General features: G+C 47.9%; 43 protein-coding genes (1 of these 43 only partly in view). 18 read left to right on the top strand and 25 right to left on the bottom strand.

Annotation, left to right across the window (positions count from 1 at the left end):
• Positions 1–24, top strand: partial view of a peptidylprolyl isomerase gene (locus BACCOPRO_RS04420; RefSeq protein ID WP_008141338.1) — the 3' end only. It extends 2,112 nt beyond the left edge of the window; 24 of the gene's 2,136 nt are visible here — the last part of the coding sequence; its start codon lies off the left edge, out of view; its stop codon occupies positions 22–24.
• 167 nt (positions 25–191) lie between these two features.
• On the top strand, positions 192–1,691 hold the full coding sequence (locus BACCOPRO_RS04415) for a S41 family peptidase (protein ID WP_008141337.1): 1,500 nt from the start codon (positions 192–194) through the stop codon (positions 1,689–1,691).
• A gap of 85 nt (positions 1,692–1,776) precedes the next feature.
• Here BACCOPRO_RS04415 and BACCOPRO_RS04410 read toward each other — a convergent pair whose 3' ends face one another.
• Entirely contained in the window at positions 1,777–2,955 is a 1,179-nt protein-coding gene (locus tag BACCOPRO_RS04410; protein WP_008141335.1) for a hypothetical protein, read from the bottom strand.
• Positions 2,956–3,181: 226 nt separating this feature from the next.
• On the opposite strand from BACCOPRO_RS04410, the gene BACCOPRO_RS04405 reads away from it, so the two are divergent.
• Positions 3,182–4,360 carry an ATP-binding protein gene (locus BACCOPRO_RS04405; protein WP_040311171.1) on the top strand — a complete coding sequence of 393 codons (1,179 nt, stop codon included), beginning with the start codon at positions 3,182–3,184 and terminating at the stop codon, positions 4,358–4,360.
• A 39-nt stretch (positions 4,361–4,399) separates the two neighbouring features.
• Complete coding sequence (nifJ, locus tag BACCOPRO_RS04400; RefSeq protein ID WP_008141333.1) at positions 4,400–7,951, top strand: pyruvate:ferredoxin (flavodoxin) oxidoreductase; 3,552 nt, start codon at positions 4,400–4,402, stop codon at positions 7,949–7,951.
• Positions 7,952–8,047: 96 nt separating this feature from the next.
• Here nifJ and BACCOPRO_RS04395 read toward each other — a convergent pair whose 3' ends face one another.
• A complete protein-coding gene (locus BACCOPRO_RS04395) occupies positions 8,048–9,532 on the bottom strand; it encodes a sulfatase family protein (RefSeq protein ID WP_008141332.1) in 1,485 nt (494 codons plus the stop codon).
• Between the two features lie 279 nt (positions 9,533–9,811).
• Between BACCOPRO_RS04395 and BACCOPRO_RS04390 the strand changes: the two genes are divergently transcribed.
• The 5 genes from BACCOPRO_RS04390 (at position 9,812) to BACCOPRO_RS04370 (ending at position 20,228) form a co-directional block, all read left to right on the top strand.
• Complete coding sequence (locus BACCOPRO_RS04390; RefSeq protein ID WP_008141328.1) at positions 9,812–11,515, top strand: M60 family metallopeptidase; 1,704 nt, start codon at positions 9,812–9,814, stop codon at positions 11,513–11,515.
• Between the two features lie 25 nt (positions 11,516–11,540).
• Positions 11,541–14,531 carry a glycoside hydrolase domain-containing protein gene (locus BACCOPRO_RS04385; protein WP_040311170.1) on the top strand — a complete coding sequence of 997 codons (2,991 nt, stop codon included), beginning with the start codon at positions 11,541–11,543 and terminating at the stop codon, positions 14,529–14,531.
• A 35-nt stretch (positions 14,532–14,566) separates the two neighbouring features.
• A complete protein-coding gene (locus tag BACCOPRO_RS04380; protein WP_008141324.1) occupies positions 14,567–17,728 on the top strand; it encodes a DUF5107 domain-containing protein in 3,162 nt (1,053 codons plus the stop codon).
• A gap of 267 nt (positions 17,729–17,995) precedes the next feature.
• The gene (locus tag BACCOPRO_RS04375) at positions 17,996–19,168 is read left to right on the top strand and encodes a DUF4934 domain-containing protein (protein ID WP_008141323.1); all 1,173 of its coding nucleotides are present in this window, start codon (positions 17,996–17,998) and stop codon (positions 19,166–19,168) included.
• A gap of 43 nt (positions 19,169–19,211) precedes the next feature.
• Positions 19,212–20,228, top strand: coding sequence for a BF3164 family lipoprotein (locus BACCOPRO_RS04370; RefSeq protein WP_008141321.1), 1,017 nt, complete (start codon positions 19,212–19,214; stop codon positions 20,226–20,228).
• Positions 20,229–20,274: 46 nt separating this feature from the next.
• On the opposite strand, the gene BACCOPRO_RS04365 is transcribed toward BACCOPRO_RS04370, so the two are convergent.
• A complete protein-coding gene (locus BACCOPRO_RS04365) occupies positions 20,275–21,426 on the bottom strand; it encodes a PDDEXK nuclease domain-containing protein (protein ID WP_008141320.1) in 1,152 nt (383 codons plus the stop codon).
• Between the two features lie 923 nt (positions 21,427–22,349).
• Here BACCOPRO_RS04365 and BACCOPRO_RS04360 point away from each other — a divergent pair.
• The 3 genes from BACCOPRO_RS04360 (at position 22,350) to BACCOPRO_RS04350 (ending at position 29,256) form a co-directional block, all read left to right on the top strand.
• Complete coding sequence (locus BACCOPRO_RS04360; protein WP_040311168.1) at positions 22,350–24,644, top strand: DUF4091 domain-containing protein; 2,295 nt, start codon at positions 22,350–22,352, stop codon at positions 24,642–24,644.
• Between the two features lie 438 nt (positions 24,645–25,082).
• Positions 25,083–27,488, top strand: coding sequence for a TonB-dependent receptor domain-containing protein (locus tag BACCOPRO_RS04355; RefSeq protein WP_008141314.1), 2,406 nt, complete (start codon positions 25,083–25,085; stop codon positions 27,486–27,488).
• 280 nt (positions 27,489–27,768) lie between these two features.
• Entirely contained in the window at positions 27,769–29,256 is a 1,488-nt protein-coding gene (locus BACCOPRO_RS04350) for an ADP-ribosylglycohydrolase family protein (protein WP_246497812.1), read from the top strand.
• A 6-nt stretch (positions 29,257–29,262) separates the two neighbouring features.
• Here the strand turns inward: BACCOPRO_RS04350 and BACCOPRO_RS04345 are convergent, their stop codons facing one another.
• The gene (locus tag BACCOPRO_RS04345) at positions 29,263–30,210 is read right to left on the bottom strand and encodes a 2-hydroxyacid dehydrogenase (RefSeq protein ID WP_008141310.1); all 948 of its coding nucleotides are present in this window, start codon (positions 30,208–30,210) and stop codon (positions 29,263–29,265) included.
• A gap of 78 nt (positions 30,211–30,288) precedes the next feature.
• Positions 30,289–30,948 (bottom strand): fibronectin type III-like domain-contianing protein, encoded by a 660-nt coding sequence (locus BACCOPRO_RS04340; RefSeq protein ID WP_008141308.1) that lies wholly within the window; start codon positions 30,946–30,948, stop codon positions 30,289–30,291.
• 382 nt (positions 30,949–31,330) lie between these two features.
• Between BACCOPRO_RS04340 and BACCOPRO_RS04335 the strand changes: the two genes are divergently transcribed.
• The gene (locus tag BACCOPRO_RS04335) at positions 31,331–32,017 is read left to right on the top strand and encodes a DUF2461 domain-containing protein (protein WP_040311192.1); all 687 of its coding nucleotides are present in this window, start codon (positions 31,331–31,333) and stop codon (positions 32,015–32,017) included.
• Positions 32,018–32,027: 10 nt separating this feature from the next.
• On the opposite strand, the gene BACCOPRO_RS17135 is transcribed toward BACCOPRO_RS04335, so the two are convergent.
• The 14 genes from BACCOPRO_RS17135 to BACCOPRO_RS04265 all read right to left on the bottom strand — a co-directional run bounded on the left by BACCOPRO_RS17135 (position 32,028) and on the right by BACCOPRO_RS04265 (position 45,577).
• Positions 32,028–33,479, bottom strand: a complete 1,452-nt coding sequence (locus BACCOPRO_RS17135; RefSeq protein WP_008141303.1) for a hypothetical protein — start codon at positions 33,477–33,479, stop codon at positions 32,028–32,030.
• A gap of 51 nt (positions 33,480–33,530) precedes the next feature.
• Positions 33,531–35,141 (bottom strand): fimbrial protein, encoded by a 1,611-nt coding sequence (locus tag BACCOPRO_RS17130; protein WP_155819072.1) that lies wholly within the window; start codon positions 35,139–35,141, stop codon positions 33,531–33,533.
• 13 nt (positions 35,142–35,154) lie between these two features.
• Positions 35,155–36,204 carry a hypothetical protein gene (locus BACCOPRO_RS04325; protein WP_155819069.1) on the bottom strand — a complete coding sequence of 350 codons (1,050 nt, stop codon included), beginning with the start codon at positions 36,202–36,204 and terminating at the stop codon, positions 35,155–35,157.
• Positions 36,205–36,214: 10 nt separating this feature from the next.
• Complete coding sequence (locus tag BACCOPRO_RS04320) at positions 36,215–37,210, bottom strand: fimbrillin family protein (protein WP_008141296.1); 996 nt, start codon at positions 37,208–37,210, stop codon at positions 36,215–36,217.
• Between the two features lie 76 nt (positions 37,211–37,286).
• A complete protein-coding gene (locus tag BACCOPRO_RS04315; protein ID WP_008141294.1) occupies positions 37,287–38,339 on the bottom strand; it encodes a fimbrillin family protein in 1,053 nt (350 codons plus the stop codon).
• A 49-nt stretch (positions 38,340–38,388) separates the two neighbouring features.
• The gene (locus tag BACCOPRO_RS04310) at positions 38,389–39,540 is read right to left on the bottom strand and encodes a DUF5119 domain-containing protein (RefSeq protein ID WP_050765271.1); all 1,152 of its coding nucleotides are present in this window, start codon (positions 39,538–39,540) and stop codon (positions 38,389–38,391) included.
• Positions 39,516–40,790, bottom strand: a complete 1,275-nt coding sequence (locus tag BACCOPRO_RS04305; RefSeq protein WP_050765270.1) for a DUF3575 domain-containing protein — start codon at positions 40,788–40,790, stop codon at positions 39,516–39,518. The genes BACCOPRO_RS04310 and BACCOPRO_RS04305 overlap by 25 nt, the downstream gene beginning before the upstream one ends.
• A gap of 87 nt (positions 40,791–40,877) precedes the next feature.
• Complete coding sequence (locus BACCOPRO_RS04300; protein ID WP_008141287.1) at positions 40,878–41,978, bottom strand: helix-turn-helix domain-containing protein; 1,101 nt, start codon at positions 41,976–41,978, stop codon at positions 40,878–40,880.
• A 363-nt stretch (positions 41,979–42,341) separates the two neighbouring features.
• The gene (locus BACCOPRO_RS04290) at positions 42,342–42,764 is read right to left on the bottom strand and encodes an arsenate reductase ArsC (protein WP_081446913.1); all 423 of its coding nucleotides are present in this window, start codon (positions 42,762–42,764) and stop codon (positions 42,342–42,344) included.
• A gap of 23 nt (positions 42,765–42,787) precedes the next feature.
• Entirely contained in the window at positions 42,788–43,756 is a 969-nt protein-coding gene (locus tag BACCOPRO_RS04285) for a permease (RefSeq protein ID WP_008141282.1), read from the bottom strand.
• Between the two features lie 16 nt (positions 43,757–43,772).
• The gene (locus BACCOPRO_RS04280; RefSeq protein ID WP_008141280.1) at positions 43,773–44,006 is read right to left on the bottom strand and encodes a thioredoxin family protein; all 234 of its coding nucleotides are present in this window, start codon (positions 44,004–44,006) and stop codon (positions 43,773–43,775) included.
• Between the two features lie 33 nt (positions 44,007–44,039).
• A complete protein-coding gene (locus BACCOPRO_RS04275) occupies positions 44,040–44,747 on the bottom strand; it encodes an aromatic aminobenezylarsenical efflux permease ArsG family transporter (RefSeq protein WP_008141277.1) in 708 nt (235 codons plus the stop codon).
• Between the two features lie 14 nt (positions 44,748–44,761).
• Entirely contained in the window at positions 44,762–45,169 is a 408-nt protein-coding gene (locus BACCOPRO_RS17125; protein ID WP_008141276.1) for a hypothetical protein, read from the bottom strand.
• Between the two features lie 81 nt (positions 45,170–45,250).
• A complete protein-coding gene (locus tag BACCOPRO_RS04265) occupies positions 45,251–45,577 on the bottom strand; it encodes an ArsR/SmtB family transcription factor (RefSeq protein WP_040311165.1) in 327 nt (108 codons plus the stop codon).
• Between the two features lie 154 nt (positions 45,578–45,731).
• Between BACCOPRO_RS04265 and BACCOPRO_RS04260 the strand changes: the two genes are divergently transcribed.
• Together BACCOPRO_RS04260 and yfcE are read left to right on the top strand one after the other, a co-directional pair.
• The gene (locus tag BACCOPRO_RS04260; protein WP_162231581.1) at positions 45,732–46,589 is read left to right on the top strand and encodes a family 16 glycosylhydrolase; all 858 of its coding nucleotides are present in this window, start codon (positions 45,732–45,734) and stop codon (positions 46,587–46,589) included.
• Between the two features lie 18 nt (positions 46,590–46,607).
• The gene (gene yfcE, locus BACCOPRO_RS04255) at positions 46,608–47,153 is read left to right on the top strand and encodes a phosphodiesterase (RefSeq protein WP_008141273.1); all 546 of its coding nucleotides are present in this window, start codon (positions 46,608–46,610) and stop codon (positions 47,151–47,153) included.
• Positions 47,154–47,172: 19 nt separating this feature from the next.
• Here the strand turns inward: yfcE and BACCOPRO_RS04250 are convergent, their stop codons facing one another.
• The 3 genes from BACCOPRO_RS04250 to BACCOPRO_RS04240 form a co-directional block, all read right to left on the bottom strand.
• Positions 47,173–48,654 (bottom strand): DUF3943 domain-containing protein, encoded by a 1,482-nt coding sequence (locus tag BACCOPRO_RS04250; RefSeq protein ID WP_008141272.1) that lies wholly within the window; start codon positions 48,652–48,654, stop codon positions 47,173–47,175.
• A 476-nt stretch (positions 48,655–49,130) separates the two neighbouring features.
• Complete coding sequence (locus BACCOPRO_RS04245) at positions 49,131–49,886, bottom strand: LytR/AlgR family response regulator transcription factor (RefSeq protein ID WP_008141270.1); 756 nt, start codon at positions 49,884–49,886, stop codon at positions 49,131–49,133.
• 4 nt (positions 49,887–49,890) lie between these two features.
• Positions 49,891–51,915 carry a tetratricopeptide repeat-containing sensor histidine kinase gene (locus tag BACCOPRO_RS04240; RefSeq protein WP_008141269.1) on the bottom strand — a complete coding sequence of 675 codons (2,025 nt, stop codon included), beginning with the start codon at positions 51,913–51,915 and terminating at the stop codon, positions 49,891–49,893.
• Positions 51,916–52,043: 128 nt separating this feature from the next.
• Between BACCOPRO_RS04240 and BACCOPRO_RS04235 the strand changes: the two genes are divergently transcribed.
• The gene (locus BACCOPRO_RS04235; protein WP_040311164.1) at positions 52,044–52,925 is read left to right on the top strand and encodes an aldose 1-epimerase family protein; all 882 of its coding nucleotides are present in this window, start codon (positions 52,044–52,046) and stop codon (positions 52,923–52,925) included.
• A gap of 94 nt (positions 52,926–53,019) precedes the next feature.
• On the opposite strand, the gene BACCOPRO_RS04230 is transcribed toward BACCOPRO_RS04235, so the two are convergent.
• The gene (locus BACCOPRO_RS04230) at positions 53,020–53,925 is read right to left on the bottom strand and encodes a DMT family transporter (RefSeq protein WP_008141266.1); all 906 of its coding nucleotides are present in this window, start codon (positions 53,923–53,925) and stop codon (positions 53,020–53,022) included.
• 105 nt (positions 53,926–54,030) lie between these two features.
• Here BACCOPRO_RS04230 and BACCOPRO_RS04225 point away from each other — a divergent pair, with 105 nt between their 5' ends.
• Both BACCOPRO_RS04225 and BACCOPRO_RS04220 read left to right on the top strand, forming a co-directional pair.
• The gene (locus BACCOPRO_RS04225) at positions 54,031–55,296 is read left to right on the top strand and encodes a putative DNA modification/repair radical SAM protein (protein ID WP_008141265.1); all 1,266 of its coding nucleotides are present in this window, start codon (positions 54,031–54,033) and stop codon (positions 55,294–55,296) included.
• A gap of 18 nt (positions 55,297–55,314) precedes the next feature.
• Positions 55,315–56,082, top strand: a complete 768-nt coding sequence (locus BACCOPRO_RS04220; RefSeq protein ID WP_008141264.1) for a TIGR03915 family putative DNA repair protein — start codon at positions 55,315–55,317, stop codon at positions 56,080–56,082.
• Here BACCOPRO_RS04220 and truA read toward each other — a convergent pair.
• Positions 56,079–56,828, bottom strand: coding sequence for a tRNA pseudouridine(38-40) synthase TruA (truA, locus tag BACCOPRO_RS04215; RefSeq protein WP_008141262.1), 750 nt, complete (start codon positions 56,826–56,828; stop codon positions 56,079–56,081). The two genes, BACCOPRO_RS04220 and truA, sit on opposite strands and share 4 nt — an antisense overlap.
• A gap of 2 nt (positions 56,829–56,830) precedes the next feature.
• On the bottom strand, positions 56,831–57,505 hold the full coding sequence (locus tag BACCOPRO_RS04210; RefSeq protein WP_008141261.1) for a DUF5715 family protein: 675 nt from the start codon (positions 57,503–57,505) through the stop codon (positions 56,831–56,833).
• Between the last annotated feature and the right edge of the window lie 166 nt (positions 57,506–57,671).

Raw genomic sequence — 57,671 nt, 5'->3', positions numbered from 1 at the left:
GACCAGCGCTACTTGTTCTTCTAAAAAGCTGCCAACTTGACTCTCCTGCCGGAAAGGAGAGTAATGTCATCATACAATTTAAGGGTAGAGGGAAATAAACTGATTTCTTCTCTACCCTTTTAGTTTCCCTAATCTGTTAACAACAGAACTCTGCCTTCCCCAGACAGAGTTCACTCTAAAATGATACGCCTATGAAAAAAGAAGTTATTATGTCAGCATTTCTGGGACTGGCATGTACAGGAATCCTGCTGAGCAGTTGCTCTGAGAACAACGACGATCCATCCAGCAAACCAGATCGTACCACCACTGATGAGATGTATTATGCCAATCAGTTTGCACGGGACATGCTGGAAACCTATTATTACTGGAACAAGGAAATAGCCGGCGATCTCCCCTTACTGGATCCCGAAACCAACAATGACCCAATCACAACGGTTGACCAGATCAAATATCACGAAGGTGACAAAGTCATTGACAAATGGACCATGCTCACCAATGACTTCAAAAGTTTTACCAGCGGCGTTGAAGGAGTTGCAACAACCTACGGCTACATGCCTGTCACTTACCTTCTGAGCGAACAGGGTAATGAGTGTATCTCAGCTATTGCCTATGTCCATAAAGGCAGCCCTGCAGAAAAAGCCGGTCTGAAACGAGGGGACCTGATCTATCAGATTGACGGCAAGCCACTGACTACGGCAAACTATACGGAACTGTTCAACAGTTCAAGCATCACACTTTCTTTGGCTGAACTGGGTGCCGACAATGTCATCACCCCAACAGGAAAGACAGTCAGCATGAATGCCGTGGAAATGTATGAAGACCCGATCCTCTGCGACAGTATCTACGACATTAATGGCAAAAAGGTCGGCTACCTTGCTTACAGCAGCTTCGACCTGGCTTCTATTCCCCAACTGGTAGAAATCAGCAAAAAATTCAAAGCTGAAGGTGTCAAGGAACTGATTCTGGATCTCCGCTACAATGGAGGAGGATATGTAATTACTGAAAGTGCAATGGCTTCCATGTACGCTCCGCAGGAAGCTGTCAGCAGCAAGAAGATTTTTGAAAAAGAAGAATACAATGACCTGCTTACAGCTTATTACGAACAGGAAGGAATCAGCACGGAAACTCCGTTCCAGACTGAATACAAGGTGGAAAGTGCAAATCTGAATATCAGCACCAAAGATGCCAACATTGGACTGGAGAAAGTATATGGTATCATTTCCGGCAATTCAGCTTCTGCCTCTGAAGCCCTTCTGAGCGGACTGATGCCCTACATGAATGTAGAACTGATTGGCGAACAGTCACACGGAAAATACTGCACCGGATTCATGCTCGGAACCTCTGACGTTTACGAAAAAGTTCCGGTTGCAATTGAAAACTGGGGAATCTATGTCATGGTCAGCATCTACAAGAATGCCAACAATGAAACTCCCTGTATGCCTGACGGACTGACCCCTGACGTGGCAGCAAGCGATGATCCGTTTGTCATGACCCAACTGGGAGATGTCAATGAAGCCATGCTGAAAACGGCACTGACGCAGGCCGGCAAAACATATCCGGCAGAACAAAGCAGCCGAAGCATGAACCTCCGGATGAAAGAAATGCCGATGCAGCGCAAAGCTAATTTCGGAAAACGAATCCTATTGCCTGCAACAGCCCATATTCAGCACCAGGGACTGACAGCTGAATAAATATTCCGGTCCGCCACATTCCTAAAAAATAAAATTGCCTTCGTTTCCGCTTTTACAGAAAAGAGAGACGAAGGCAATTCTGTTTTCAGGTATCCAATATCACATAAACCTGATAACGGGTCGTTTCACCTACCGGAGTCAAAGACACATATCCTCCGGCAATCCGCCCCTGATCTGACAAGATAACGGGAAAAAGCATCTGCAACTCCTGATGTTTTTTCAAAGCTTCTCCATCCGTCATATAGTGTTCCACGACATACCGGCCACATGCCGGAAAGGCAGCATAACGATCATAGAAAAGACGGGCCACCACCCCCATATTCATCCGGAGGTTAATCTCCACACAGGGATGAACAAGAAAGTTTTCCCCCTCGCGACAGATCATCATATCTACTCCCAGATAGCCGGCATAATCCGTTCCGATCATTTTCTGCAGAACATCCTGCAAAAGGAGACGAACAGCCTGCAGGGTTTCCGAAGCTACATATCCGGCAAGCGTTTGGACAATCTGTTCATCCGGCAACAACCGGTTCAACTTATAATTTCCATGCGAATCGGTTTCGAACAAAGAATACCCGACCCAGGTGACATTTCCTCTTCCATCAGCCCGGTATTCCATCGCAAAATCGCATACCTTATTATAAAGAGGTTCTCCCATAATTCCACCCTGGGTACGGATCACCCGGGCCACCCAGCCTTCGACATTGGTACTCCACGTCTGGGGAGAAACACGCAACAGTCCTCTTCCACTGCCCGACCAGGGAGACTTGAGCACTGTTTCACCCACTGCATCAACAAACTCATGCACTTCATCCAGAGAGGAACATACCACCGCCCGGCCACAACATCCGGCTACAGACTGCATCTGTGACAGAACATCCACACAACGCTGCCTGCCTGAAAGGTAACGGATCCGCTCCAGTACAGAAGCATCCGGCCAATTATCAACCGCTACTCCCCTTTCCTGCAAATGGTGGACAACCGCAGGATCCCATCCCCAGGGAGACAACTCAAGTCCGGTCTTTTGCCCGGTAGTACAAACGCCAGACGGAGATAATCCGGAAACGGAACATTCATGCAGATATCTGCCGGCAAGCTCCCGGTCGGCCACCATGACCTCTTCGCCCGGACAGGCATACCACAAAGGAAGATACGACAACTCCTCCCCCATCCGGACAATTTCCTGCGGGGGCTGATAATAAGGAGTAAAATTAGCCAGAGCCATATCATGCTCCGGATTAAACAAATAGAGCTTTGAAGCCATCTGACAAGGATTTTATTTCGTTAAAATCGGTAGGATTCTCCCATGAAACCGGTTTCCCGTATCACCGGGACAAGCCGGTTTACAACCAATTCAGGCATGAAGATAAGAATAAATATCCTGATGCACCGGAAATCCTCAGCCTCAATTTCAAAAAAAATAAATTTGCTAACTCCAGTTTGCAATATAACGAAGTATTAGTATATTTGCAGCGTAGAAATCAGAATTCATGGAAGCATTTTATAGAACACACAGCTACTTGGTCGAGCATACCACAGCGCCGGTGCGCCGCGACCTGATGGACGATATAGACTGGAGTGCCCGTCTGATCGGCATTAAAGGCACACGCGGTGTCGGAAAGACTACTTTCCTGCTGCAATATGCCAAAGAAAAATTTGGAACTGACCGTTCCTGTCTGTTTGTCAACATGAATAATTTCTACTTCTCCCAAGTCAGTCTGGTGGACTTTGCCGGTGAATTCGTAAAACGGGGAGGAAAGGTTCTTCTCATTGATCAGGTATTCAAACTGCCCGGCTGGAGCCAGGATCTGCGTACCTGTTACGAACGCTATCCCCAGCTGAAGATTGTCTTCAGCGGATCATCCGTCATGCGGCTTAAAGACGAAAACCCGGAGCTCAACGGGATCGTCAAGTCCTACAACCTGCGCGGCTTTTCCTTCCGGGAATTTCTGAATCTGCAAACGGGCAATCACTTCCCCAGCTACAGTCTGGAGGAAATCCTGACCAACCACGAACATATCGTCAAGACCATCTTGCCCCATATCAACCCGCTAAACTATTTTCAAGACTATATCCATCACGGATTCTACCCTTTTTTTCTGGAGAAACGCAATTTCTCGGAGAATCTGCTGAAGACCATGAACATGATGATTGAGGTGGATATACTTTTGATCAAACAAATTGAGCTGAAATATCTTTCAAAGATAAAAAAATTATTATATTTGTTGGCGGTAGACGGGCCTGGAGCACCTAATGTCAGCCAACTGGCTGCCGACATCCAGACCTCACGCGCCACGGTGATGAACTACATCAAGTATCTGGCTGATGCACGCCTGATCAACATGGTTTACCCCAAGGGAGAAGAATTTCCCAAAAAACCGTCGAAGATCATGATGCATAACACCAACCTGATGTACAGCATCTATCCGGTAAAAGTGGAAGAGCAGGACGTACTGGAAACCTTCTTCGTCAATACCCTGTGGAAAGACCATAAGGTGAACAAAGGAGACAAAGGAACTTCATTCCTGGTAGACGGAAATCTGCAATTCCGCATCTGTGCTGAAGGATGCAAGTTCAAGAGCAACCCGAATGTTTATTATGCCATGCACAAAATGGAACTGGGACACGGTAACCAGATTCCGTTATGGCTGTTCGGCTTCCTCTATTAAGAACCAGATTTTATTACTCAATATTTAATTAGTAATTGTATGACTAAACAAAAAAAATTCATCACTTGTGATGGTAACCAGGCTGCAGCACATATTTCATATATGTTCTCAGAAGTTGCAGCTATTTATCCTATCACCCCGTCTTCTACAATGGCTGAATATGTAGATGAATGGGCTGCCGCAGGTCGTAAAAACATCTTCGGTGAAACTGTTTTGGTTCAAGAAATGCAATCTGAAGGTGGTGCTGCCGGTGCAGTACACGGTTCTCTTCAGGCTGGTGCATTGACAACTACTTATACTGCTTCTCAGGGTCTTCTGCTGATGATCCCTAACATGTACAAGATTGCAGGTGAATTCCTTCCTTGCGTCTTCCATGTATCTGCCCGTACTCTGGCTTCACATGCACTGTGTATCTTCGGTGACCACCAGGATGTTATGTCTTGCCGTCAGACCGGTTTCGCTATGCTGTGCGAAGGATCTGTACAGGAAGTTATGGATTTGGCCGGTGTTGCTCACCTGTCAACAATCAAATCACGCGTACCGTTCGTAAACTTCTTCGACGGTTTCCGTACTTCACATGAAATCCAGAAGATCGAAATGCTGGAAAACGAAGACCTGGCTCCGCTGGTAGACCAGAAAGCCTTGGCTGAATTCCGTGAACGCGCACTGAGCCCCAACAAACCGGTTGCTCGTGGTATGGCTGAAAACCCGGATCACTTCTTCCAGCACAGAGAATCTTGCAATCCGTTCTATGAAGCAGTTCCTGCTATCGTAGAAGAATACATGAACGAAATCAACAAGATCACAGGACGTAACTACGGCTTGTTCAACTACTACGGTGCTGAAGATGCTGAACGCGTAATCATCGCTATGGGTTCTGTAACTGAAGCTGCCCGCGAAGCTATCGACCATCTGGTAGCTAACGGTGAAAAAGTTGGTTTGGTTGCTGTTCATCTGTATCGTCCGTTCTCTGCTAAGCACTTCCTGGCTGCTGTACCTAAGACTGCAAAACGTATCGCAGTTCTTGACCGTACCAAAGAACCGGGTGCAAACGGCGAACCTCTGTATCTGGATGTTAAAGACTGCTTCTACGGACAGGAAAATGCTCCGGTTATCGTAGGCGGACGCTACGGTCTGGGTTCTAAGGATACTACTCCGGCTCAGATTCTGTCTGTATATGAAAACCTGTCTTTGCCGACTCCGAAAGATCACTTCACTATCGGTATCGTAGACGATGTAACCTTCACTTCTCTGCCTAAGAAAGAAGAAATCGCACTGGGTGGCGAAGGTATGTTCGAAGCTAAGTTCTACGGTCTGGGTGCTGACGGTACTGTAGGTGCCAACAAGAACTCAGTGAAGATCATCGGTGACAACACTAACAAATATTGCCAGGCTTACTTCTCTTACGACTCTAAGAAATCTGGTGGTTTCACTTGCTCTCACCTGCGTTTCGGTGATCACCCGATCCGTTCTACTTATCTGGTAACTACTCCTAACTTCGTAGCTTGCCACGTACAGGCTTACCTGCACATGTACGATGTAACCCGCGGTCTGCGTAAGAACGGTACATTCTTGCTGAACACTATCTGGGAAGGTGAAGAACTGGCTAAGAACCTGCCTAACAAGGTTAAGAAATATTTCGCAGAAAACAACATTACTGTTTACTATATCAACGCTACTAAGATTGCTCAGGAAATTGGTCTGGGTAACCGTACCAACACCATCCTGCAGTCTGCATTCTTCCGTATCACTGGCGTAATTCCAGTTGACCTGGCTGTTGAACAGATGAAGAAATTCATCGTGAAGTCTTACGGTAAGAAGGGTGAAGACGTGGTCAACAAGAACTACGCTGCCGTTGACCGTGGTGGTGAATACAAACAGCTGACTGTTGATCCGGCATGGGCTAGCCTGGAAGTAGAAGGCGCTGCTGCCAACAACGATCCTGCATTCATCAACGAAGTTGTTCGTCCGATCAATGCTCAGGATGGTGACTTGCTGCCGGTATCAGCATTCAAGGGTATCGAAGACGGTACATGGCATCAGGGTACAGCTAAATACGAAAAACGTGGTGTAGCTGCATTCGTTCCGGAATGGAATCCTGAAACTTGTATCCAGTGTAACAAGTGTGCTTACGTTTGTCCTCACGCTGCTATCCGTCCGTTCGTACTGGATGCTGACGAACAGGCTGGTGCTAACTTCCCGACATTGAAGGCTGTTGGTAAACAGTTTGACGGCATGACATTCCGCGTACAGGTAGACGTTATGGACTGCTTGGGTTGCGGTAACTGTGCTGACGTATGTCCGGGTAACCCGAAGAAGGGTGGCAAGGCTCTGACTATGAAGCCGCTTGAAACTCAGCTGGGTGAAGCTGCAAACTGGACTTACTGCTCTGAAAACGTGAAGTCTAAACAGCACCTGGTAGACATCAAGGCTAACGTGAAGAACTCTCAGTTCGCTACTCCGTTGTTCGAGTTCTCTGGAGCTTGCTCTGGTTGTGGTGAAACTCCGTACGTAAAACTGATTTCTCAGTTGTTCGGTGACCGTGAAATGGTTGCTAACGCTACCGGATGTTCTTCAATCTACTCTGGTTCTGTTCCTTCAACTCCTTATACTACAAACGAAAAGGGTCAGGGTCCTGCTTGGGCTAACTCATTGTTCGAAGACTTCTGCGAATTCGGTCTGGGTATGGAACTGGCTAACAAGAAACTGCGCAACCGTCTGGAAGAAGCAATGAAGACTGCTATCGCTGCAGAAGGTACTCCGGCAGAATACAAAGAAGCATTCCAGGAATGGATCGACGGCCGCAACGATGCTGACAAGAGCAAGGCTGCTGCTGAAAAGATCATCCCGCTGGTAGAAGCTGCTAAAGATAAATGTCCTTCATGCGCTACGATCGCTGAATTCAAAGACTATCTGGTAAAACGTTCACAGTGGATCATCGGTGGTGACGGCGCTTCTTACGATATCGGTTACGGAGGTCTGGATCACGTAATTGCTTCTGGCGAAGACGTTAACATTCTGGTACTGGATACTGAAGTTTACTCTAACACTGGTGGTCAGTCATCTAAGGCTACTCCGCTGGGTGCTATCGCTAAGTTTGCTGCTTCTGGTAAGCGCGTACGCAAGAAAGACCTGGGTATGATCGCTACTACTTACGGATATGTTTACGTAGCTCAGATCGCTATGGGTGCTGACCAGGCTCAGACTCTGAAAGCTATCCGCGAAGCTGAAGCTTATCCTGGACCGTCACTGGTTATCGCTTACGCTCCGTGTATCAACCACGGTCTGAAAGCTGGTATGGGTAAATCTCAGGCAGAAGAAGCTAAGGCTGTTGAATGTGGTTACTGGCACTTGTGGCGCTTCAACCCGGCTCTGGAAGAAGAAGGTAAGAATCCGTTCTCACTCGATTCTAAAGAACCGAACTGGGAAGGCTTCCAGGATTATCTGAAGGGTGAAGTTCGTTTCGCATCTGTAATGAAACAATATCCGACAGAAGCTGCTGATCTGTTCGCAGCTTGCGAAGACATGGCTAAGAAACGTTACGCTTCTTACAAGCGTATGGCTGCCATGGACTGGAGCGAAGAAAAATAATCCCTGAGGGAACTATTTTCTAGCTAAATAAGTTCAGAGGACCGCCTCCTGATGGGGACGGTCCTCTTTTTTATGATCATCTGGTCTTTTTTATGATTATCTGGAGAAAACAGCATATGCAGGATCTTCCGCATCTGCCAGCATTTGTACCAGAGCCTTTCTGAGTTTGCCGGCCAGCTTTATTTCATTTCCGGCCAGATTATTCATCTGATAAGGATCATGTTTCCGGTCAAAAAGATATTCCCCGGTAATCTCACCTTCCTTGAACCTGACAGCATAGGTATACCGTTCATTACGTATGCCTCTTGCACCCGTCTCCGGATTCTTTCCTGTGGCATCCACCTGACTGTACAGCATATACAGCTGGTATTCCGGCATATCTTCCCTACTACCCAGAATCTGTTTGCTCAGATTACGGGTCTGGACTGAAGAAGGTATCTTGTCCTCCAATCCCATCAGAGACAAAATAGTCGGACAGAAATCCTCCACAGAAAGCAATAACTCCTGATCTACCCTTGGCGAGAGTTTGTCTCCCCAGGAAATCATAAAAGGAACTCTCATTGCTTCTTCATAGAAGATATTTTTCCCGATATTCTCATGCATTCCCATGGAATCCCCATGATCAGAAACAAAGACAACGATTGTATGATCAAACATACCGTTTCGTTTGAGCGCTTCAATGATCCGTCCAAACTGTTCATCTACTCCCGATATGCAGGCATAATAATCAAGCAGACTTTTCTTGAAATAATCAACATACTTCTGATCTGCGTTTCGGAGATGCGGCATTGCGGCTACAACCGAATCAACATTCAATCCTTTATAAAGTTCCTTATAATTGTCGGGCACCAGTTCATAACCCGTATGAGGAGGATTCATGGATACCATCATGGCAAAAGGCTGGTCTGATCCCTTGATACTATCCAGATACTGAATGGCAAGATCGGCCTCATATTCAGGCCCCCACTGATTCACATAATAAAAATCCTCGCGCCCGGCCTGAGAATTCCAGTACATGGGTTTCAGATGCCAGTCGTATGTACCATAAGCCACCCAATAGTCAAAGCCATGTCTTCTGTGAGGAGGACACCATTCATTCCAGGCCATTTCCCCCTTATTGTTGTAGCAGTCGATAAAAGGCTTCACAGGTTTGTCCAAATGCCATTTCCCGATGTATGCAGTATGGTAACCTTCCGAGTGAAGTACATCCGACCAGCAAGTCAGGTCTTCCCGCAATTCAACATCCTGTACGGCTGATTCCGACTGACAGTTGGTAATAACTCCATTCTTGTGCGGATAAGCTCCCGAAAGGAACATACCTCTGGCCGGAGATGATACAGGATACCCGCTGACAGCCTGGGTACACACGACTGCTTCTCTGGCAAAAGAATCAAAATGCGGAGTTTTTACCGCTTCCTTTCCTCTGAAACTGAAGGCATCTCCACGAAACTGGTCAGCCATTATGACCAGAAGATTAGGACGTTCATTACCGGAATTATCCGATACGGCAGTTGCCTGGACAGGAAGTTGATACAAAGTGGATGCAATAGCAGCAAAACAGAAATTCGCGTAATTTTTCATGGTATCTAAGTTTTATTTCAGCAAATGTAGCTATTTGAACGATAATACAAAAAATCAAATTGTTTTTTTATCGGGGTCCTACCATACTCCAGATAGTTAATTTTCACAAAAAACAAGAAGGGTGAGAAACTTTTGCTAATTTTGTAAAACGTCTGAAAAGACAGAAAACAGACCGGTACTGTTATCCCGACCATAACGCCGGAATGTATCTGATCTTTCCAGACAATGGGGTATGAAAAACTATATGTACAAATCTATTAAATTTATAAACCGAAGTCTATGAAAAAAATCAGTTTCTTATTGTGCCTTAGCATGACTTTCAATAATCTTGCAATAGAACAGGCATCAGCCAAAGAAGCAAACAGCTATGAAACATGTTTTGTCTATGAAAACATGGATGAAAACAAGGTCAATCTTGAAGAAATCGCCAGGGAATTATTCGCCGATCCTCTGTGTACGACACTGAACAAAAAAGTCGGAAAAAGAAAAATCAAGTCTTGCAAAAGCGAAGAGTTAAGAAATCTGGCCACAGCCCTGTATAACAAACAATATGATACTCAATTCCGTGTAAACTCCTTTAAACCGGTCTACAGTCCGGAAGCACTGGGAAAACTGTTGCATATCGGAGACGGTTACAGCACCTACCAGCATATTACAGGTATCGTACTCAAGCCCGGAAAACACATCATCGTTGTCGACGGTCTGAAAGAAGGCAGCAAACTCGGCGTGAAAGTAGCGGATTTGTATGCTCCCAATCAGGGAGACGAAGACTGGAGCCTTCATTTTGAAAGATTCGAACTCAAAAATGGGATTAACGTCATTGAGAAAACTTCCGAATGGACAGGACTTGCCTATATGGATTACTACTTCGACAACCCGGAAAAAGAAAATACGGTTAAGGTACATTTCATCACCGGAGAAGTCAACGGATATTTCGATGCATCCGTAAATACCAACGAAGACTGGGACAGAATGCTTGCCAACGCTGTCTATCCGGTTTTCGATGCAACAGGAAGCAACATACACCTGGCTTACCCGGTAGAGGATCTGAAAAAATATGCACCCGGCCAGGGTAAGGAACTGATTGATGTTTACGAACAGCTGGTGTCCAAGCAACATGAAATCATTGGCTGGAAAAAATACAATCACATCACAAACAATAAAATCTTTGCCCGCGTCAACTACGGATATTACATGTTCCGCGACGGTGATGGCGTAGCCTTCAAGTTCGATACCATGAAACGTGTGGCCGATCCTGTTCACATGCGGACAAAAGACGAAGATGCCTGCTGGGGATTCAGCCATGAAGTGGGACACGTACATCAGCTGCAAACCTATCTCTCATGGGGAGGATTGGGTGAAACCAGCAATAATATCTGTACCAGATATTGTACGCAGGCTTTCGGATACAAGAACAGACTTTCCTCGGCTTTTGCCAATGCTGAAAAGAGTTTCCTGGAAGACAGCAAGGCCGGTACGGTCAGCCCTTCCCGAAGAGCCGGAGGCATGAACGATTCCATCATCTCTTCCTGCAAGGTCAATCCGGACAAAGCTATCAGCTATCTGGAAACAGATGTCTTTGAAAGACTGGTTCCGTTCTGGAAACTGCAATGCTACTTCACTCAAAACGGCTATCCTGATTTCTATCCCGATTTATACGAAAAAATGAGAAACTCCGAAAAAGAACATCCGGAACTGAAAGATCTGGACAGAAGCAGCAACGTGGTTCCATTCCAGCTGAACTTCATCCGGGGAGCTTCCCTACTGGCCGGAAAGAACCTTTATCCTTATTTTGAAAAGTTCGGTTTCTTCCGCATCCTGAAACTTTCATACGGAGATTACGGAGACTACAACTACGAAATGACTACCGAAATGAGAGACCGTTTCAAGAAAGAAATGGAAGAACTGGAAAAACAGCAACTGATCAAGCCGCTCACTCCGGAAGAACTCAACGCACTGATTTATGCTAAAGAAAAAGAGTAACTCAAAGTCTAAATACGAACAAACCATGAAACGAATTTTTCCTCTTTTACTGGGAGGCCTGCTGCTGGCAGCTCCCATTCAGGGACAGGAAAAACCCCTCCCTTCATTATATGGCACCGGAGTCTGGAATGCTGATTCACTTGGCAATCACAGAGTGGTGGTTTCCGTTGACCAGCCCTCAGATGCTGTTCTGGCTCTCATCCAATGGCGGCGGAAAGATTTCAATCCGGAAAACAAGGACCTGATTGTCATTGATGCCAAGACCGGAAAGCGCATCACCAACGTATGCCGCTTTCAGATCAACCGGGAAAAAGGTGAGGTCGTCTTTCAGCCGCAAACCGTTCCGGGAGACTATTACATCTATTACCTGAAAAATATTTCTTCAGGAAGCAAATATTATCCGACCGTAACTTATCCGGGATTTGAAGAAACAGCATCTGCCGAATGGAAAAAGGCCAACCGCCTGACAGGGAAAAAGGCTCCCGAACTACCGCAGGCTACCGTCAAGCAATTCCAGGCCATCAATGAATTCCATTCTTTCTACCCGATGGAAGTGATCGCCACTGCCAAAGAAAAAGACGACTTGCTGAAATCCCAACCAGAGGATCCCTATATTCTGTTTACGGAAGACCGGCGTTACCCGATCCGCATGACAACGGATCTGCCCTATAAATGGATAGAGGACAACCGCCATGATTCTTTTGAGGGAACGGCAGACAAGGGAGAATATTACACCTTCCAAATCGGTCTTTGGGCAGCCCGCAAGGATGTCAACCACCTGAAGCTTACCTATTCTGCTCTGGTTAATTCACAAACCGGAGAATCAATCCCCGCTTCTGCATTCACCTGTTTCAACACAGGAGGTGTAGATGTCACCGGAAGTGTGTTTGAAAAAGACTGTTCCGTCCCCAAAGGAAAAGTACAGGCCCTGTGGGTAGGAACGATGGTTCCCGAACAGCTGACAGCCGGACAGTATACAGGAACAGTAACCGTTCAGGCTGCAGGAATGAAACCCAAACAGGTAAAAGTGACCCTGAATGTCACTGACAACCTGATTGCCAACCATGGAGACAATGAGCCCTGGAGACATTCGCGCCTGCGCTGGCTGAACTCCCAGATCGGCTTTGATGACGAAGTAATCGCTCCCTATATTCCTCTGAATGTACAGGACAAGACCATTTCACTGCTGGGACGCAAGGTGACTCTTCAGCCCAACGGATTCCCGGCACAGATCACTTCTTATTTCAAGGAAACACTCACCGAAATAGGAACAGAAGGACTGGATATCCTGTCCAGACCGATGGAACTCACAACCGGAGAAAACTGGGAGAACCTGGACTTCACCTATACCAAACGTAAGGCCGGTACTCTGGGATGGCATGCCACCAATCAGAACAATCAGTTCATTATGAACCTGGACGCCCAGATCGAGTCTGACGGAAACATGGAATACAAGGTAGTGCTTATTGCCCGCAAGGATGGTGAAATAAATGACATTGCACTCCGTACCGAACTGGCCCCCAACATTGCACAATATATGATGGGATTGGGAGAAAAAGGCGGCTACTGCCCCCAGAATCTGGACTGGAAATGGGGCGTTGAAAAAAATCAGGATGCCCTGTGGACCGGCAGTGTCAATGGAGGACTGCAACTCCGTTTCTATGACGACAAATACGAACGTCCGCTGAATACGAACTTCTACCACGAGAAACCGCTGCACATGCCGGTTTCGTGGTGCAACAACGGCAATGGAGGTATCAAGCTGAGTGCAGCAGGAAAAAACACCCTGATCAATGCTTATTCAGGAAAACGCACAGTCAAAAAAGGTGACCGCCTGTGCTTCTACTTCAACGTGCTGATCACTCCGTTCCGTACCATCAATCCCGACAAGCAATGGCAGGACCGCTATTATCACGGATATGACTTCATCGACAAGACTCATGAATTCGGAGCGACCGTAGTCAATATTCATCACGCCAATGCCATCAATCCGTTTATCAACTATCCTTTCCTGCGCACCAGAGAAATGAAAGCTTATATTGACGGAGCTCATGCAAAGAATATGAAAGTGAAGATCTACAATACGGTACGTGAACTTTCAAACAGCTGTACCGAGATCTTTGCCTTGAGAAGCCTCAACGGAGAAATTTTCTCCAAAGGTAAGGGAGGCGGATATTCCTGGCTTCAGGAACACTACGACCAGGATTACATCGCTGCCTGGTTTGCCTATAATGTACAGGATGCTGCGATTGTAAATACCGGAGTGTCCCGCTGGCACAATTACTATATGGAAGGACTGGACTGGCTCGTCAAGAATGTCGGCATCGACGGACTGTACATTGACGACCTGGCTTTCGACCGCATGTCCATGAAACGTGTACGCAAAATTCTGAACCGTACCAACCCCGGTGCCATGATCGACTTGCATTCAGCCAACCAGTTTAACGACAAAGACGGCTTTGCCAACAGTGCAAACCTGTATCTGGAACACTTCCCCTACCTGGACCGCCTGTGGTTCGGCGAATATTTCGACTACGACATGCCGCCCGAGTTCTGGATGGTGGAAGTATCTGGTATCCCCTACGGACTGATGGGAGAAATGCTGTGGGAAGGTGGAAACAAATGGCGCGGAATGCTGTATGGCATGACCGGACGTAACCCGGGATATGGAGTGGACAACCGTCCTCTTTGGAAATTCTGGGATGAGTTTGGAATGAAAGGCAGTGAAATGATCGGTTACTGGGTGAAGGATAACCCGGTCAAGACCGGCAGAGAAAAAACCCTCGCCACCATCTACCGTAAAACCGGAACCAAGACACTGGTCTCACTGGCAACCTGGGAAGACCATGATGTAGATGTTACCCTGCAAATTGACTGGGCTAAACTGGGTCTGGATCCGGCCAAGGTATCTCTGCATGCCCCGGCTATTGAGAACTTCCAGCCCGAAAAGACCTGGAAACCGGGAGACATCGTAACCGTTCCGAAAGGAAAAGGATGGCTTATCGTGATTGAATAACTAAAGGATTCCATCGAATAAAAACCATTTATCACATGAAAAACAGAATACTAACCCTGACAACCTGTGTCTTCTGCCTGGCTCCGCAAGGATTTGCCCAGCATGTATCCGTTCAGGAACAGACGGAGACCCTGAAAACCTATAAATTCTCTGATCCGAATCCGGTAGCAACTCCTTCCAACCTGTTCTACCCCTACTTCCGGTTTGACGGATTTACAGCCAAAGGTGAAAACCGGGAATGGAAAACAGTTGAGCTGGAGAATGATTACATCAAAGTTACCCTCTTTCCGGAAGTAGGCGGAAAGATATGGGGAGCCGTGGACAAGACCACCGGTAAAGACTTTATCTACAAGAACGGAGTAGCCAAATTCCGTGATATCGCCATGAGAGGTCCCTGGACCTCCGGCGGTATTGAGTTCAATTTCGGTATCATCGGACACGCTCCCACCTCCAGCACTCCTGTGGATTATCTGGTCAGACAAAAAGATGACGGCAGTGTAAGCTGCTACCTGTTCTCCTACGAATGGCTGACACGCACGGCCTGGACTGTGGAAGTCAATCTGCCTAAGGACAAAGCTTACTTTACAACCCACACCACCTGGTACAACCAGTCCGATGTTGATCAGCCTTATTACCAGTGGATGAATGCCGGATACCGGGTCGGCCAGAAAGCCGAGTTCTGTTATCCGGGCGACCATCTCATCGGACACGGGGGTGAGGTTTCCTCGTTCCCGGTGGATGAAAACAACCGGAACATCGGATGGTATGACTCCAATAATTTCGGCAATTCCAAGTCTTACCACGTTCTGGGATATTACAATGACTATTACGGCATCTACTGGCACGGAGAAGATTTCGGATCCATCCATCATTCCAATTTTGATGAGAAACTGGGTATGAAAATCTTCCTGTGGGGACAGTCCCGTGAAGGAGGTATCTGGGAAGACCTGCTGACCGACCAGAACGGCCAGTACATCGAACTGCAGTCCGGCCGAATGTTCAACCAGCCGGCTTCCAACAGTGCCTACACCCCTTACAAACATCATTCGTTCGCACCTCAGATGACGGATGCATGGACCGAATACTGGTATTCCGTCAAAGGAATCAAAGGAGTGTCCAAGGCCAGCGCCATCGGAGCCTTGCACGTAATGCGTGAAGCTGACGGGCTGAAACTGGCCTTTTCACCGCTGGAAAAACTGTCAACCGATCTCAAGATCTACAAAGACCAGCAGCTGGTGGAAACACTGTCTCTGACTGCCAACGTCATGGAACCGGTCACCCTGACTTCCCTGAAAGGAAAAGACATCCCCGAAGGCCACCTGAAAGTAGTCATCGGAGACAATCTCCTGGTCTACTCGGATAATCCGGAAAACTTCGACCTGAAGCGCCCCATGACCCTTCCCGAAGATTTCAACTGGAATTCTGCTTTCGGACTTTATACCCAGGGAGAACAATGGCTGAACCAGAAAGTATGGGACAAGGCAGAAAGCTACCTGAAGAAATCCCTGAAACAGGATGCCAACTTCTCACCGGCTCTGGTACGCCTTTCCTCCCTCTATTACCGGGAAGGCAGATATCAGGAAATGATTCCCCTGCTGGAACGGGCTTTGGGACTGAATACCTATGACGGAGAAGCCAACTACCTGTACGGACTGGCCAACCGCATGCTGGGCAATGCAACAGAAGCAAAGGCTGCTTTTGCCATCGCCACTTTTTCAGCTTCAGTGCGCACTGCCGCTTACGAACAGCTGGGCGAAATGTATGCCTGCGACCGGAACTGGACCAAAGCCGAACAATATGCAAAGAAGAGTCTGACTTACAATGCCATGAATCTTCATGCCCGTCAGTTGCTGACCATGATTTACAGAAAGACTGGCAGAACAGAACTGGCGAAAGAACAGATCAGCCAGGTGCTGGATCAACTGCCTTTGTATCATGGTCTCCGATTTGAAGAAGCCTGGCTGTCCGGAAACCATACTCCGGAACAACTTGCTTCATTCGCTTCCCAGATCCGTAATGAACTGCCGGCCGAAACTTTCCTGGAACTGGCAGAATGGTATGAAAGAACCGGATGTGAGGAAGAAGCCATCGCCCTGCTCACCTGTGCCGGAAATCATCCGATAGCCCTGTATCAGAAAGCCTGGCTGCAGAACAGACAAGGAGCAGCTCAGGAAGCCCGGGAAACACAGGAACTGGCCAATGCCCAGTCACCGGATTATATCTTCCCCTTCCGTCCGGAAACCCTGAAGTACCTGAATTGGGCCGAATCGCAGTCAGCCAACTGGAAAATCAACTATTACCAGGGACTGATATACTGGACCAACCAGCAGAAGGACAAGGCACTCCAGAAAATGAATCTGTGTGACAATGCAGGCTATGCACCTCTGTATCTGTCGCGCGCACAACTCAAGGAAGGCGAAGCCAGACTGGCAGACCTGATGAAAGCCGAGCAGACAGATCCTTCATGGAGAGCCGGCATGGCCTTGCTGAACTATTATACCGCAGAAAGCAACTGGGACAAGGTGGTAGAAACAGGCAAAAAGTACATCCGGAAATATCCGGACAACTATTACATCGGACTGAAATATGCCAACGGTCTGTGCGAAACCAGACAGTATGGTTCCTGCATTTCCCTGTTGAGCAAGATGCAGGTGTTACCGAACGAAGGTTCCTATGCCGGCAGAGCCGTATATCGTGCTGCTAACCTCTACCAGGCAATGGATCAGTTCAGCAAACGCCGGTATGATGCAGCCCTGAAATCCATAAAAGCCTCCGAAGAATGGCCGGAAAATCTGGGTGTAGGAAAACCTTACGACGATCAGATAGACAAACGGCTGGAAGATTATCTGGAAGCCAAGGTATATGAAAAGAAAGGAGAAACGGCAAAAGCCCAAACCCTGCTGGACAAAGTATCTTCTCATCCTACTTCCACCCGCAATTTCGAATCAGCGCATTTGCTGACGGCACTGGCTTTGCGTGACACAGGCAAACAGGCAGAAGCCGACAAGCTGGTTGCCTCCTGGAAAAAGGATTTCCCGGAAAGCAAACCGGCACAATGGTGTGCTGCCGTTTATCATGGAAACATGGACCAGGCCAGAGAACTGTTGAGCAGCAGATATGCTTCCAACGAGACTACTCCCTGGGAAACCGGTTACCGGGATACAAACTTTGACCTGATCGCAAGACTGTTCAAATAATTCTGCCCAACCGGACTGCTGTAACTCTGTCCGGTTACCAGACAAGAAGGAGGCCCCAAAATCATGTTTACTCCAGACATTAAAGATTTTGGGGCCTTCCCTTTCTTGAAAAAGCCCCGCAGATTTCTGATTTTTTTCTGAGAAAAAGTATCGAAAGAATCTGATAATCAGACAAGATACAAATTTCTCAGAAATCCGCGCGGCCCCCTGTCATTGTTTTTCGGACATATTCTCTTTACCTTTGCTCAAGTATAAATTCAAAGGAATATGACAAGAAAAAACCTATTAAGAAAAGCATTATCCGGACTGTTGATTCTGACATTGGCCGGATGTCATCCGGGGAAAGAAAAAACGCAGGAAAAATGCCAGACTCTCCAGATAGAAACGGAAACGACAGCCGGCAGCATCCGCCTGTCAGAAGTGGCAAACAGCTCACTGGTTGTTCTGCCCACCTCCGATTCATTACTGCTCAGTGAAATAAACCAGATTCATCTGAAAAAAGATTTTCTATATGTAGCGGATCCGTCTTCCGTATATAAATTTTCTTTATCCGGAGAATGTCTCGGTGCAATCCACCGCCAGGGAACAGGACCGGAAGAATATGCAAACGTAAGTGATTTTCAGACCGACGGTGAACATGTGTGGGTCTTGAGCCGCAACACGCAATGCATAAACAGCTATTCATGGGACAACAGTTGTACCAGCCGCATCAATTTGGACCTCTGGATGGAAAACATATGTCTGACAGACAGCAATACCCTATACATTTATACAGGCAATGACATGAGCAAGGATAACCGGTTCCAGCTTCATGCCTTGTCACTGAGTGATTCAAGCTCCACGCATCACTTCCTGCCTGTTGACAAGGCCAAAGCCCAATATCTGTTTGTAAAGTCAAAGAACATTTTCCAGCAGAACGGATCGCACACCTACTTTACCCAGCTGTTCAACGACACCGTCTACAACCTGAACGCTGCAGCCTGTACCCCTGCATTTGTACTGGACTTCTCAGGCAAGAATATTCCGTCTTCTTTCTACAACCAGCCCTATGAACACATCATGGAGTTCTTTGAAAAACTGCATCAGGAAGACCGCTTTGCATACGGAACAGACTGTTTTCTGGAAACAGACAAAAACTACTGGGCCGGCTATTTCTACAAAAAGCAATACCGGATGTCCATCCTTCCCAAATCAGCTGACGGAAAGCAAATCTGTTTCGGTACACTTCTGGTTGACCAGCTGTATGATTATCCGGTCAATCTGACGGATGTAACATTGTTTGTCCAGGATAACGGACAGATCGTCCTTCCTTTACAGCCAGACGACATCATGGAATATGGCCGTACGCATTTATCCCCGTCCCAGCAACAGGAACTTGCAGACAAGCTTCACTATACAGACGACCAGAATCCGGTGCTGCTGCTCATCCGGGCCATCTGAACCGAAACTTCATCCATTCGTACAACCTAAAAAAACAAATTCTATGAAATCAATACAACGCAACACACTCCTCATCATATTTATGGTCTTGACGGTATGTTTTCCCTCATGCAAACAGGAAGGAACCGGTGAGAAATGGCAAAAACAACGGAATGAAAAAACAGATGTCAGAAACCGGATCCGGGAAATCAGTATGGAAGACGTACTGATCGGAGCCATGGCCAAATCTTATGTTTTCGATGATTATCTCATCATAGCTGACTACCGCTCCATGGAGAAAATGGTACACATCTTCAACAAGAACACATTTGCTCCCTTATGCAGTTTCGGAGATCCCGGACAGGGCCCCAAAGAAATAACCGTCCTCGGAACAGTGGCATGGAATCCGGAGAAGCGGGAACTGTACGTGACGGATCACGGCCAGCTCCGCATTCTCGGCTATCAGCTGGACAGCCTGCTCCAGAATTCCGATTACGAACCATTTGTCAAGCTGAAAGTGAACGGTATGAACTTCCCGAACGATTATTGCTACATCAACGATACACTGGCTTACGGCTCTTTCATCCAGCCCACCTCCTCTTCCACTTTCCTGCAGACCAGCGGCAAATGGAACATGCAGACGGGAGAAATCAAGCTCACGGCCTACACCCATCCGGCCGACCAGAAAAAACGTATCAGTTACGCCGTTTCTCCAGCCAGCCAGACGCTGGTGGAATGCAATGGCAGATATGATCTGATCAGCCTCTACAACCTGGAAGGCGAACTGCAATGCAATGTCTACGGTCCCAACTGGGATGAAAGCGGAGACAGAAAAAAACATTTCTCGGAGGTTCAGATCTGCGGAGACAAGATCATAGCCTTATACTCGGGACAAGACTGGAACAAAGGCAATCTGGGGGAAATATTTCATGTGTTCAACATGAAAGGCGACTATCTGAAAACCCTGGTTGTAGGCCGTCCCATCAACTACTTCTGCTACGATAAAGACAACAACCGGATCATCATGAATCTGGACGATGAAATCCAGTTTGCTTATCTGGATCTGGAAGGGTTATTGTGAAAAGTATGACAGAAAAAATGATTATGCTTTGCTGTATCCATTTAAGTTAGTCCCTGTTTAAGAATAGATTGCAAAACTCATTCAGTTGCTGCTGCATGCGTTCCTGTGGAATGAGAATGCGCTTATATTCAGCAATCATGGTAGGGCTCATGCTTCTGCTCATGGCATATTCTACTACTATCCGGTCTGCTTCCGGACAGAGTATAATACCGATAGAAGGGTTCTCGTTAGACCGTTTAACATCCCGATCGAGTGCTTCCAAATAGAATTCCAACTGTCCAAGATCACGAGGATGGAACTTCGTCTTTTTCAATTCCACAGCAACTAATGCCTGTAAGCCACGATGAAAGAATAATAGATCAGCCTTGAATGTAGATGTTCCTATATTAAGACGATATTCCTGATCCATGAATATAAAGTCTTTTCCAAGTTCAAGAATAAACTGCTTCATATGTTCTATCAGGCCATTTTTTAGCTTTGTTTCGCTATGCTTTTTCGGCAGATTAAGAAAATCTACGAACAGGGTGTCTTTGAACATGACTGGCGCATTAGGATATCTTTCCAGTAATCCTTTTGACATATTGTCCTTGCTTCCTAATAATCCTGCATAAGTCTGATTGGAAATGCAACGTTGGAGCTCTCGTTTTACTAAATGCTCTTTATTGGCATAGAGTATATAAAACAACCGTTCTTCGTCGCTTTTACATCGGCATAATATTTCTATATGATTAGTCAAACTCGTTAACTCCAATATCTTAGGCATTTGTCCAATTGCTGGCTGGACAAATTGTGCAGTTTTTGGCTGCACAATTACAGGTATTTTCTGTTTATGGTCGCTCGCTTCAATTTGTGCAGTTTTTGGCTGCACAAATTCAGTATTCAAATATTGTCTTATTGTTGCTATGAACGTTTCTGATGAATACTCATCATAGAACATTACCATATTGTAAATATTTCTTTTGCTATATCCTTTGATGTCAGGGCGTTGGGAACGTATATATTCAGACAGTTGCGAAACAACCTTGCTTCCCCATTCTTCGCTCTTCAGTTTAGCAGATACATATCCACCTACATGCCATGCTGTGAGTAGCAGCTCTTCATTGACGGCTCTTGAAGCATTACTTTTATGTTGGAGAATAATATTTATGATTTCTCCGAATTGCTGTTCTATTGATATTGCGATGTCGTTATTTTTCATACGCTTAATCTTAATTTATGTTTGCAAGCAGCTTCTCAAGTTCTGCTACTGCTGAACTAATAGTTATACTTTTCTCTTTTATTTCAGCCATCAACTCTGCCAAGGAGTGGTCATAAGATCTATCTTTTGCCTTGCTTTTTCTTCTGGTATCATAATTCCGATCAAACTGCCTTTCTTTTATTTAATTTTGTTCCTAGATGCAATTATATTACGCAAATATAAGGAATTATATTCCAAATCTCAATTTGTTTTCTCATTTTTACTGAGAAGTCAGTAATCCAGCTCTTCAGGCTAAAACATATGGTCATTGAAGCTGGATTATGCGGTCATTAAGGCTTCATTATGCGTTCGTTACAACTGAATTGTGCAGTCGTTTCAGCTGAATTGTACGGTTCCTTCTCCAGTACCACAAAGTGGTTAAACCTGACATGGGAAAAGGTGTTTCAAAGGTTTATAGATATATTTTGCAATAATACTTGAAACAACGGAAACCACTGGAGCGCAACAGGATTAGAATAACCATAATTAATGTAGATTGCCGGATTGTGTTCCAACTTGTCAGCTTATTGCCCGATCGATTACTTAAATGAATCCAATGAAGATTTTAAGGAAAGGATGCAATAGTTCGTAGATGCCAAATTCGGAATGTTCGCTTATCTTTGCCTCTACAACAGTCTGGGAGACATATATAATGGAAATACTTCAAAAGGTGGGAACAATCCTGAAAAAGGATTAGCCTGACATCCGATAACAAGCTTGTTGGAACAGTTTCCTAAAATAATCTGACAGACTGCTGACTTTTTTCAGATTTATTCGTATTTTTGATGCGAATTACAAGAATGTGTGCCGATTGATGCCCAACACCAGCCGGCACACAATAATTTATAGGGGTGGTTTTACAAACTAATGAAAAAAGCACAGTTATGAAAAGCATGTTTTTGTTTTTATCTTTGTTGTCATGTATGCCCGCAGTGGCCAGTAATGTATCCGACAACAAACAAGATCAGGTAGATTTGAATCAGACGGCAACAGGAGGTTACGGGTATTTTATAAACCAGGATCAAAAAGCCTCCGTCTGGTGGGCCGAAGGCGCTTACAAAGTATTGAAAGATGCACCGGTTCCGAGAAAAAGCCAGAGCAGGGTCTCTCTGTCGGCTGCCAAGAATGAATACGAATCGTTTATCATTGTGGTAAATCCGGAAAGTGAAATGGAAAACTTCCGCATCTCGGTGGCAGACTTTACTTCTTCTGACGGAAAGACGATCCCCGGTGACCAGGTTGAAATCAGAAAGGTGGAATACGTCAAGGTCTCCCACCCTACGGACTATTATGGTTACAAAGGATATTTCCCGGATCCGCTGCCGTTGTATGAAAAGCCTCTGACATTAAAGGCATCCGAGAATACCCCTTTATGGATTACAGTCCATGTTCCTTCGCAGACTGCGGCTGGCCAATATACATCAGAAGTGACACTTACGGCAGCCAACGGCTGGAAAACTACGGTTCCCGTTGATCTGACGGTGAGAAACTTTGAACTTCCTGCTGTTCCTACCATTCGTTCCGGATGGGGAATGAACATGAAAAATGTGGAACTCTATGAAAATCTGACCACCGAAGAACAGAAACGTGACAAATTCGAAAAATACATGGAAATGTTCAGCCGGTACAAAATCTCTCCTTACGATCCTTTCCTGTATGCTCCGATTCATGAAACCGTTTCCGGAGTGGACTGGGAAGGCGGATTTTATGACAGCAAAGAAAAAGTCAGCGGAAATTACGGCTATAAGGTTGTAGATAATTCAGCCACTGAGAACATAGAAGCCTGCACACGCGAATTGCAGCCTGTAACTCCGGGAAAGACCTATGAGTTAAAATGGAAAGCCAAAAGCCAGGCAGAGAAGCAGACTTATGTAGTAGGTGTAGAATGCTATGATGCCGAAAAGAATCTGATTGTCTTCGAAAACCGTTTTGAACAATTTACAGCGAACCCGGGATGGGAATCATTCACTTTCCCGCTGGGAATGTTCGACGAAGAAATCCGCTATGTCAAAGTCATCCTGTGTGCTGCCAACCGCACCTATCACGGAGAAGACAAAGGGGTTGTCTGGTTCGATGATCTTTCGATGAATCAGAAGGAAACAGACCAGAACCTGCTCGCATGCGGAAATTTTGAAGTGGATCTGGACAAGATCGACATCCAGCTGGATTTCTCTGATTTCGAAGCGGCTGCCAGAAAATACTTTGCGCCTCCCTATAACTTCAACTCCTTCCGTCTGGCCATAAAAGGTCTGGGATCAGGAACCTACTATTCCCGCCAGAATGGTATCTTCGAAGGATTCGAGCAGGGAACGGAAGAGTATAACAAACTTATGAAGCGCTATTTGCAGCAGATTCAGGATAATCTGGAACGAATCGGCGTACTGGGCAAAGAATACATCTACTGGTTTGATGAACCGTCGGAAAAAGATTATGAGTTCGTATACCAGACCAACAAGATGATCAAGGAGTATGCTCCGAAACTGACAACCTTCCTGACAGAACATGTGGCAGGTCAGGATATCTCGGACGTTACCGATATCAGCTGCACCATCTGGCACCAGCTGAACCACGAAAAAATCGACAAGATGAACCAGCGCGGACTGGAATACTGGTCTTATCTCTGCGTATGGCCGAAAGCTCCGTGGATTTCCGAATTCATCGACCACGATGCCGTGAATATGCGCATGTGGCTGTGGGCATCCTACGTCTACCGCCTGAAAGGGGTACTCATGTGGGAAACCACCTACTGGAACTCCAACGAAGCTTCCCCGAAAGGATATCTGCAGAACCCCTGGCAAGAAGCCATGAGCTGGGTAACCGGATACGGCTGGCCTTATGGAAAACAGACAATCTGGGGAAATGGTGACGGACGGTTCTTCTATCCGGAAAACAGAGATCCCAACAAGGACAAGACAACCGCTTATCAGGGCTATCCGATCCCGTCCATCAGACTGGAATTCCTCAGAGCCGGTATTGAGGATTACGAATACATGTGCATTCTGGAAAAACTGATGAAGGCGGCTTCGAAGAAACAGGCGTCACTGGTGAAAGAAGCCAGACAACTGTTGCAGATTCCAAAATCCATCTACACCGATGAGAAGACCTACAACAAAGATCCCCACGTTTTGCTGGAACACCGGCAGAAAATTGCGGAACTGATTGAGAAGTTTATGAAATAAAAAACTGTAGAAAAAATGAGCTTCGGGCTTTTAAAAAAACGTTTCGGCGTTTGCTTTAAAAGCCCGAATTCTTTTTTATAAAACATTTCGACGTTTTTTCAATGAGATAAGGATTGTATGATCTGAAAAATATACTTGCGAAAGTCTGTCGGAAGCAACCCCTTCATATTTTCTGAAGATTCATACAACTCCATAATCCTCTGAGAAAATATATCCTCCGAAAGTGTTTAATAATCAGTATAAAATATTAAACATAGAAGAATATTTATGTATATCTTTAAATTTCAGAACTATAAAAAGTTATAAATTTTTCAGCAACAAATCTTCTACCCCACACCATATTCAGAAAAACATTTAGTTAGGTGCAAAAAAATAATTGAAATATGATATGTTTAAAAAAATAATATATCTTTGTTCAAAATTTAAATAATCTGAATTATGAAACGCATATTACTTCTTGGGTTGTTTATCTGTAACCTTTTGGGGCTGGAAACAATCGCACAGAACATTACAGGGAGCATAATCAACAAACAAAATGAAAAACTTCCTTACACGGCCATTGCCGTCATTGAGCGACAAAACAACAAACTGATCGACTCTGCCATCTGCGACTCTCTTGGTGTATTCCGCTTAAAATCAAGATCCGAATATCCGGACGGAATCGTACTATATATCACCAATGTCGGCTATAAAGAAAAATATGTGGAGGTCGGCACGCAAGCACAAAATCTAGGAACCATCATTCTGGATGAAGATCCCGTATTACTCAGTGAAGTAGTCGTCACGGCAAAACCCCAGCTTACACGGGAAGCCGACCGGTATTCATTCAAAGTTGCAAACACCAGCATTGTGAAAGGGAACAATACCTGGGGAGTCTTAAAACTGACTCCTTTCCTTCAGGTGAATGACCATGCCGGAATCACGCTGGTCGGAAAAGGAAATCCCATCGTCTACATCAATGGCCGGAAATCAAAATTAAACGGAGAAACCCTGCAACAGTACCTGAAAAGCATGCCTGCCGAAAACATTGACAAGATAGAAATCATGACCACACTGAACAGCAGCTTTCGGGCAGACGTATCAGGTGGAGCTATCAATATCGTGCTGAGAAAAAATGAAAACGAAGGAGCCAAAGGTACTCTTTCCCTTACAGACCAGCAGATGAAGGACAAGAACTCACAGACAGGAAATGCGTTCTTAAACTACAAGAAGAACAAAGTGGATCTGACAGCCAATGTGTACGCACAGCATTACGTGCTCCCCCAGGAATCTGATATAACCTATAATTATCCGACCTCAAAAGCTTCCACCCTCTCGCATTCGGAATATGATTACAACAAACTGACCTACGGAGGGATGGTTAATCTGGACTACCACATCAATGACAAACAGATCATCGGTGTCGTTGTCAATGCTTCAGGCAATACGTACAACCCCAGCCTGATGGACAACACGAACCGCTATTTCACGAACGGTCAGCTGGACTCTCTGTCGCAGACCAGAAAAGACGTTCACACAACCGGATATCAGGTATCGTCAAATGTCAACTATCGCTATGATATCAAACAGGGTAAATACCTGAATATTGACTTTGACTTCCTGAAATATGGGAATTACAACCGTCAGAATGACATTACACACAGCGAAAAGCCAGAAATGCCTCATACGCTGCTGCTAGATTACCGCCAAAGACAGAATATCAATATTACAAACTGGGCAGGCAAAATCGACTTCAAGACTCCGCTGGGCAACGGATATTCAATGAACATTGGCTCGGAGGTCTACACGACACGCTCGGACGCCAACTCTTTCTTCGGGCACAAAGAAGGTGAGCAGTATGTTGACAAGTACGGACAAAGCAATCATTTCATTTACGATGAAACGGTAGCGGCCGGATTCCTGTCATTCAGTAAAAGTTTCAGCAAGTGGGCACTCATGCTCGGTGCACGCCTGGAATACACACACGGTAAAGGCGATGTAAAAAATAATCCCGAACAGAATTTCAACCGCAATGACTGGGATGTATTTCCTTCTGCTTCCATCAGCTATATGCCCAATGAGAAACACAGTTTTTCGCTTTCCTTGCAGTCTGGAGTCAGACGCCCGGAATTTGCCTTGCTGAACCCGTTCCGCAATTATACTTCGGAAACGTCATACTCCGAGAACAACCCGTTCCTGAAATATATGCGGACTTATAACATAGACTTCTATTATACATTGAACTATAAATATGTTTTCGCAGTCAATCATTTTATCTCGCGCAACAGCTGGACTATGTTCCGTCTGCCGGTAGAAGGAACCAACACAGTACGCTCACTTTTCGACAATTATGGCAACAGCCGGATCACCACATTCAACTTTATGTGGAATGAAAGTCTGTTCAACAACTATCTATACGTGAACTATGCCCTTGGAGGTTACTATAGCTACAACAAAGGACAGATAGAAAATCAGCCTGTCAGAAGATATGGCTTCACCCCGACCCTGCAGTTCATGAATTTCGTCACTCTTTCGAAAAAGTACAAATGGTCATTAGATATCTACTACAACATGATGGGACGGGAACATATGCCCCAGACTCTGAGAAAGACCAATCATTACATGTATGCATCCATACGCAAGAATCTGAAACAGTGGACATTCACAGCAGGAGTCTACAACATCTTCAATTCTTACAATGAAGAATACAGCGTAAATACGGGAGCTGACTACAATTATGCCTTTACGATGAAAAACAATCCGCGCAATGTACAAGTGGGAGTAACCTATAATTTCGGAAATCAGAAAGTGAAAGGTTCCCGCAACAAACGGACTAATAATGAAATCAAGCGGCGTTTACAATAATTTTTTATTAACTTTAACTCATTAGTGTCCCATTAAAATGGGACACTAATGAACCAATATAAAAAATTATATCTATAAGGATTACAAATTAAATGATGATACCCCTTTATCTTTCATATATAGAATTTGTAAAATATCTAATTCGACATTATGGAAAGCATTTTTCCTTTTTAACACAAAGCTATAAATTAACTCACTTATTTTTCACTAAGTCTTCAAAAACTGCTGAACCATGAAACATCTCTTCCCATGCACTCTCCTGTTTGCAGCCATGTGGCTGATGGAGGCATGTTCTCCTGGAACTGCCGGAACCAACCATCCATGCATTCCGGAGACATATACAATCTCTAAAGACAGTCTGCTGGATAAAATCAAAGGAGGTTGGGCCGGTCAGGCCATCGGCTGTACCTACGGAGGTCCCACAGAGTTCAAATACTGCGGGACGATGATTCAGGATTATGTGCCCATCGAATGGTATGACGGCTACATCAAGTGGTGGTATGACAATGTGCCGGGATTGTATGACGATGTTTACATGGATCTTACTTTCGTGGATGTATTCGACCGTCTGGGGCTGGATGCCCCGGCGGACTCTTTTGCTATGGCTTTTGCCACTGCTGAATATCCCCTCTGGCATGCTAATCAGGCGGCACGATACAATATTCTGCAAGGAATCATGCCGCCGGCATCCGGTCACTGGATGAACAATCCTCATGCCTGCGACCTGGACTATCAGATAGAGGCAGACTATGCCGGTCTGATGTCTCCCGGTATGCCTAATGCTGCTTCCGGTATAGCCGATAAAATCGGACATATCATGACGTATGGAGATGGATGGTATGGCGGAGTCTATGTAGGAGCCATGTATTCCCTGGCTTTTCTGTCTGATGACATCGGATTCATCGTAAAAGAGGCGCTGAAAACCATTCCTCAGGAAAGCCAGTTCTACCAATGCATGAGTGACGTCATACGCTGGCACCAACAATATCCTGACAACTGGAAACAGACCTGGTTCGAATGTGAGAAGAAATGGAGTACCGATATCGGCTGTCCCGAAGGCGTATTCGTTCCTTACAACATTGACGCAACCATCAACAGCGCCTATATCCTGATCGGCCTGTTATATGGTGAAGGGGATTTCTACAAGACCATGGATATCTCTACCCGATGCGGTCAGGATTCGGACTGTAATCCTGCTTCTGCTGCCGGTATTCTGGGAACCATCCTGGGATATAACCGGATTCCGGATCAGTGGAAAAGAAGCCTGAAAGAAGTTGAGGACAGGAATTTTGCCTATACCGATATTTCTCTGAACAAGGCTTATCAGCTGAGCTTCGGTCAGGCTCTGCAAATGATCGAGAAAAACGGAGGAACAGTTGAAGGAGATCTGGTAACCATCCAATGCCAGCAACCGGTTGCCGTACAATACGAAAAAGCTTTCGAAGGAATGTATCCTACCGGGAAACGGGGGATCAATAAAAAGATCACCGATATTCAGGAACTGGAATTTAACGGAAACGGTGTCGTGATCAGAGGAAATGTCAATGCCTCCGACGAAGAATATGTGGCCGAAGTCGAACTGTACATTGACGGGCAGCTGGCCGAAACCGCCCAGCTGCCTGCTTCCTTCGCCAAACGGCGTTACGAGCTGTTCTGGAAATACCGGTTGACGGAAGGGAAACATACCATCGCTTTCAAATGGCTTAATCCCCAGCAGGGAGTCTCCATACAGATAAGCGAAATGTTGGTCTACAATGCAAGGAAATAAAAAAAATTAAAGAATCACATTCTCCTGCTTCCCGTCCATCCAGTTGGAAAGGTTGCTGAACACAATCGCAGCACGGGCTTCCATCGACTCTTCAGACGCAAATGCGACATGCGGAGTGGCCAGTACATTCGGTGCCTGAAGCAGCGGATGGGCCGGATCAAGCGGGGGTTCAGTTTCGAACACATCGATTCCGGCACCGGCCAGATAGCCGTTCTTCAAGGCTTCAGCCAGAGCTGCGGAGTCAACCACTCCCCCACGGGCCGTATTGATCAGATAAGCGCCCTGTTTCATCATTCCCAGACGGTCTGCATTAATCAGCTGACGGGTTTCGGCAGTCAGCGGACAGTGGAGGGAAACGATGTCGGACTGGGACAGAAGTTCTTCCAACGGCATGAACTCAATAAAGGAAGGTTCCTTGCCGGTCAGATGGCGTTTGTTGCCCAGCACCCGGCAGCCAAAAGCCTTGCACAGTTCGGCCGTACGTGTTCCGATGGCTCCTGCACCGACGATTCCCACAGTCTTGCCGCGCAGTTCACAGCCGACCAGACCGTCTTTGGTCTTTCCCTGACGGCAACGGCCGGCCACCTGCGGCACGTTCCGCAACAGTGACAACATCATGCAAAGGGCCAGTTCGGCTACTGCCTGAGTGGAATAACCGGCAGCATTGCTCACCTTCACTCCACATTCACGGGCAGCATCCAGATCCACATGATCGACTCCCGTGAACGCTACATCAATAAATTTCAGATGCTTGCAGGCGCGGATTACCTCTCCCCGCAACGGCATATTGGCTATGATGATCACATCAGCCTCGCGGGCACGTTCTATCTGTACCTGTATGTCCAAATCCCGGGGATAAGCGTTAAAAGTATGCCCGGCCTCAACCAGCGGACGGGCATATTCACTCAGCCTTTCCGGAGAAATGCCGAGTGATTCCAGCAATACGATATTCATGGTCTTGTTTCTTTAAAATTACCATTGCAAATGTACAAAAATCTATTTCACTACATTCTGTTCGATCAGCAAACAGTCTCATTCCACCTTAAAAGTCCCCTTCAGCCGGATGTCCTCTACGGATGCACCGACAAAGACTTCAAAATCTCCCGGTTCCAGTACAAAATCCATCGCTGCATTCCACAGCTTCAGATCATCCTTCTTCAGCACCAGCGTAACCTTCCTGCTTTCTCCGGGATTCAGTTCAACCTTGGAAAAGCCTCTCAAAGCCTTCACCGGAGTTGTCACACTGCTGATCTTGTCACGGACATAAAGCAGCACCACTTCCGCACCCTTTACATCTCCTGTATTCTTCAGCATACAGCTCACCAGTACCTCCCCTTTCGATGCCATGTGATTCTGTATCTCCAGTTGGCTATACTTAAAAGTCGTATAACTCAAGCCATATCCCAGACAAAACAAAGGATCCGGTGAGGAAAAGACATAATCGCGGCCGGGCTTCTGCGGAGTACCCCGCTGCCGGTAATATCCTTTGCCTGAAGGCTTGTGATTCGCATACATGGAGATATGTCCGGTGGTCGGGGGAAATGTCACAGACAAACGTCCGGAAGGATTAACTTCTCCAAACAGGATCCGGGAAATCGCATCTCCTCCCTTTTCACCCGGATACCAGGCTTCCAACACGGCATCCACCTTTTTCACCTCTTCGGGAATGGTATAAGGACGGCCGTTCAGCATGACAGTACCACCGGCTTCCCCTGACCGGATACAAGATCCAGCAACTCGGCCTGTACTCCGGGAAAATTCAGTTCATTCCGGTCATAGCCTTCACCGCATGTATTGACTTCCTTCGAATTGGCACCTCCCCAGCCAATTCCTGAATAAATGACACTGTGCCTCCAAGTACCAGTACAACGACATCACTTTCCCGGACTTTCACTCCCCCAGTGGCCGTCAATAACATACAGACGGCCAATTTCAGCCGATATACAGATCTGTGTTTCATAGATTCACCCGTTTTTATTCATAAGATGCATGTGTTTATCACGCTATTAAATCCAAAGATAAATAATTCTTGCTACTTTTGCAAACCGAACAAAATTATAAACTGATGATTCTTATGAGCCAGCATATCCCTTCCGATAAACGGGCAGAAATCTGCCTGCAATATTTGCGACAGATCGCCGTCAACAACAACCGCGAATGGTTTCACGAGCACCGCGACCTCTACGACGAGGCACGGGCTGCTTTCGAAAGCATGGTACACGACCTGATCGTGCGCATTACCGCATTCGACCCGTCCGTGCAATATCTGACGGTGGCCGACTGCACCTACCGGTTCTACCGCGACACCCGCTTTTCTCCCGACAAGTCTCCCTACAAACGCCATTTCGGAGCCTACATCAATGCCCGGGGCAAGAAGTCCAACCATGGCGGATACTACATGCACCTGGAACCGGAAGGCTGTCTGGTAGCCGGAGGAGCCTACTGCCTGCCGTCGGACGTCCTGCGTGCCGTACGCCAGAGCATCTGCGAACAACCGGAAACTTTCCACCGCATCGTGGGCAGCGATCCGTTCCACAGCCTGTTTCCCGTACTGGGAGAAACACGGGTGAAAACCATCCCCAAGGGATTTCCCAAGGACTTCCCCTACCCTGAATACATCCGCTGCAAGGATTACTCCTGCTGTCACCCTGTCCCGGAGGAGTTTTTCACGGCTCCCGACTGGCTGGAGCGCACAGCCGGAATGTTCGAGATCATGAAGCCCTTCCTCGACTTTGTCAATGCAACCATTGATGAGTTCTGAGACGGCATTCTCAATTGGCTGTAATGGAAGTGATATCCTTTACCGGACGGACAACACCTATTTCATTTGGTTTGCCATTTTCATCAAAACTACCATTGACCAATATGAAATTACCATTTTTATGCCAGATAAATCCCACACGTTTGTCCGTATAAGGAGGTTGCCCCATCAAAGAAAAAGCTGTCTGACTCATATAATGCTCACCATTATACCCATCCTTCCATGCTGCGCCTGGAAGGCGGGTCGACATAATCAGTAATTCACGCTGATTGGGGATTCGGTACCCCGTCGGACAGGGATTGTAAGTCTGATAATATTGCCATGTATACCAGTTATCACCCTGGGGAAAATAATCAGGATGTACTTCAAAATAAGCATAAGGCCGGTTGTCCTGCTGACGTTCGTTATGGGCAGCCAAAACTGTCTCATAATTCGGACGCCTTGACTTTTCGTTCATATTCGTGACATCGATCTGATAGCCACGGGTAGCTCCAATCTGATGCACAGATACCAGATCGACAGGTTCCTTATCCGGCTGATCCAGCGGGATTCCCAGATTACGCAGACAGCGGTATGAATAAAAAGGCCCATTATATTTTACAAGCTGAGAATCATTTTTCCGTCCCAGTGAAGCTCCCTCTTCTGCCCACAATACCCAGGGATTTGACTCCTGACCGTCATACGAACTGGAAGTGTAATGCCAATATACGCTCTTTCCTCCCGGACGGTCGACAGCATCAGTGGGATACAGACGCGACAATGCATCCAGCGCATACTCTCCCAGATAGATATCCACCAGCTGATTGATACTGGCCAGATACCAGCGGATTTCATCCGCATCTACTATATTATCCCCATCCAGATCACGATTCCGGATCAGGCAAGCATAAATAGCATATTCATACCCACTGTTAAGCCCATAATATTCGCTTTCGCTGAATACATCGCTGGTATTTAATACATCAGTCCACTTCAAATTTACAGGATAATACTGGTAATTATTTCCTAAAAGAATACGAAGCGTATTCAGACGTCCGTTGGATTTGTCCGTCGTAACTCCATTATTAATCGTACCTGCATAAAGTCTTTCGGTTTCCATATTCGACTCCAGCCCCCAGGCTGTCTTCAGGCTCTCCTTATTGACATTATAAACAGTACGGACACTGCGCTGGCGGAAAGAATATTGTGCCTTGATCACACTCGACTGATTATCTTCGGAATATTTCTCTTCATCGACAATGATATAAAGCTGACGGTCGTCCGTTTCAGCCATTTTCTTCCACAACGTGAGATCCTGCAAATTGGTTCTCGGATCATACGCATATACATTTTCATCCACAAAGGCAGTGATCCATGCATAGCCATCCGCATCAAATATTCCATTTGAATTAGTCACTGCCTCCTCTTTCAGGAATTGCATCAGCTGGTTCACATCCCGAAGACGGGCTTTCTCGGTATTCACAGTTTCGTTATTCTGATACCCGTCTCCGTCCGGAGAATAATAAGGAGAAGGCTAATCGTTCTTAGTACGATCCAGCGGGAAAGGGTCATTGTAATTCTGATCACCGGGATATTTCACCATCTTGTCATTGGCTACTCCATACTCTTTATTCACAGCAAACTTGATCCAACGGTAGTCTCTCATATTCTGTTTTATATCCGCGGCATTTGCAACTACCTCATGAATCCCCTTGCTGAACGGCGTGCTTACTCCCCACCGGAGGGTACCTGCCGTACCTCCTTCCTTGGGCTTGAATCCGCTTCTGTTCAGCTTAATCAGACGACGGTCGTAATGACAGTCAAACTGATAACTGTCCTGATAGTTCACCACCACATCTCCGTCATAGCCGGGACGGGGATCTGTCTCATCATCCACATCGACCTCAATATTATATACCCCTTTTACTTTAACGTTATAAATATAGGAATGATTGCGTTTTGTATCATAATCATTGACATCTTCAAATCCATCTCCATCTACATCTGCATACCCCAGATGAACAAGAAAACGCACGTTGGCATAAACCAGCTGGTCTACCCCATCTATCTCTTCAAAATATGACAGGATACCGGTTATTTCTACATAAGTAGAGTTTGCATCGGCATATATAAAATCCCCGAGGGTTACATTCCCATCCGCATCAGTAGTGGGATCTTCCCTTTTATCCCGCAATGCATATTCTCCCGTAGTAATTTCTTGTTTACATTTCTTTCTGTTCTCAGGCATGTAAAAAACAAAGCTCCCGCCTTTATACAAGGCTCCGCTTCTGGAGAACGTTTCAAATTCATAGGACGGCGAATTAAAATAGACGGCAGCGGCAGCGTCACCGTCAAAATCCCAGTTACCCTTCTCATCGGCTGCATCTTTCGGTAAAATAAGAGACTGCCGGGGTACCCGTTTAACCATCCAGCCTGTGGGCTGAAAAGAGAACTTTTCCCAGTCCTTACCTTCCGGAACTTCTGAAGTGACCACAAACTTCACCTTGGCGTCTGTACGTTCCAGCTCCAGGGTACATTCCAGTGTTGCTGTCTGCTCGCTCTCCAGAGCCGGGATATTGATCAATGTCGGATCCGTTCCGTCTGCCGGATTTTTCACCTTGGCATACCCCGTCATCATAAAATAGGCACTGCGGTATACCGATTCATCACGCATGGTCATCACTTTTGCCTTCAGTTCATCCAGCGTGTTCACCGCAGTCAACTCGGCTTCTGTCACCGTATAGGCAGTAGACGTATTCCCATCCGCCAGATTGGCAATACCCACAATGGTGGCGTTGTTCAGCGAAGTGGTGGTAAACGTCAGAATACCGGAACTCAACAAAGTATTACCATTGTCATAACTCAGCCCGCTTCCATCCTTGCAGAAAAACCGGTCGTGTATCTTTCCATCTTCGTCAAAGATCAGGATAAACACATTGTCCACCCTGTCCTCATACTTCCGATCCTGGGCAGCCCGGGTTTCTACCGTTGCTTCCGAAGCCTGGAAACCCAGTTTCACGGTTGTCGGAATACCTTCCTGTATGCGGTCTGTATTTCTGAAAGGCATATCGTCCTGACATGCCGTGAAGAGCAGGATCACCGTCCACAGGGCTATCATCTTTATCTGTATTGCTGTCTTGTTCATATTCGCACCGGTATTATTCAAAATCAGGAACTGTAATTGTTCTTTCTGTCCATTCAACCACTTCAAAGTCAATATTCACATGCGTTGCTCCGCTAAGCGTAACATTGATATTGATCTGCTTGTTGCGGGGAATCGAGTTATAGGGCTTTCCATCCGAGTCAAGAAAAGCCATCTTCGGATATTCACCGTGTTCGGTTTTAAAACCAATGGTGTAAGGAGAAGCTTCCACATCGCTGGTCCTGGCAAATGAGGGATAAAAATAGCATATCAGCACTTCGCTTTCATTGGGAGCTATCGGATAGTCTACCGACTGATCATATACCTGTTCTTTATATGTCTGATCAGGTACATCCAGAGCTCCTTCTCTGAACAGATAAAAGCTGTTGCCGAAAAACGCTCCGAATGAAACCTCTGTTACCTTGATTGATTCAGAAAAATCGTTTTGAATCTGCATACATATCTTCGAGACGCAACGCTCCAGAGCAACATCTATTGTCATATCCTTGCTGACTGTCAGATTCTTGTTCATCCAGCTCATGGGAAGGCCTTTCTTTTTCTCAGCAGCCAGAAGTTCCGAGCCTCTTATGGGGAAATACCGGTTACCGGTATCTGTGATCAGCACCTTGCGTGAACCATTGACATCCACCACCTGCTTCTGCAAATTGGCTATATCGCTATAATCCTGTCCGATACTCGCCTCGTTGGCTATGACATAAAGCTGCGCAACTCCGACCGGTACATTCTCTATGACCAGTCTCGCGTCCGAGTCTACATCTTTAAACAGCCGGTTGATGGTGGTTGATTTATTGGTACCCGCTTGCGAAAGCAGAATGACCCGCAAGGTATAAATCTGACTCTCCAGCAATTGCAATTCATCCTCGTAACCAGGAGATATACTGCGTGTTCCGGCATCCGGCTGAGGGAGCTGCAGATAAATGGTCGTTGTACGTTCCTCAGTGATATCCTGCGGATCGGTACCCGTACAGGCCTGGCAGAGCAGCACCGCCATCACCAGCAGGCTGTAACGCAACACATGTTTCATATCATACATATCTCTGTTCATAGCTATCATATTAAGGTGCAGCAGTTTCACCGCCCCACGATACATTGGCATCTTCTACCGACCAGTCTGTGATCTTCACATCCAGCGTTATTTGTGTTAAACCGTCCATTTCCATCAGTTCACCAGTCAGGGTAGCCTTATATTCATAGCGCTGCCCCATTTTCCACTCACCGTCCGTTGTAGCAAGCGGTGAAGTAAAGCGTTTGACCACCGTCATAGTGGTGCTTCCCGTATCCTCATCGATTATCTCACGGATAGTAACGGTAAAGGTGACATTCACCCCCGTATTACTTTGAGGAATAACCAGGGCAGGAGCAGAAGTGACAGATAATTTGTTTGCTACCGTCAGCGGAGCGGCTGCCGGATAGAGGGTAATTGCTCCCGGATTCAGATTCGTCCATGGAGATGGCTCCGTACTGCTGTTGTAATTTCCTTTCACCCGGATCGAAAAAGAGATGTCAGTTACCTCTGCCGCATAACCACCGGTCAGCTGATTATCAAAGACGAAGGATATATGAGAAAGCAGGTGACTGAAAGTCAGTTCCACCGGATTTTGGTTGGCAATAATCTCATCAGCCTTGATATCTGGTGCCGATGCCGTCATCAGATCGACAGCCGCATCGCCCGTAGCGGAACAGTCAAAATTGCTGACGGAAACCGTTCCATCACCAGCCACGGTGAGTGTAGCCCCAGCCGGCAATTCAGCCGGATATACCGCATGGAAATTATACGTCTTCCCCGGCACCCAATATTCCGTACCCGTGTAAGTACATCCGGAAGCTGTTTTTGTCACCTCCCTGTCGTCGAAAACATTGTTGCCGTTGTACCCGCCCCACACCTTGAAAAGGCTGCCGTCGGGCAAAGTAGTCCCTGTCACAGCCGCACGCGTTTCGGTCTGCACACTGAAACCGACAGGTACAGACGGATCAGCAGCAGGCTCGTCGGAAGAGGAACAGGCTCCCAGCACAAAAACAAGCGGAACAATCCGGGCATATAACTTTTTCATATCTTCTCCTTGAGATTAAATGGCTGCATGAAAATGGATTTCTCCGGGCGGGAATGCCGCCCGGAGAAAAGGGGGATTATGGATTAGCAGTATTCGTCAAATCGTCACTAGCTCCTGGAGTTGTACTATCCAGCCAGTCACTAACAGTAGTTACAGTAAACTTAATAGGAAACATATTCGTCATTTCAGACGGAGTAAGCTTTATGTTATACTGATAACGGTATCCTTTTACCCATTCTTCAGGAATTCCTGAAGCGGATTCAGCCAACAGTGAAGCTGTTGTAAATGCCTTCCTTGCAACTTCTGAATTATATTTATCATATATTGTTGCTGTAAATGCTGCTGTAATATCACTGCTATAACTTTGAGGAATTACGAAATTCGCATCTGATTTTGTTTGTGTATCAAAAGCAAACGCAGTTCCAGTACCAACTGTATATCCTTTAGATGCAGAAGTTGTTGGTTCACCCCATGAATTATTCGAACTGGTATAAGTAGCCGTATTATTCACAGAAAAAGTTAAACCTTCAATCTTTATCTTATAACCAGCAGGAAAATCTTCTCCTACAAACTGGAAACTAACCTGTGAAAGCAAGTGGTTGAATGTAAGGGGAACAACATTAGGTTGTGCCGATATTGTAGCATTTGTTTGAACTTCGGCAGGAGTTGCCAATATCAAATCTTTGCCACCTGCTTCATAATCTGTAATAGTAATATTTCCATCCGTTCCAAAAGAGATATCGGATTCTATCTTAGAATTTCCATCAGAATAGGCTGCAAATTTATAATCCTTATTAAGAGCCCAATATTGAACATCGGTAGGCCCTACATTTGTAAAACTTGAATTCGAAACTACAACTTCTGCATTTTCATATACAACATTACTATAATTAGCTCCATTCTTATCTCCGTAACGGCCAAACACATAAAAATTGGTTAAACGTTTTTGTACCCCACTTTCTGTTCCATCCGGTTTAATAATCTCCGTCACCGCCCGAGTCGGTTTTCCTACGAACGATGAGAACCCGATTGCCTGCGGTTCAGGTTGCTCCATTACTTCTTCCAATGAGCAGCTTGCCATTGAAACGGTTACAGCCATTGCTGCCAGCCAAAACTTATTCTTTTTCATATGTCTTAATAATTAGTTAGTTTATATATAGATCGCTTATTTCTCGCTTTTACAAGGGAAGTTCCACTTCTTCGGAGTTTCCCCAGTCATTCACTCCCACTTCAAATCCGCCGGAATGGTTGCCTTCTCCTTCTTCGGGAGTGACCGTCAGTCCCTTAATGAGCAACACTCCGCCACGGGGCTGCTCACGCATGCGATCGGTCACATCCACCTCAAAGGTCTTTGTCTGACCGCTCTTCAGGGCTACTTCCAGCGTCAGGATATTGCGGGTCTGCTCGTCGGCCCGTGGACGTCCGTTCTGCAACAGGTTGCCCGGATTTTCCACCCCGTCCGGCGTATAATAATGACCGTTGGGATGTTCATCAGTAGGAACCGGATCGAAGTTGCACAGTCCGAATGAACGCACCACTGCCTCTACCCCGTAATCACTCACTTCAGCATCTTCATACAACACCGTAACCACGTCATCAAGCGTGCGGCGATTGCTCAGATTCACCGTACCTGCCATACCCGACAGAGCTCCGCGTGCCTCGTTGATATATTCCTTGCCATCCTCAAACTCACAGCGTATGATGTAACTGAACACCACCGGATGCATGGCAACATCAATCTCTATAATCCGTTCTTCTTCACCGTCCTCCCATTCTTCCAGCTCACGGATATGAAATTCTTCCGAGTAACTGGAAAACAGGTAGTCCGGGGGATTTACCGTCGATTCAGCCGGATTGTTCTCCGAATAAGGGCTGCGGGAACGGCTGCGGGTGGTAGCCGTCAAGGTCGACACCAGATCTTCCGTCTCAAAAACAATATACTCCGTATCGTTGTTATGAAGCAGGGCCGTATAAACTCCCGGCTGCAACGTCACTCTTCCTCCTCCCGACGGCAGATTGAATATCTGGCGGTATCCCTCTTCCCGGGTCTCGGTGACCAGTCGCACTCCTTCGGGTTCGGGAGGTGTCACCTTGCTCCAGTCCATGATCCATTCGGGGTTCCATTCTGTTTCCCAGTCAATCAGGTATTCAATGTTCCACTCCAGATGCCAGTTTACCTGAAGGATCAGCGTAGAGGATGAGTCATGCCCCATATACAAATCCTTATGCTTGCAGCCAGCCAGTGCCTGCAGCATCAGTAAAAGGGAATATAGTATCACTTTCTTGCCCATATCGCTTCGTCCTTTCAGTTTCTGTCTCCAATATGCCACACCAGAGATATTTCAGCCTTGGTGGGACCTACCCAGTTCATTTTCTTGGTCAGCTGCCACACGTACCGCCCGTCTATCGGCAGATATTCCTTGCATTTCCCGTGAAACACTCCCACTCCGAGCGTAAAGTCCAGATTCAGGTTCCGGGCCACGGGCAGGGAATAGCCGTAAGAGATTCCTCCGCCATATCCCCAGTCGTCGACCATGTATCCGCGTCCGCCCAGTTCAAAGTCAAACGTACCGGTCTGGGCATATACTCCTACGTGATGACCGGAACGGTGATAGCCGTAACCGTCTTTCCCCAGCCAGTAGCGTGCCTCCACATCTCCCCCGTAAACGCGCCAGTAATAATGGCGGCGATCGGTTTTCCACCAGGCATACATCCAGTTGAGGGCTACCGACCATCTTTCCCTGAAGAAAAACTCCAGTCCGATATTAGGAACAAGCGCGGCGTCATAAAGCAGATTGGTTTTCACGGCAAAGGGAGGCAGGCGGAAACGTTTCTTTTCCGCAGATGCAGACAGATCCGGCTGGATCAGATGAGTGCCGGCAGACAGAGGGTTCAGAGTCAGTTGAGTGCCGACAGACAGGGCATGAACCGGCTCAACCGGTGCCAGGTCGTGCACGGAAGCATATACAGTAACGGAAACAGCCCGGAGTTTATATAAATGATGATCTGCCAGATAGGCATAAGCCTGCCTGAATCTCTTGATCTGACGCTCTTTCTCGTCGGCCGGATAATCCGTATCGACGATGGCAAGCAGTTCCTTGCGGGCAGGCTGGTCCGGATCTCCATCCAGAATATTGCGGAAAGCTACCCAGTCTTCACCTCTGGACTCCAGAATCCAGCATGCTTCGGGCAGGCCTGAATACAGGCTCCGCAAATGATGATACACATGCTGCCCACGTTCCGCTGAAAGGCGGTAATTATAGCTGTTGCGACCGTCGGGGGATGCCGAAGAAACAATGACCACAGAGTCGATCATCACCCCGGATACAGACAAAAGCCGGCCAAGCCCTGTCTCAATCTGGTCAAGAACCGCATCGTTGGAGCAGTAAGCCGTATCAACAGTATGACTGTCGATATTGAATAAAAGAGTGTACGACTGATCGGTCTGACGAATAACAGTCTGTTGTGCCAATAAAGACCCTGCACATCCAAACAACATCGCCAGAAGTATCAGACCGGAAAAAAGACTTCCGGGTAACCGATACAAAAGCCCTCTCATTTCCTTCAAACCGTAAGTCACCAGCTTATTTTTTTACAACTGCAAAATAAGTTGGAAATTCTCTCCACAACGTTTCATTTTTACAAAACATTGTGTCAAAAATGCAAATTATTCGGTCTGGAGGGTATGATAGGCCATACGGCTGCGCAAATAATCGGTAGGCGAAACACCCACATATTTCTTGAAACAGCGCAGAGCGGTTTCACGTGAACGGAACCCGACATAGAAAAATGTATCCTGCACACTGACTACCGAACCAGCATCGGCCAGCTTCAGAAATTCTGCAATCCGTTTCCGGTTGATCATGTCTGCAAAATTTTTGTACCCGTCATCCTGAATGGCTTTCGACAGATAACTGCGGTTGGTATTCAGTTCCTGAGCCAGATACGGCAGATCAATGTCAGGATTCCTCCAGATCTGATCATCATCCATCAGACGACGCAGACGCTCAATCAGGGGATCAGTCGGTTCGACATCTGCAACCAGGTCAGGAAGAACATCTGACTTGTCTGATTCTTGTTGAGGATCCTCAGTACAACGGACCTCAAAACGGATAAAGAGTTCCCGGTAGGTTACGGTTACCGCCACTGCCATACATACCAGCAAATGAATGGAACTGACCCATGCCAGTCCTGTCAGCATAAACAGAACAAAACAGACAGAGATGAGCTGTATTTTGACAGAATAAAGAACGATCCAGCTGTGATACACCGTACTTTTCATCCAGTTATAGGGAATATAATACAGGAAAACAGCATAAAAAGAAACTCCCAGAATCAGTGCTGCCAGCCTGAACCACACATTAAACTCTCCTATGTATGTCCAGATATCAGCGAAAGAAGTTAATTCCCTGGCATAAGGCTTCATAAACCAGAGGATTACTCCTAAAACCAGACCGGGCATCAGGAAAAGCAACATGTTCCTCCGGGTAAGCCATCCGTTGCCAATAGCTTCCAGCGGATATAAATAAAGGAATACAATCGCCCAAAGGCCACCGCCCATGTTTGTAACAGGAAGAACCTGGTTTACAATAGGCTGATCAAATGCTGGAGCCAGCAAACGACAAAGAAAGGCAAGTCCGGCAAACAACCAGACCCAGGCTAAAAAAAGACGGGAGCGGTCTCCACTGCGACGACGCATGAAAAGCACTCCACTACTTAACAAAAAAGTCAGTGAAGCCCAGCTCAAAAGAATCTTCAATCCAACCATCGTTTTATTTTAAGTTCCGTGCTTATTTTTTTACTTTGAATTTAAACTATCAAAGGGCTTTTTTCCCTATAATGATACTTAAACCGGATGCAAAGGTAAGAAAAAAATACTGCCTCTTTTTTTGCTTTTTACAATATTTAACTATAAGTAAAATGAATTTATTCAGTGATACAACGACCGCACGATGCAGCCCGATTGACCGCATAATTCCTGCGCAACGAAGGCATAATCCAGCCCGATTGACCGCATAAATTCCGCGCAAAGGCAGCATAAGATCCGCGCAAGAGCCTGTAATCAAACGGTCCGCACGGTACACCTGTTCGGGTGCATCATGCGGACCGGTAATTTTCCTCTGAATAATCTTTACTTTCTGCAAAGTTCCGAGAGATAAAAACTATGGAAACGCTCATGGATCTCATCGCGTACGCGGCGGAACTCAGCCTCGATAAACTCGGGCGTTCCTGTGGCATGCGAAGGGTCATCGAAACCGATATGCAGGCGCTTGCCTACCTTCCCCGTAAACGCCGGACAGCTCTCGTTGGCTCCTCCGCACACGGTAATGACATAATCCCACGCCTGATCCAGATAGGTACGGACACTGACCGGAGTATGGCTGCTGATGTCGATCCCTGCTTCCTTCATCACTTCCACGGCCTTGGGATTGACCTGTGCGGCCGGTTCCGTTCCGCCGGAATACACCTCCAGCGAGGCGTCAAACGATTGCAGGAAACCATGAGCCATCTGGCTGCGGCAACTGTTTCCCGTGCAAAGTATCAAAATTTTCATAACGCTATAAGTCTTGTAAAGGGTTATAATATGAAATTGAACAGATAGCCCGACAGGATGATGAAAAAGGCTACCGTACCGAAAAAGATCCCGATAAGACGCCAGGTCATCACCTTCTTGAGCAATGTGGCTTCGGGCAGTGACAGTCCCACCACCGCCATCATAAAGGCGATTGCCGTACCCATCGGAATCCCTTTGGCTACAAACACCTCGATGACGGGCACGATACCGGCTGCATTGGCATACATCGGTACGGCCAGGAGAACCGACAGGGGAACGGCCAGCCAGTTGTCCTTCGACATGTACTGCTCAAAAAATCCTTCGGGCACAAAGCCGTGCATGAAGGCTCCGATACCGATACCGATCAGGATATACACCAGTACGCCGCGGACAATCCGCCAGGCATCACGGACAATGGCAGGCAGCCGGCGGATAAAGGTGGTGTGATCTTTCTCCCACTCATCTGCCTGAGCCGACGAGTGTGCCTGAATCTGTTTCACCCAGTCGCTGAGATAAGGGGCCAGCCTCATCCGTCCCAGCACGAAACCGCCGATCACTCCCAGCAGAATGCCGCTGACGACATAGATAAGAGTCACTTTCAGTCCGAACGATCCGAGGAACATGGCCACCGCCACTTCGTTGACCAGCGGCGAGGTGATCAGAAAGGCAAAGGTCACTCCCAGGGGAATCCCTCCTTTCACAAACCCGATGAACAGCGGAATGGACGAGCAGGAGCAGAACGGGGTGATGGCTCCGAACAGAGCCGCCAGCAGATACTGCAACCCGTACATCCGGTGCGTAACCAGATAGTTGCGCAACCGTTTGATCGAAAAATAGGCATTGACAATGCCCATCAGTACACTGATGAAGAACAACAGGATCAGAATCTTGACCGTGTCGTAGAAGAAAAAGTTCACAGCCGTGCCCAGGGAAGTTCCGGCACTCAGCCCGAAAATCCCATAGACCAGCCAGTCTGCAAAATCTTGTATCATGTCACTACCTGCGTTTTCAGATTCCCAGAAGTTTCTTTACGTCACTTTCCGTGGGCACCTGTCCTTTCATCTTCACCACTTCATCCACGACTACGGCAGGAGTGGTCATGATGTTATACTTCATCATTTCCATCAGATCGTCCACCTTGGTCAGTTTCACGTCCAGGTTGTTTTCCCTGATCACTTTCTCAATCACCTGATAGGTTGTCTTGCATCTGCTGCAACCCGGTCCCAATACTTTAATTTCCATCTTTCCAAAAATTTAATCAGTTATTAATCTTGTTTATACATACATTATCCAACAATAATAGATGCCGACGAGAATAAATACGACTCCCACAAGGAGATTCATCCACTTCTGCACCTTCTGCATCTTGCCGTAGAAACTGCCCATCTGCTGCACACTGAAAGCCAGTAGCCAGGCAACGGCAAGCACCGGTATCGCCGTGGCTACGGCAAATACGGCCGGCAACAGATAACCGGCTGTCACGGAAGCCGACAGAGGGATCAGCATACCGAAATAGAACACACCGCTTGTGGGACAGAAAGCCAGGGCAAACAGAACCCCTATCAGCAAGGCTCCCCAGCCCCCTCTCTTCGCCAGTCCTTCCGCATTACCGCTGAACCCGAACTGGGGCAGGTTCAGTCTGTCGCCCACGAGCATGAACAGTCCGATGACCAGGAGCAGCGGCCCCAATGCCAGTTCACCCCATGTACCAACCACCTTCTGGATGCCGAACATACTGGATCCCTCTTTCAGGATCAGGATCAGCACCACACCGAGCAGGGTGTAAGCCAGAATACGTCCCAGCGTATAGAGCAGACCGTTGCGGAAAATCTTCCGCCGGTCCTCAATGTCCTTACCGATAAACCCCACCGCTGCAATGTTCGTGGCCAGCGGACAGGGAGAAAGAGCCGTAAGCAAGCCCAGCAGAAACGCAGTCAGAAGAGGCGTGGAACTGTTGTCCAGCCATGTCTGTAACCAATCCATACGCTTCCCCGTACTTACTTCAGCATTCCGCTGACCGTTTTCACCAATCCGGCTTTGAACGTATCAGGCGACTTGCGGGCATTGCCGAAAGCAAACTCCTTCTCCAGCACCTCACGCGTATTGCGCTCAATGGCTATGCAGGTGGCACAGCGCTGTTTCCCGTGAAAACAAAGCACCTCCACACAGTCACCGGCTGCTACATTCTGTCCGGCACAGGTTCCCTGACCTTTGCAGGCACCCTGCCCCGAACAGGTACTTCCGCCGGTACAGGTTCCCTGACCTTTGCAGGCATCTCCTCCCGCGCAAGTGCTTCCGCCGGCACAGGCACATACCCGATCTTCAGATCCGGATTTTTCCTTTCCACCGCTTCCACAAGAAACCAGAAGCAGGCAGACCAGTCCTAAAGACCATACATTCTTCATACGTTTATCTAAATTTTATGATTAACAATTCACCTTATTAGTAATTCGCCAAACTACGAACATACAGCATAAAAAAGGGGCTTAACGGCAGCACCCTTCTTTCTTGCAGAGAGGCTGACCGAAGAAATCAGCAAACATCCGTCTGGCGATTTCCCAGTTCTCTCTGTTGATGCAGTATTTCACTTTCGGAGCTTCAATCTCCCCCTGAATCAGTCCGGCATCCTTCAGTTCTTTCAGATGCTGCGAAACGGTAGCCTTGGCTATGGGCAGTTCCTCGTGGATATCGCCGAAGAAACAGCTTTCCTGACGGGCCAGAAACTGAAGGATAGCCATGCGCGCCGGATGTCCCATTGCCTTGGCAAAGCGGGCCATCCGCTCCTGCTCTTCCGAATACTTCTTTTGGATCATCTTTCTTTTCTCTTTTTGTTTGTTGTTCGCAAAACTACGAATAATATTTCTGACTGCAAAAGAAATCTCGCCGAAACTGAGTTTATTAATTATTATTTGTACTTTTGTTCGATTAGTCAAACATATACACATACAGCATCAAAAAGAAATGATCATGAAGAAAAATCTGCTTTTACTGCCAACTTTTGCAATGGCATTATTCTGTGCCTGCACAGAAAACGTGAACCAACAGGAAAGTACCTGGCCACAGCCCTGCATGGAAGGAAACAGCGGAAACTGGGTTTACAACACCCAGATCAGCGATGAATTTGAAGCTCCCTTCGATACAGCCAAATGGTACGACCACAACCCGACCTGGCTGGGTAGACAACCGTCGCTGTTCCGTAAGGAAAACGTGCGTGTGGAAAACGGACAGCTGATCCTGACCGGAAAGCGCGAGAATGTGGCCGATGCTCCGGAAGGCTACCATACCTTTACTACGGCTGCGGTACAAAGCAAGAAAAAGGTACTCTACGGCTTCTTTGAAATCAAATGCAAGCCGATGAACTCTGCCCTGTCGAGTGCATTCTGGCTGTACACCCAGGATTCCATCAAACAGGAAGAAATTGACATTTTTGAGATCTGCGGACGCAACGATGCGGCTCCTTCTTATGAAAAAATTTATTTCGCTACTTCGCATTACATCCTCAAGAAACAGAACCTGCAGATCAGTGATCACGTGGAACACCTGACAGAAGGCCGCTGGGCTGACCAGTGGATCACAGCCGGACTGAAATGGACACGTGATGAACTGGTGTGGTACGTCAACGGAAAAGAAATACGCCACCGGAAAAACGATTTCTGGCATTCACCTGAAACCATCAATTTCGACAGCGAAGCCTTCCCGAGCTGGTGGGGACTGCCTTCCGACCAGGATAACGGAGGAGAATTCCAGATCGAGTATTTCCGCTACTGGACCGAAAAAGACCAGCCGTCACTGCAGACCGTTTACATCAATGACATGAAAGAATAACTTTAATAAAGATTATATATGAAATACCTGATCGTATCCGATATCCACGGATCCCTGCCTGCTCTGGAAAAAGTGCTGGCTTTCTACCGCGAACAACAGTGTGACCTGCTCTGCATTCTGGGCGATATCCTGAACTACGGGCCGCGCAACGGTCTTCCCGAAGGACTCGACCCGAAAGGCATTGCCGAACGGCTGAACGCAATGGCCGGAGAAATCGTTGCTATACGCGGAAACTGCGACTCGGAAGTGGACCAGATGCTGCTGGACTTCCCGATCCTTTCCGACTATACGCTCGTGGTAGACAACGGCAAACGTCTCTTCCTGACCCACGGACACATTTACAACGAAGAAAAACGTCCCAAGGCTGTCACCGACTGCTTTTTCTACGGACATACGCATCTCTGGAAACTGGAACGTCAGGCAGACGGCGTGGTCTGCAACACGGGTTCGGTGACCTTCCCCAAGGGAGGAAACGTACCGACCTTTGCCACTTACGAAAACGGAACCGTCACGGTGTACCGTCTTGACGGTGAACCGCTGGCCAGTCTCACGCTGGATAAATAAAGACCACAAAGGGTACCGGTTACAACCGGTACCCTACTTTCAGCATCAGATCGTACGTGGAATAGTCCACGTCATCATAATATCTGTAATTCGTCTTCCGGTTAAAGAAACGGTTGGAAAGAACAACACTCCACTGCTTCCCGAACTGGTAAGCCAGCTGGACGGAAGCGACCGTCAGTCGCGCATTGCTTCTGTCTCCCTGTACATTCAGCGCATTCGGATCGTCTACCGTACTCCAGTCCAGATCCGGATCATACCCCTTCCAGGTAAATATATGATAATTCTCCAGATTCAGCAGCAGAGCAAACCGCCTGTTGCAGATCCATCCTACTCCTCCCTTGATGCTGTATCCGCTTCCCAGGTTATAATCCCTCTTGCCCAGCTTCATGTAGTCTGAAAGACTGGCTCCCAATGCCACTCCGTTGGCATACAGTTCTCCAAAGAACATGGTCTTCTTTCCCGGTTCCGGATTCTTGTAATAGATGGTGCCCAGGCCGACAGCAGCAGCTTCCGAGATACGGTAAGGCGCAACAAGCCGGTCATTCTTCTCATTGATATCCGAGTTGTAATAATCAAAATGCTGGAAGACTCCCATCATCAGTGAACGGTTTTTCCGCTGCCATACATTCTTTCCCCACAAGGCACCGATGGCATTCACCTGACTGATAAGCGGCTGGTTGATCACATCCAGTCCCATTTTGAAACGGAACCATTCATAGGGTGTATAATGTTCATCATCAAAAGGATTTCCGTAATTCAGGGCCATGTCCACATGCAGACTGGAAGATCCCTTCCTGGACTTCTCCTCATCGGCCAGAAAACGGGGACCGAGACTGACTACAAAATTGACCGGAACGTTCGAATAGCTGCGCCCCTTATAACTTCGCCGTTTCCAGGCCTCCCCCGTGATCAGCCGGTTAATGGCCCGCATCGGCGAGATGATTCCAGCAAGCAGTTCCCGCCCGGCACGTTCCCATCCGCTGGTACGGTTGTCAATGAACAGATCGGACACCCGGAAAGTTATCTCTCCCAGTGCAACCCCTCCGAAAGTAGTGGCCAGCATATCATTGGGAGACGGTGCCTCTGTTTCCATGAAAAATTCCCACATCAGGCTTCCGCCGGCTGCATAGGGAATGGACTGCCAGAAATTCAGTCCGTTGCTGCGTGCGGCATTAAAATACAGCCCGCCATGATAAGGATGGGAAAACAAATTGGTGGTAAACTGATCACTGTCCCACATCAGCCCGCGTCTGAAATTGTTCCTGATCGTTTTCCCGTTGATCCGGGCCCAGCTTTCATTGACGATAAAGCGGTCGAATGCCCAGACAGCCAGGTTAGTTCCAATCACCTCACCCGCCGCCCGCAATGGTTTCGGCTTCCAGATTGTAACGGAATCACTGACATAATAACGGGATTCCACCTGAGGCAGATACTCCTGAGCGTAACTGTTTCTGAAGAAAAAAGCAGCAAGGAGCAGAAGCAGTAAATATCTGATTTTCATGTATCGGAAATTTGTTTTTCACAAATATCCGGAAAAATCCTGTCCTTTCAAAGGTCAGAATCTCTAAAAAAATATGCCAAAAAGTATTTGTCTTCAGAAAAAAGAGGCCACCCGCAAATGCGAGTGACCTCCCTCAACCAAAAAAATGTTTATTGTATAAAATAAGCACCCCTATATCACATAGAGGAAAGATTCGCTTCACAGCGAATATAAAGTAAGTCAAATAGATATAAAAAAGGCCGTTTCCACTTCCATAGCTCAAAAACAGAGACAGACAAGACCAAAGCTATTTCCATCAGAAACGACCTCGTTGCAAAAGTAAGCAATCCCTTATAAAGCCGCAATATTTTTTTGACAAAGAATGGATAAAACAGACCAAATCAATAACTATCCGGTCAAATTTATAAACTAAGTGGTCGTTTTTCACTACCAGGCAAAAAAACAACCGCTTCGGTATCCAATCATCAGCATCCGGCTTAAAGCTGATAAAACCGATCCATCATTTCCTTCCTGTACTTCTTGGAAACCAGCAGTTCATCACATCCGTCGAAGGGCGGATACATGATACAGCGGTTGTCCTGAACCATCACCAGATAATTCATGTTCACGATATATGACTGGTGTACCTGCACAAACGACTTGTCATAAATACAAAGCTGTTCGGCCGTCGTATTCCGCTTCAGGGGCAGGAAAGTTCCGTCCGACAATGCCACTTCCCACAGCTTCCGCCCCGACAGATAACGGAAATAACCGATCTCCGAAGCATGCAGGAAACGCAGGTCACCCGTAGGAGTCACCATCATAAACGGTTTCTCTGCCGTAGGTACAGGCAGCTGCGCCTTGACCGCCTCCACCTCCTTTCCCCGTTCTTCCAGACGCCGGATCACGACTTCCAGTTCCTGCGAATCCACCGGTTTCAGCAGAAAATCGAAGGCATAAGCACGGAAGGCGTCAATCATATATTTGTTATAGGCTGTATAGAACACGACCTCCATGTTCACTCCCAGTTTCTTCCGGGCACGGGTAACCAGTTCCATGCCCAGCATATCGGGCAGTTCCACATCCTGAAACACCAGGTCAGGGCGTACCTTTTCGATCAGTTTCAGCCCTGCCGCTCCATTGTGTGCCACCCCTTCCACTACAATCTGTCCGTATGGCTTCAAGGCCAGACAGAGATTGTCGATGGCACTCTCTTCGTCATCTATAATTACTGTTCGATAAATCTTATTCATAGTGTTATTTGGTTAATCGGTAAGAATAATGCAAAGGAATGGTGAAACGCACTTCACATCCTGTTTCTCCGTCTTCCACCGGCACATTGCTGATGGTCATGACAATAGACTGCCGGTTGTATGAATTGAGCAGCTGAATAGTCTGGGTAATCACCTTCATTCCGGTTCCCGTTCCCCGGTTCACACTCTGCCGGCGATAGCCTCCTCCGTTGTCGCACACCGTGGCTACGACTCTCTCTCCTTCCTGCATCACCCTGATCCACAGTCTGCGTTTGCCTTCCTTCAGGCGGAGAGCATGCTTGATGGCATTCTCCACCGGAATCTGAAGCAGCATGGAAGGCACACGTACCACATTCAGATCGACATCACCCGTTGATACTTCAAATCGGAACTCCTCTCCCAGCGACTTTTGCTCCAGACTGACGTACGTATGGACAAAATCCAGTTCATCAGCCAGAGTCACGGCCAGACTGTCTGTCAGTTCCAGGTTACGCCGCATCAGCTTGATCAGTCCCATCAGGTTCGTGTTGTCCGGGTTTTCCTTCCGTTCGCTCACTTCCCGGTTGAGCACATTAAAGATGAAATGTGGCGAAATCCGGTTACGGATATTCTCCAGACGCAGGGAAGTAATGGCCGTCTGCAGTTTCCAGCGTTCCTTGTCGATCTTTCTCCGGCGATACAGATACAGAGCCAGTGCAGCCGTACCCAGCAGCAAAATGCAGCCCACAAGTCCATAAAGCCACTGATGCAGATGAAGCAGCTGGTTTTCCTTCTGCTGAATGGAAATTTCCTTCTGCATCAGCGTACTGTCCTGACGGTATTTCAGTGCAATCTCCGCGGCACGCATCTTCACACGCTCACTGCGGATCGAGTCATCAATCCGCTTGTTCTCCTGCAAATAATGGTAAGCCTTCCGGAAATCCCCGCTCTCTTCATAAAAATGCTGCAGATAGCGGTTCCGGACATTCACCATGTTGGGTTCCACATAATCGGGTTTCACGGCATTTTTCAGGCGCATCCGTGCCAGTGGCAGGTTCTTCTGCTTCAGTGCCAGTTCAATCAACTGCGTATCAATGTAATACAAGGCAGTCTGATTATTCACCCGGCGGAAAAAGTCATAACAACGGCTCAGATAATAGGCAGAAGAGTCCGTCTGGTTCATCAGCAGAAAGACCTCACCCATATTGATCATGGTCAGATTCCGTTCAAACTCCATGTCGGGATATTTCCGGGTCAGCGCCAGCGAACGGCGGAAATACCCCAGTGCCGTCGGATAATCCTGACGGAAATAATACGAGTTGCCCCGGTTGTTCAGATACACATGCTTCTCATACGGACGCATCTGGTCAAACGAACGTTCGGCCAGATTGAAATAATAGTCACAACGGTCAAAGTTACGCAGTTCCATGCTTACCTGAGCCAGTCCGTAATAAACCGGGAAACGGTCTTTTTCAGCTACCTGAAGCGAATCAAACATAGACAGCGTGCGTCTGTACCAGAAAGATCCGAGGTCAAAACGGCCGCCGCGCACATACGCATCAGCCAGATTGATGCAGATATAAGGAAGCTTCTCACGCTCTCCGGCAGCCAGTCCACAGGCGTAGGCTTTCTCAAAAGCCTTTGCCGACAAATCCATTTCCGACTTCCGTCCGTACAGGTTTCCCTCCATATTATAAATCTGGCAATACAATCCCTGGATGGCAGCATTGTCGTCGCTGCGGTCGCAATATGCCCGCACACAGTCCATCAATGGTACCATCGAATCAAATTCAGCCGTATAAAACAGTGCTTTCGCCTTCAGCAGCATGTTCCGGTAATAACTCATGCTGTCCGGAGCCGAAGCCAGTGCACTGTCCAGCCTGTTGTATATTCCGGCAGGATCTTTTGTCAGAGAATCCTCCATTTCCCGCATGAATGCCTCATAAACTCCCAAATTCCTGCCCTTCCTGTCTTGTCCGGCCCTGGAACATCCGACTATCCCCGCCAGGGTCAGTAATATAATCCAGCCGGACCAATGGCGATATTTCATTTTCACATTTTTAGGTTTCCGCACAAAAATATATATTTTCAGCAGATAAGCCCAAAAAAAAATCTCTTACCTTTGAGGCCATAAACCAAGCTTCTTGAAAAATCAAGAGAAATAAAACAATAAATCTGATGAAAATACTTTCGAATGACAAAATTACGGTCCAGATCACAGACCACGGAGCAGAGCTGGCCAGCATCATGGCCAACGGAAATGAATATTTATGGCAAGGCGACATACGCTTCTGGGGACGCCGCTCACCGGTGTTGTTCCCCATCGTCGGACGGTTATGGAACAACCAGTACAACCATGAGGGGGAAACCTACGAACTGGGACAGCACGGATTCGCACGCGACTGTGAGTTCCAGCTGACCTACGAGGAAGAAAATTCTCTGGTATTCAGTCTGGAGAGCAACGAAGATACCCTGAAACTCTATCCCTTCCCCTTCATCCTGCAAATCGGATACCGCCTGCGGGACAACCGCCTTCAGGTGATCTGGAATGTGGAAAACACCGGCGACCGCGAAATGCATTTCCAGATCGGAGGCCATCCGGCTTTCTACTACCGCGACCTCGATCTGAACACCAAGCAGCGGGGATTCCTCGACTTCGGACAGAAGCACCTCCTGCTTCATTACCTCACTCCGGCAGAAAAGGGCTGCGTGAAGCCTGAACATCAGGAGCTCCGCCTGCCCGACGGCATCATGGAACTCACCAGCGACAGCTTCGGATGCGACACCTATATCTTCGACAACAGCCAGCTCCGGAAAATGACTTTGCTCGACCGCAACCGGAAGCCTTACCTCAGCCTGGAGTTCAACACGCCTCTCGCTGCTGTCTGGTCGCCCAGTGCCGTCCACCCCGACGTGCCTTTCGTATGTCTGGAACCGTGGTACGGACGCTGCGACACCGTAGGCTACCGCGGCGAACTGAAAGACCGTGAATGGATCCAGCATCTGGCTCCCGGAAAGAGCTTCACCGGCGGCTATACCATCGTGCTGGAAGATTTATAATCCGTCCTGACCGGCGCAACAGGCCCGGATACAATGATCCCTCTGTTCCCATACTGACACTTACAGCATCAGAACCGGAACAGAGGGATTATTTTTAACCCAGTACGCTTCCCAGATAGAGGAAGAACATACCGATCAGAACCAGAAGCAGGTCAATAGCCTTGCTCCGCAGATTCTTCTCGCGGAAAATCATCGCACCGAACAGGAAAGACACGATCACGCTTCCCCGGCGTACCATCGACACAATGGAAATCATGGACCCGTCCATGCTCAGGGCATAGAAATAGATAAAGTCCGCTGCCGACAGAAACACGGAAATCAGCGAAATGCACCAGTTCCAGTGGAAAGGCGTACTCGTCTTGCGTTTGGGCCACCACAGGAACATCAGCACCCCGCCCATCAGGAAAAACTGATAGATGTTATACCACGACTGGATCACCATGTTGTTGAACTGCTTCATCAGGTACTTGTCGTACAGCCCGCTTGCCGCACCCAGCACCGCCGCCAGCACAATAAAGGCAATCCATTTGTTGTGGGTGAAATCAATCCCCTCCTTCTTGCCCGAACGACTCAGCAGGAAAAACGATCCGATGGCCAGCAGCACACCGATCCACTGATACACGTTCAGCCGCTCGCCGAAAATCAGCAAGGCTCCCACCAGCGTCATCACCGGACGGGTAGCATTGATCGGTCCCACAATGGTCAGCGGCAGATGCTTCATGCCGAAATAGCCGAACGTCCACGACGACAGCACGATCAGCGACTTCACCAGGATAAACTTGTGCACCTCCCAGCCCGCATCAGGCACATAAAACAGGGTATGCTGCAACCATTCCGGACGGAAATGAGAAATCAGGATAAACGGCAGGAAGATCAGACTCGAAAACAGGGTGTTCAGTCCCAGCACGGGAAGCACCGCATTGCCTGCCAGCGATTTTTTCTTGAATACGTCATAAAAGCCCAGCAACGCCGCTGAGCAGAAAGCCAGTAATAACCACATAAATTTGTCTCGTTGAATAACCGGCCGCAAAGGTACGACAAAATCCCCAAAGATTTTGCACAAGTCGCAAACTCTCTCTACCTTTGATCAAAAATACACAGCAAGATGAACGAACAGGTGATCCAGAAACTGAAGATACTGACCGAATCGGCCAAATACGACGTTTCCTGCGCTTCCAGCGGAACCGTGCGCCGGAACAGCCGCAAAGACGGTCTCGGCAACACCGTGGGAGGATGGGGCATCTGCCACAGTTTCTCCGAAGACGGACGCTGCATTTCCCTGCTCAAAATCATGCTCACCAACTATTGCATCTACGACTGTGCCTATTGCATCAACCGTGTCAGCAACGACATTCCCCGGGCCACTCTCTCGGTCTCCGAACTCGTGGATCTCACCATCGAGTTCTACCGCCGCAACTACATCGAAGGACTCTTCCTCAGCTCCGGCGTGGTACGCAATCCCGACTACACCATGGAACGCCTGGTACGCGTGGCCAAAGACCTGCGCGAGGTACACCGCTTCAACGGATATATCCACCTCAAGAGCATTCCCGGAGCCAGCGAGGAACTGGTGCGCCAGGCCGGACGCTATGCCGACCGCCTCAGTGTCAATCTGGAAATCCCTACGGAAAAGAATCTCAAGCTGCTGGCTCCCGAGAAAGACCACCAGAGCGTCTACAAGCCGATGCTGTATATCCAGCAGGGCGCCCTCGAAAGTGCCGAGGAACGGAAGAAACACCGCCATGCCCCCCGCTTTGCCCCCGCCGGACAAAGCACCCAGATGATCGTGGGCGCCACTTCCGAAACCGACCGCGACATCCTCAACGTGTCGTCGGCCCTCTACCAGCGCCCCACCATGAAGCGTGTCTACTACTCCGGATACATCTCCGTCAACACCTACGACAAGCGGCTGCCTGCCCTGAAACAGCCGCCCCTGGTGCGCGAGAACCGCCTCTATCAGGCCGACTGGCTCCTGCGCTTCTATCAGTTCCGGGTGGATGAACTCGTGGACGATGCCTCCCCCGACCTCGATCTGGAAGTCGATCCCAAACTGGCCTGGGCCCTCCGTCATCCGGAATTCTTTCCCGTAAACATCCTGACGGCCGACTACGAAGCCCTGCTGCGCGTCCCCGGCATCGGAGTGCGCTCGGCACGTCTCATCGTCCTTTCGCGCCGCTTCTCCCGCATCGGCCTCTACGACCTCAAGCGCATGGGAGCCGTGGTCAAGAAAGCCCGCTATTTCATCACCTGCCACGAACTGCCCGACAAGACCATCCTCGATCTCGGGCCCGCAGGTGTACGCAAGCTGCTCCTTCCCCGTCCGGCCCGCAAGACCGACGACCGTCAGCTGAGTTTCGATTTCCAGGATTAACCCCTAACCCGTCCGCCCATGACCGTCTTCCTCTACGACCATACCTTCGAAGGACTGCTCACCGCCCTGTTCGATGCCTACGCCCGCAAGACCTTTCCCGAAGCCCTGCTCACCGCCGGCGAGCCCCTTCCCCTGTTCTGCGACGAGGTACATACCCTCGTGACCGATCCCGAAAAGTCCGAACGCGTCTGGAAAGCTCTCCGCAAAAAACTCTCCGCCGCCGGGCTTGCTTCCGTCACCGGCTGCTGGCTCTCCGAACTGCCCGAAGCCCCCATGCTGCTGATGCGCTACCTCCGCAAGGTATTCGACTCTCCCCGGAACATCGAAACCCACTATGCCGATCCCGATGTCCTGGCCGTCTGGCAACTCGGCCGCAAAGTCAGTGGCGAACGCATGCGCGTCCTCCAGTTCATGCGCTTCCAGAAAACCGCCGACGGCACCTACTTCGGCATCATGGAACCCCTCTACAACGTGCTCTCGCTTACGGTACGCCATTTCCGCGACCGCTTTGCCGACCAGCCCTGGATCATCTACGATGCCCGCCGGCGCTTCGGCTACTATTACGACCGCACTGATGTCAGCGAGATCACCTTCAGCGATCCTGCCCAGCAACCCCTTACCGACGGCATCCTCCGCGAAGACCAGCTCGATGAAAAAGAAAAACTCTTCCAGGATCTCTGGAAGAGCTATTTCAAAACGGTATGTATCAGGGAACGCCTGAACCCCGTCAAGCACCGCAAGGATATGCCGGTGCGTTATTGGAAATACCTGACCGAAAAACGCTAGAGGAACAGATCGTCCGGATAACTCACATCCGTGAGATACAGTGCATGTCCCGGCACCGACGTACCGGCACTGCAGCGGTTCTTCTCCTCGATCACCCGGCGGAACCCGTCCACGGTCAGCTTGCCGCGGCCCACCTCCACCAGTGTTCCTACCACAGCCCGCACCATGTTGCGCAGGAAACGGTCAGCCCGGATGGTAAACACCCATTCCCCGTCCCCCGTCTGCTCCCAGCGGGCCAGCATGATCCGGCAGTTGTTCGTCTTCACGTCCGTATGCAGCTTGCTGAAACTCGTGAAGTCCGTATAGTCAAACAGCGTCTGTGCCGCCTCGTTCATCCGTTCGAAATCCAGCGGCTGGAAGATGCGCCACGAATACCCCCTGCGGAACGGATCCTTCCGCGTGTGGATATAATATTTGTACGTGCGCGAAGTTGCGTCAAAGCGCGCGTGCGCCTCCGGTTTCACCCGCCGCACCCCGTACACCGCAATGTCCGGCGGCAGCAGCCGGTTCAGCTTGTCCGTCACCACCTCCCCGTCCAGCTCCGTGTCAAAGTCAAAGTGAGCCACCATCAGCCGCGCATGCACACCGGCATCCGTACGTCCGGCTCCCACCACTTCAATCTCCCGGCGCAGGAAGGTAGAAAGCGCCTTCATCAGCGTTTCCTGCACACTCGCTCCGTTCGGCTGGATCTGCCAGCCGTGGTAATTCGTTCCGTCGAACGACAAATAGATGAAATACCGGAACATACTCAACGCGCCGTTATGTGGAAACAACCCTGTTTCAGTTCATACTTCACATAGCAGCGGTCCGCCTTCCGCAGGTCACGCAGCACCTCCGACAACACCAGCTTCAGCGTGTCGGCACTCACGTCCTGCATCGGCCGTCCGTCCGGATCCTCCACCTTCTCAAACCGTTTCCAGCTGATATCAAAAGTCGTTCCGTAGAAATGACACGAGTTCATCGACGCATTCCCGTTGGTTCTCCGCAGACGCTTCACATCCTCCTTCGTACGGGTCACCGACGTCACGATCACCCGGTTCGGATTCAGCCCCTTGCAGGCCAGTGAATCCAGGAAGTTCGCCCCGATGGTGTCCAGCAGCTCACTCGCCTTCGGCACCAGATACGGAATAGAGTGCGTCAGCGAATCCATTCCGTACAGTTCACACGGACCGATCTCGTCCAGCCGGTCTCCCAGATTCCGGGCTTCTTCCCGCGAAGCAATCGGCCGGATACCAATTGCCTTGGCCGACTTCAGCTGCACGTCGTTCAGATCCCCGAACGAACGTCTGTAGCTCACCACTCCGCGAATATTGCGCGGCTCGTTCATTTTCATCGACATATCCTTTTTCTCGCCACAGCCCGCCAGCACACTTCCGGCAGTCAGGGCAAGCACACAACATACCTCCCAAAAACCTCTTTTCATGCTTATTCAGTTTGCTCGTCTAATTTTCATTTACTCATTTTCAGCAGGCAAAGATAGCGAGAACTTACGAAAAGATCAAATAAAACGGAACATGCTGTGACCTCCGGCTGAGAGCAGCAAGAATCAGTAAGCATTTTTCTCACCATGAACGGCATTCGCCACGGTC

It is taken from the genome of Phocaeicola coprophilus DSM 18228 = JCM 13818 (genome assembly GCF_000157915.1).
GTDB classification, from domain to species: domain Bacteria; phylum Bacteroidota; class Bacteroidia; order Bacteroidales; family Bacteroidaceae; genus Phocaeicola; species Phocaeicola coprophilus.
Note: the sequence above shows the minus strand (reverse complement) of the source record. Positions and strands in the feature narration are given on the sequence as shown.

Bases quoted from the DNA above. Each gene is read 5' to 3' on its own strand.
- BACCOPRO_RS04375 (WP_008141323.1), top strand. From the start codon at position 17,996: ATGACAAGAAAAAACCTATTAAGAAAAGCATTATCCGGACTGTTGATT.
- BACCOPRO_RS04240 (WP_008141269.1), bottom strand. From the start codon at position 51,915: ATGAAATATCGCCATTGGTCCGGCTGGATTATATTACTGACCCTGGCG.
- BACCOPRO_RS04265 (WP_040311165.1), bottom strand. From the start codon at position 45,577: ATGATCCAAAAGAAGTATTCGGAAGAGCAGGAGCGGATGGCCCGCTTT.
- BACCOPRO_RS17130 (WP_155819072.1), bottom strand. From the start codon at position 35,141: ATGAACAAGACAGCAATACAGATAAAGATGATAGCCCTGTGGACGGTG.
- BACCOPRO_RS04235 (WP_040311164.1), top strand. From the start codon at position 52,044: ATGAAAATACTTTCGAATGACAAAATTACGGTCCAGATCACAGACCAC.
- BACCOPRO_RS04290 (WP_081446913.1), bottom strand. From the start codon at position 42,764: ATGAAAATTTTGATACTTTGCACGGGAAACAGTTGCCGCAGCCAGATG.
- BACCOPRO_RS04245 (WP_008141270.1), bottom strand. From the start codon at position 49,886: ATGAATAAGATTTATCGAACAGTAATTATAGATGACGAAGAGAGTGCC.
- BACCOPRO_RS04350 (WP_246497812.1), top strand. From the start codon at position 27,769: ATGGAGGCATGTTCTCCTGGAACTGCCGGAACCAACCATCCATGCATT.
- BACCOPRO_RS04380 (WP_008141324.1), top strand. From the start codon at position 14,567: ATGAAAAACAGAATACTAACCCTGACAACCTGTGTCTTCTGCCTGGCT.
- yfcE (WP_008141273.1), top strand. From the start codon at position 46,608: ATGAAATACCTGATCGTATCCGATATCCACGGATCCCTGCCTGCTCTG.
- BACCOPRO_RS04410 (WP_008141335.1), bottom strand. From the start codon at position 2,955: ATGGCTTCAAAGCTCTATTTGTTTAATCCGGAGCATGATATGGCTCTG.
- BACCOPRO_RS04320 (WP_008141296.1), bottom strand. From the start codon at position 37,210: ATGAAAAAGTTATATGCCCGGATTGTTCCGCTTGTTTTTGTGCTGGGA.
- BACCOPRO_RS04390 (WP_008141328.1), top strand. From the start codon at position 9,812: ATGAAAAAAATCAGTTTCTTATTGTGCCTTAGCATGACTTTCAATAAT.
- BACCOPRO_RS04260 (WP_162231581.1), top strand. From the start codon at position 45,732: ATGAAGAAAAATCTGCTTTTACTGCCAACTTTTGCAATGGCATTATTC.
- BACCOPRO_RS04275 (WP_008141277.1), bottom strand. From the start codon at position 44,747: ATGGATTGGTTACAGACATGGCTGGACAACAGTTCCACGCCTCTTCTG.
- BACCOPRO_RS04385 (WP_040311170.1), top strand. From the start codon at position 11,541: ATGAAACGAATTTTTCCTCTTTTACTGGGAGGCCTGCTGCTGGCAGCT.
- BACCOPRO_RS04360 (WP_040311168.1), top strand. From the start codon at position 22,350: ATGAAAAGCATGTTTTTGTTTTTATCTTTGTTGTCATGTATGCCCGCA.
- truA (WP_008141262.1), bottom strand. From the start codon at position 56,828: ATGTTCCGGTATTTCATCTATTTGTCGTTCGACGGAACGAATTACCAC.
- BACCOPRO_RS04325 (WP_155819069.1), bottom strand. From the start codon at position 36,204: ATGAACAGAGATATGTATGATATGAAACATGTGTTGCGTTACAGCCTG.
- BACCOPRO_RS04345 (WP_008141310.1), bottom strand. From the start codon at position 30,210: ATGAATATCGTATTGCTGGAATCACTCGGCATTTCTCCGGAAAGGCTG.
- BACCOPRO_RS04225 (WP_008141265.1), top strand. From the start codon at position 54,031: ATGAACGAACAGGTGATCCAGAAACTGAAGATACTGACCGAATCGGCC.
- BACCOPRO_RS04340 (WP_008141308.1), bottom strand. From the start codon at position 30,948: ATGCTGAACGGCCGTCCTTATACCATTCCCGAAGAGGTGAAAAAGGTG.
- BACCOPRO_RS04395 (WP_008141332.1), bottom strand. From the start codon at position 9,532: ATGAAAAATTACGCGAATTTCTGTTTTGCTGCTATTGCATCCACTTTG.
- BACCOPRO_RS04300 (WP_008141287.1), bottom strand. From the start codon at position 41,978: ATGGTTGGATTGAAGATTCTTTTGAGCTGGGCTTCACTGACTTTTTTG.
- BACCOPRO_RS04415 (WP_008141337.1), top strand. From the start codon at position 192: ATGAAAAAAGAAGTTATTATGTCAGCATTTCTGGGACTGGCATGTACA.
- BACCOPRO_RS04230 (WP_008141266.1), bottom strand. From the start codon at position 53,925: ATGTGGTTATTACTGGCTTTCTGCTCAGCGGCGTTGCTGGGCTTTTAT.
- BACCOPRO_RS04280 (WP_008141280.1), bottom strand. From the start codon at position 44,006: ATGGAAATTAAAGTATTGGGACCGGGTTGCAGCAGATGCAAGACAACC.
- BACCOPRO_RS04335 (WP_040311192.1), top strand. From the start codon at position 31,331: ATGAGCCAGCATATCCCTTCCGATAAACGGGCAGAAATCTGCCTGCAA.
- BACCOPRO_RS04220 (WP_008141264.1), top strand. From the start codon at position 55,315: ATGACCGTCTTCCTCTACGACCATACCTTCGAAGGACTGCTCACCGCC.
- BACCOPRO_RS04315 (WP_008141294.1), bottom strand. From the start codon at position 38,339: ATGAAAAAGAATAAGTTTTGGCTGGCAGCAATGGCTGTAACCGTTTCA.
- BACCOPRO_RS04405 (WP_040311171.1), top strand. From the start codon at position 3,182: ATGGAAGCATTTTATAGAACACACAGCTACTTGGTCGAGCATACCACA.
- BACCOPRO_RS04250 (WP_008141272.1), bottom strand. From the start codon at position 48,654: ATGAAAATCAGATATTTACTGCTTCTGCTCCTTGCTGCTTTTTTCTTC.
- BACCOPRO_RS04370 (WP_008141321.1), top strand. From the start codon at position 19,212: ATGAAATCAATACAACGCAACACACTCCTCATCATATTTATGGTCTTG.
- BACCOPRO_RS04355 (WP_008141314.1), top strand. From the start codon at position 25,083: ATGAAACGCATATTACTTCTTGGGTTGTTTATCTGTAACCTTTTGGGG.
- nifJ (WP_008141333.1), top strand. From the start codon at position 4,400: ATGACTAAACAAAAAAAATTCATCACTTGTGATGGTAACCAGGCTGCA.
- BACCOPRO_RS04210 (WP_008141261.1), bottom strand. From the start codon at position 57,505: ATGAAAAGAGGTTTTTGGGAGGTATGTTGTGTGCTTGCCCTGACTGCC.
- BACCOPRO_RS04285 (WP_008141282.1), bottom strand. From the start codon at position 43,756: ATGATACAAGATTTTGCAGACTGGCTGGTCTATGGGATTTTCGGGCTG.
- BACCOPRO_RS17125 (WP_008141276.1), bottom strand. From the start codon at position 45,169: ATGAAGAATGTATGGTCTTTAGGACTGGTCTGCCTGCTTCTGGTTTCT.
- BACCOPRO_RS04365 (WP_008141320.1), bottom strand. From the start codon at position 21,426: ATGAAAAATAACGACATCGCAATATCAATAGAACAGCAATTCGGAGAA.